Source organism: Tautonia sociabilis, assembly GCF_003977685.1.
Classification (GTDB): Bacteria; Planctomycetota; Planctomycetia; order Isosphaerales; family Isosphaeraceae; genus Tautonia; species Tautonia sociabilis.
On sequence record NZ_RYZH01000005.1, the window covers coordinates 1 to 55774 of the forward strand.

Sequence of the window (55774 nt, forward strand, 5' to 3'; positions counted from 1 at the left end):
AAGCTGCGTCGGGCGACGACCTTGAGCTGATCGTCGAGGACGCACAGGACGATGGTCTTCTTGTGGAGGTCGATGCCGACGTGGTGCACGGGAGTCCTCCGGTTCGGTGGGGCAGGAGTTCGGTTCTACACCTCCAGTCTTCCACCGGCTCGGGGCCCCGGGCCCCGTCGGCTCGACCTCCCCTCTCATAGTTTCAACGCAATCGACGCAAGACCGCTTCGGCCAAGGGAAATCCCCCGATGCGGCCTCGCGCACCGGAGCGTACCGGCTCGTGCTCGAGCCCGTCGCGGACCGACCGGGTCAGCGTCGGGATCGGCCGCCGGAGCGTCTGGTGCGGCGGGCGAGGTAGTCGAGCAGGATCCGATCAGGGGGCTCGGCGGTCGAGGCAAGCTGGTAGTCGGCATCCATGCCGAGCAGCCGCTCCCGGAGCAGGCGGCGATGGGCGTCGAACCGCTGCCGGTAGACCGCCCGGACGGCGTTCGGGTCGACCCGGAGCCGATGGCCGTCGGCCTCCAGGTCGAGGAATCGGGTCGGCCCAGGGAAGTCGAACGCCTCCTCCTCGGGGGCCAGGATGTGGAAGAAGAGCACCTCGTGGTGCCGGTGTCTGAGGTGCCGCAGCGACTGGGAGAGGGCGTCCAGGTCATCGAAGCCGTCGGAGAGGATGACGATCAGGCCTCGGCGTCGGATCCGATCGGCCAGGGCGTGCAGGACGCGGTGCAGCGGCGCCTTGCCGCCGGCCCGGGCCCGCTCCATCGCCGAGCAGAGCACGGCGAAGTGCCCCGGGGCCGAGCGTGCCGGCAGCATCGAGCGGAGTTCCCCGTCGAACGTCACCAGGCCGACGGCGTCCCGCTGGCGGATCATCAGGTAGGCCAGCGCCGCCGCCAGCCGCCGGGCGAGCTCCAGCTTCGAGACGGTCCGGCCGGCGAAGCCCATGCTGCCGGAGGTGTCGAGCACCAGGTACGCCTGGAGGTTCGTCTCCTCCTCGAACTCCCGGACGAAGTAGCGGTCGGTCTTGCCGAAGGCCCGCCAGTCGATGTGGCGGATCTCGTCCCCCGGGCCGTAGGGCCGGTGCTCGGCGAACTCGACCGAGAACCCCTTGAACGGGCTGCGGTGCAGGCCGCTCATCACCCCCTCGACCACCAGCCTCGAGAGCAGCTCGAGCCGGCCGAAGCGGGTCAGCGCCGTCGGGTCCAGTGCGGCGATCGGCGGGTGCGGGGGTGTCGAGGGCATGTCCGGTCCGGGAATTCCAGTCATCGGGAGACGATCGGGCCCGATGATCTTAGGGAGGCGAGCCTCCTCGCCTTCCCGCAATCGATCGAGATCGATGATCGCCGGGAGGGGCCGCCGGGGGGTCAGGCCGGGCCGGCGAGGCGGGAGGCGGCGCGGTCGAGCGGCTCGGGGACGTCTTTGAGAAGCTGGTCGATCACGCCGTCGGCGTCGATTCCCTCGGCCTCGGCGTGGAAGGTGGTCACGATCCGGTGGCGGAGGACCGGGCGGGCGACGGCCCTCACGTCGTCGGGGCCGGCGGCGATTCGTCCCGAGAGCACGGCCCGGGCCTTGGCGCCGAGGATCAGCGCCTGCCCCGCCCTCGGCCCGGCCCCCCAGGAGACGCTCTTGCGGACGAACGCGGTCGCCTCGGGCTGATCGGGGCGGGTGGCCCGGACCAGATCCCGGGCGTACCGGAAGACGTGGTCCGGCACCGGCACCCGGCGGACGAGCCGCTGGAGCGCCAGGAGCTGCTCGGCCTCGAGGAACGCTTCCGGCTCGGGGGACGGCTCTCCGGTCGTGCGCCGGAGGATCTCCAATTCGTCCTCCGGGGTCGGGTAGGGCACGCGGACGTCGAGCAGGAAGCGGTCGAGCTGGGCCTCGGGGAGCGGGTAGGTCCCCTCCTGCTCGATCGGGTTCTGCGTCGCGAGGACGAAGAACGGGTCGGGCAGGCCGAAGGTCTGGCCGCCGGCCGAGACGTGCCGCTCCTGCATCGCCTCCAGCAAGGCGGCCTGGGTCTTCGGCGGGGTCCGGTTCACCTCGTCGGCCAGCACCACGTTGGCGAACAGCGGCCCCTTGATGAACACGAACCTCCGGCGGCCGGATTCGGGGTCGTCCTGGAGGATGTCCGTGCCGGTGATATCCGAGGGCATCAGGTCCGGGGTGAACTGGATCCGGCGGAAGCTCAGGTGCAGGATCTTCGCCACCGTGCCGACCAGCAGGGTCTTGGCCAGCCCCGGCACCCCGACCAGCAGGACGTGGCCCCGGGCGAAGAGGCCGACGAGCAACTGCTCGACCACCTCCTGCTGGCCGATGATCACCCGGGCGATCTCCCCCCGCATCCTCCTCGATGCGTCGGCCAGCTCGGCCAGGGCGTCCAGGTCGTTCGACGGCGACTGCGACTGCGACAGCGGATGCGGGGCGGGGCCGTCTCCGGCGCTCATGCGGACGCTCCCAGACCGATGCGGGCCGATGCGGACCTCGGCCGGCCCCCGGCGCCGGGGCCGCCGGCCGATCGGAATCGGACCAGCCTGCCACGCCCCGGGACCCAGCGTCAAGCGGCCCTCGTCCGACCGCCAGGCCGGCCGCTGGACGGGGCGAGGGAGCGGCGGGGGAGGCTCCCGGGAGCCCGGGACCGGAGATCGGCGGGATCGGAGTCCTCCGACTCGGGCGGCCGGCGGCCGTTGCCGATTCGCGCCCTAGAGTTCCCGAGGCAGGGACACCACAGAGCCGCCGTTCGCCCCATCTCAGCCATGCGGACTCCGATCTTGCACATCCCCTTGACCTGGGTCGTGACGGCCTGGGGCCTCACGGTCGCCTCGGGACTTCTGCTGCTGAGCGTTTATGGCGCTCAGCCCGGTGAGTTGGGCTCCCCCCCGGAACGATGGCCGGAGGAGAGCCGAATCCCCCGGGTTCCCGGCCGGGTCAATCTGATCCTGTTCCTGCACCCCCGATGCCCTTGCTCCCGGTCGTCCATCGCGGAGCTGGGAACGCTGCTTGAACAGTTCCAAGACCCGGTCGCGGTCCACGCCGTCTTGCTCCAGTACGAGTCCCTTCCCGGCGAGGAGGAGGACTACCGCCGGCTGATCGCCTCCCGGCTGGGGGTCGAAGCCCAGGACGACCGCGAAGGAGCGGAGGCCGACCGGTTCGGGGTGTCCACCTCCGGACACCTGCTGGTTTTCGAGGAATCCGGACGGCTGAGTTTCAGTGGAGGCATCACTCCGAGCCGAGCACACCGCGGGCCCAACGATGGGAGCCGTTGGCTCCGGTTCCGGTTCGGAGGAGGGCCGCCGGCAAGCCAAGACACACACGCCGTCTTCGGCTGCGCGCTAGGATCGCCCCGCTTCGCCTGGAAGCCCGCAGGGGAGCCGCTGCCGTGAACCCAGGGAATCCGTCCGCCGAAGTCATCGACCGCCGCGCCGACGTTCTGTTCTGCCAGCACCTGGAGGCCGGTTATCGCCGGATCGACCGCCTCTTCTCCGTGCTGATGCTCCTGGAGTGGCTCGGGCTGATCGCCATCGCCCTCTGGGTTTCCCCCTACACCTGGTCGGGCACGCGGGGAGCGCTTCACATCCACGTCTGGGCCGCGTTCTTCCTCGGCGGGGCGATCGTGCTTGTGCCCTCGGCGTTGGGGATGGCCCGGCCGGGCCAAGCGTCGACCCGACACGTCATCGCGATCGGTCAAATGCTGGTCGGGGCCCTGCTGATCCACCTCAGCGGCGGCCGGATCGAAGCCCACTTCCACGTTTTCGGCTCGCTGGCCTTCCTGGCGCTGTACCGGGACTGGCGGGTACTGGCCTCGGCCTCGGCGGTCGTGGCCCTGGACCACTACCTCCGGGGCGAGTTCTGGCCCCGATCGATCTACGGCACGGAAACGGTGTCGAGCTGGCGCTGGCTGGAGCACGTCGCCTGGGTGCTCTTCGAGGACGTCGTGCTGGTGGTCGGCTGCCTCCAGTCAAGACGGGAGTTGGCTGAGGTTTCCTTCCGCCAGGCCGAGGATGAGCTGGATCTCGATCGGGTCGAGCGGCTGGTCGCCCAGCGAACAGCCGAACTGGATCAGGCTCGTCGAGAACTGGAGCACCGGGTCCTGGAGCGAACCGCCGCGTTGGAGCGAGCCAACGCCGCCCTTCAGGACGAAGTCGCCGAGCGGCAGCGCGCCGAGCGCGAGGTCCGCGAGCGCGAGCGGCGCTTCCAGTCCCTGGCCGACTCCATGCCCCAAATCGTCTGGACGAGCCTGCCGGACGGCCAGGTCGATTACGTCAACGAGCGCTGGCTTGACTATACCGGCCGTCGGCTCCGCGACGGCAGCTGGACGACCGCCCTGCACCCCGAGGACCATGACGTCGTCCAGCAACGGTGGGACCAGGCCGTCGCGGAGGGGAGGTCGTTCGAGGTCGAGTGCCGGCTCGCCGACCGAGCCGGCTCCTTCCGTTGGCATCTGGTGCGGGCGTTGCCGGTCACCGATCGAACCGGGGCCGTGGACCGGTGGTTCGGCACCTGCACCGATATCGACGATCGCAAGCACGCCGAAGTCGCCCTCCGAGCGGCCCGAGACGAGCTCGACGCCGAGGTCCGCCGCCGCACCGCCGAGCTTCGCCTGGCCAACGAACAGCTCCGCACCGAGGTCGCCGAGCGCCGTCGCGCCGAGGCCGAGGCCCTGGAGCGCCGACACTTCGCCGAAGGGATCACCGAGGCCTTGCCGTCGATCCTCTACCTCTACGACGTCGAGACCGGCGACACCCCTTGGGTCAGCGGCCGGGTGTCGACGCTGCTCGGCTATTCGCCGGAGGAGCTCCAACAATTGGGTCCGGGCGCCCTCCATCGGCTCGTCCATCCCGAAGACGCCGCGGCGATCGGGCTGAATTCCGACCATCGGTGGTCCACCGACCTGGCCGATGGCGCGATCCGGGAAACCGAGTTCCGGGCCCTCCACGCCGACCACTCGTGGCGCTGGCTCCGCAGCTACGAACTGGTTTTCCATCGGGACGAGCGGGGAAACCCGCGTCAGATCCTGGGAGCGGCCATCGACATCACCGACCGCAAGCAGGCCGAAGACACCTTCCGCGTCCTGTTCGAGAAGTCGTCCGATGCCCACCTGCTGGTGGACGAGACCAGGGGAATCGTCGACTGTAACGAGGCCGCGATCCGGATGCTCCGCTGCCGGGACAAGGCCGACCTGCTTGGCCGACACCCGGCCGTCCTGTCTCCCGAGTACCAACCCGATGGCCAACGGTCGCAAGCGAAGGTCGGCCAGATCGAAGCCATCGTCCAGGCACAGGGCTTCCACCGCTTCGACTGGTGGCACCGCCGGTTCGACGGCGAGATCTTTCCCTGCGAGGTCACGCTCACTCGGGTCGAGATCGCCGGCCGCTCCCGACTGCTGATCGCCTGGCACGAGCTGACCGAGCGGATCCAGGCCGAGGAAGCGCTCCGACAGAGCGAAGAGCGGTTCCGCAATGCCTTCGACCACGCCGCCATCGGCATGGCGTTGGTCGCTCCCGACGGCCGCTTCCTCCAGGTCAACCCGATGCTCTGCGACGCCCTTGGCTATCCCGAGCCCGAACTGCTGGAAACCGACTTCCCGTCCATCACCCACCCCGACGACCTCGACACCGATCGCGAGCCAATCCGTCGCCTGCTGGCGAATGAGATTCCCTGCTACCGGATCGAAAAGCGATTCCTGCACCGAACGGGGAAGGCCGTCTGGGGGCTGCTCAGCGTCTCGCTGGTCCGAGACGCGAGCGGCCAGCCGCTGCACTTCGTCGCGATGGTCGAGGACATCACCCCGCGCAAGCGGGCCGAGCAGGCTCTCCGAGAGAGCGAACAGCGCTTCCGCGACCTGGCCGACGGCGTCCCCGTGCTCATCCTGATTTGTGAACCGGAGCTGGGTTGCACCTTCGTCAATCAGACAGGGCTTGACTTCCTGGGGGCCGAGCTGCACCAGGTGCTGGGCACCGGCATGAGCGAGTACTTCCACCCGGACGACCGCGGCCGATGCCTCGCCGACCACCGCTCGGCCATGGAGGCCCGCCAGCCGCTGGCCGCCGAGTACCGGCTGCGCCGAGCCGACGGCGAGTACCGCTGGATGGAGTTCCGGGGCATCCCCCGAACATTGGCCGACGGGACTCTGCTCTGCTACCTGACCTCCTGCCTCGACGTCACTGAGCGCAAGCAGGTCGAGGAGTCGCTCCGACGCGCCAAGGAAGCGGCCGAGGCGGCCACCCGGGCCAAAAGCGAGTTCCTGGCGAACATGAGCCATGAGATCCGGACGCCGATGAACGGCATTCTCGGCATGACGGAATTGGCCCTGGACACGGAGCTGACCCCCCGCCAGCGCGAGTACCTCGGGCTGGCGAAGTCGTCGGCCGAGTCGCTGCTGAGAGTGATCGATGACATCCTGGACTTCTCCAAGATCGAGGCGGGCAAGCTGACCCTGGTGCCGGCCCCCTTCTCGCTTCGGGAGGAGGTCGAGGAGACGCTCGGCGTGCTCGCCTTGCGAGCGCACGATAAGGGGCTGGAGCTGGCCGGCCGGATCGCCCCCGAGGTGCCTGACGCCTTGATCGGCGACGCCGACCGGCTGCGGCAAGTGCTCGTCAACCTCGTCGGCAACGCGATCAAGTTCACCGAGAGCGGCGAGGTGGTTGTCGAAGCCGAGTTGGACCGGCTCGATGACGATGCGGTCGTCTTGCGCTTCCGCGTCTCGGACACCGGCATCGGCATTTCTCCGGAGAAACAGACGTCGATCTTTCAACCGTTCGAGCAGGCCGACGGCTCAACGACGCGCCGCTTTGGCGGTACGGGGCTGGGCCTGTCCATCTCAGCCAAGCTGGTGGCGATGATGGGAGGGGAGATCACGCTGGAAAGCACTCCGAACGTCGGCAGCACGTTCCTCTTCACCGCCCGGTTCGGCCGAGCCGCCGAGCCCCCGGCCTCCCGGAGCGCCCCTCAGGTTGCTCCCCTCGACGGCCGCAGGATTCTCGTGGTGGACGACAACGCCACCAATCGGCGGATCCTCGTGGAGCTACTCTCCGGCTGGGGAATGATCCCGGTCAGCGTCGAGGGAGGTACCGCGGCCCTGGAGACGCTTCGGCGGGCAGTGGCGGACGGGCAGCCGTTCGACGCCGCCCTCATCGACGGCCTGATGCCCGGCATGGACGGTCTGGAGCTGGCCGCCCAGATCCGGTCGGAGCCGGAAGCGATCGCCGCGACCCCGCTGCTGCTGCTGAGCTCCGCGGGAAGGCCGGACGATGGCCCGGCGTTGCAACGGCTGGGCCTGGCCGCCTGCCTGGTCAAGCCGGTGCGGCGGTCGGAACTGCTCGACTCGCTGATGGGGGTGGTCGCCTCCGGGGAATTCGCCTCCGTCTCCGCCCCGAACGGGGGAGAGACCGCCCCCCTCGAGCCGGCCCGCGGCGGAGCCCCCCTCCGGATCCTGCTGGCCGAGGACCACGTCGTCAACCAGAAGGTCGCCGCCCGGATGATCGAGGGCCTGGGGCACTCGGTCGAGGTCGTCGGCGACGGCCGACAGGCGCTGGAGGCCCTGACCCTCGGGCGGTTCGACGTGGTGCTGATGGACGTCCAGATGCCGGTGATGGATGGCTTCGAGGCGATCGAAGCCATCCGGGCTCGGGAACGTCTCAAGGGAGGCCGACAGTTGGTCATCGCCCTGACGGCACACGCGATGAAAGGAGACCGCGAACGCTGCCTGAAGGCCGGCTTCGACGGCTACCTGGCCAAGCCGCTCCGCCAGGCCGAGCTGCGCGCGGTGCTGGCCGAGATCGCCCGACCCGATCGCTCCCAAGACCAAGCTCCAGAGGAGGATCGACCGGCGACCGACAATTTTATGAAGCTTTGCAATGGCGATGAATGTTTTGCCCGAGAGCTGGCGGTCTCGGTCCTCCAAACCGCCCCGGCGGCCCTCGCCCGCCTGGAAGAGACGCTGCGGCAAGGCGACCTCGGGGCGGCCGCCGAGACGGCGCACGGCCTGACGGGGATCTTCGCCACGGTCGGGGCCGACGACCTGGCCGAAGCCTGCCGGGCGGTCGAACAGGCCGCCCGGAGCGGGTCGCCGGCCGAAGCGGCGGACGCCTGGTCAGCGACATGGTCGGCCTGGGAACGAACGCGATCATCCCTGCTGGCCTGGTACGAGGTCCTTGCATGAAAATCCTGATCGCCGAGGACCAACCACCGACAGCCCTCTTCCTCAGACGGACGATCGCGCGCCTCGGACACGAAGCGGCCATCGCCACCGACGGAGAGGACGCCTGGACCAAGTTCATCAACGACAATCCAGACGTGATCATTTCTGATTGGATGATGCCTCGACTCAATGGCCCCGGCCTCTGCCGCCGGGTCCGCTCCCAGCCCAGCGACCGCTACACCTACTTCATCCTGCTCACCGCCCGGAACGAACGCGCCGACCGCCTCCAGGGCCTGAACGCCGGGGCTGACGACTTCCTGACCAAGCCCCCGGATCCCGACGAGCTGGAGCTTCGCCTGCAGATCGCCGACCGCATCCTGGCCGTCCATCAGGAGTTGGCCCGGCGCAATGATCAGCTCGCCGAGTTGGCCACGACCGACGCCCTGACCGGCGTGAAGAACCGCCGACGCTTCCAGGAGGACCTGAACCTGCTGCTCGCCCAGGCCCGGCGGCTGGGGCAGCCCCTCTCCCTGGTCATGCTTGATATCGACAACTTCAAACAGTACAATGATGACTTTGGCCACCCAGCTGGCGACGAGGTCCTCCGGCGGGTTGGCCGGACCCTGATGAGGGCCGTGCGCGACCTCGACGTGGTCGCCCGCTACGGCGGCGAGGAGTTCGCCGTGCTGCTACCGGCCACCGAGCCGGCCGCCGCGATCCGGGTAGCCGAGCGTATGCGATCGGCGATCAAATCCGGGCCCTGGCCCCACCGGACCGTGACCGCCAGCCTCGGCGTGGCCACCGCCCAGCCGACCGACGATGACGACTCCTCCACGTTGATCCGCCGCGCCGATGAGGCCCTTTACCGTTCCAAGCGAGACGGCCGAGACCGCTGCTCCCTCGCTCCCACCGACTCCCCCGTACCGACCCTCACCGAACCTGATCGGAATCCATGATGCATTCATATATGTTTTACCAATCGGACGATTGGCCGATCGCTCGGAGCCCGAATCCGAAGAAGGGGCGACCAGGCAGACCGTTCGGATCGGCGATCGTCCGAGCGCCGCTCCGGGCCCGGGTCCCGGGGCCGAGGCTTCCTCCCCGCTGCCGGGAGATCGATGAGCCGGGCGGGGGAACCGAGGATGATCCCTCGGCGACTCGACCCCGAGGGGAGGCCCCGGCCCGTCGGAAGGAATCGGGAGGAGGGAACCGCGGTCGGCGGCCTGCTCGATGGGCAGGCTGATCGGAGGAAGGCTCCCTCGCCCCCCCCGATCGGCCGAGCGGCGCCGACCGCCTCGCCCCCATCGGCGACTCGGCCAATCCGAGGAGGGGCGACGCACCGGCTCCGTCCCCCGCATCCGCGTCGTTCTTCCCGATCCGGGAGAAATCGCTTGCCGACACGACCAGACCACGGCAGAATTCGATCCGGCAACACTGAACGAATCTTGCGGTGCGATGATCGCACGCGGAGACTTCCTGTCCGTTCGGGACAGGCGAGAGATTGGCCTCGGCCCGGAATCGACCCGGCCGAGCCGCGTTCTCACGTCGAAGTTCCAATTCCGAACGGATGTTCAGAACATCCCCTTTGTCGGGACTCAGGGCGACGCCGCCTAAACGGCCGGTCCAGTGACCGGGATCGAGGATGATGATGCGTGTCACTCACCCGAGTTCTCAAGCCACGGCATGGTCGAAGCTGAGGGTCCTCATCGCGGACGATGACCCGATCCTCAGGATGGCGCTTTCCGGTCTGGTCAAGCGGCTGGGCCATGAGGTCGCCGTCGCTCGAGACGGCCGAGAGGCGGTCGAGGCGGCTGTCGAACAGGACTTCGACCTTCTGTTGCTCGACCTGCGGATGCCGGGGATGGATGGCCTGGAGGTGGCGACCCGACTTCGCCGGGGGAACGGGGGACGGAAGAGTCCGTGGATCGTCGGCCTGTCCGCCGAACCGTCGGGCGAGGCCTTCGGCATGGACGCGTTCCTCCTGAAGCCTGTCCACCTGGGCGATCTGTCCCGGGTGCTGGAACGGTTCGGTCGCGGGCGGGAGCCGTTCTGACCCGGGGGCCACCCGTCAACCGATCCCTTCGGATCGAGGAGCAGCCTGCGATGCAGCCCGGTGTCGACTTCATCGGCAATCTGATCCGCACCGGCGGAATCGTGACGGGGCGGGTCCGCGCCCCCCAGGCGCAATGGCTGGTCGGGGCGCACGTCCTCGGGGATGTTCTGACCGCGCTGGTCTGCATGGCTCTGGTGGTCCTGCTCTGGTCCTTCGGCCGGGAACTGGAGAAGAGAAGCTGGTCCCGGGGGGTGATCGTGGCCTTCGCCCTGTTCGTCGGGCTGGTCGGCCTGCGGCACGTTCTCGATCTGGTGACCAGCGTCCACCCGGGGGACCGGCTCTCGGGGCTGGTTCTGGTTCTGACGACGCTCGTCTTGTGGTGGACGGCCTGGTCGCCGCCGCGGACCTGGCCGGCACTTCTGGCGATGAGGAGTCCCGAGCGACTCAAGCGGACCCATGTCGAGCGGATCGGGCAGGTGTCTCAATCACAGGAGGAGCGTCTCGAACACACGGCCCGCCTCCACCTGCTTATGGACGCGATGCCGCAGATCGTCTGGACGGCCCGGCCGGACGGATTCATCGATTATTATAACGAGCGCTGGTACGAGTATACGGGAATCGCTCGCGATGGCGGAGGGGATTCGAGTTGGGAGTCGATCCTCCACCCTGACGACGTTCCGCACTGCCGGGAAGCGTGGTCGCGATCGGTCAAGACCGGAGTGCCTTATCAGATTGAGTATCGCCTCCAGGATCGGATGTCCGGAGGGTACCGCTGGTTCTTGGCCCGGGCGCTGCCGGTTCGGGACGACTCGGGCCAGATCGTCCAATGGTTTGGAACATGTACTGATATTGATGAAAAACATCGGGCAATGGAGGCGATCGAGGCGCGGGAGGAGCGGACGCGATCGATCGTAACGCATGTCGCCGACGGCATCATCACGACCGACGAGGCAGGGATCATCCAAACGGTGAACAGCGCTGTGGAGCGGATCTTCGGCTTCGAGGCGAGTGAGCTGATCGGCTGCGACGTCTCGATGCTGATCCCTGATTTCGTCGGAACCCGGAACAACGCGCTTCTCGCGTGCCGGCTTCAAGGGGGGGAGGCTCGGCTCGGCGGTTCGAGCCGGGAGGTGGAGGGAAGGCATCGGGTGGGATCGACCATTCCCCTGGAGCTGACCATCGGCGAATTCAAGGTTGGCGATGAACGATTCTTCACAGGAGTGGTCCGGGATATCACGGAGAAGAAGAACGCCGAGGCCGAGATCCGGTTGCTCACTGAGGACCTCGAGCGTCGGGTTCGGGAACGGACGCTGGCGCTGACCGCGGCGAATGAGGCCCTGCGCGAGGGGGAGGAACGCTTTCGGGGGGCGTTCGAGGCCGCGGCGATCGGCATGGCTCTGGTGGCCCCCGATGGTCGGTTTTTGCGGGTCAATCGCTCGCTGTGCCAGATTGTCGGCTACTGCGAGTCGGAGCTGCTCACAAAGAAATTTCAGGATATCACTCACCCCGACGACCTCGATGACGATCTCTCTCTGGTAGGTCGTCTGCTGGCCGGGGCGATTTCGTCGTACCAGATGGAAAAGCGCTACATCCGATCGGATGGGCGGATCGTCTGGATTCGGCTGAGCGTCTCGCTGGTGAGGAACTCGGTGGGGGATCCGGTGCACTTTGTCTCCCAGATCGAGGACATCACACCGAGAAAGCAGGCCGAGAGCGAACGGGAGCGGTTCTTCCAACTTTCGCGCGACCTGCTTTGCGTGGCGGGGACCGACGGCTATTTCAAGCTGTTGAACCCGGCCTGGGAGTTGACCCTCGGGTTCTCGAACGAGCAGCTGCTGTCCGTGCCCTTCTACGACTTCGTCCACCCCGATGACCTTGACCGGACTCGGGCGGAAGCCGCGAAACTGACCGAAGGCAAGCAGAGCATCAACTTCGGCAATCGCTACCGGTGCCGGGATGGCTCGTACCGGGATCTCCTCTGGAATGCGGTGATCGACCCCGAGCAGGGGTTGATCTACGCCGTGGCACACGACATCACCGAGGTGAAGCAGGCCGAGCTGGAGCGGGAGGCAACGATCGCCGAACTGGCCCGGGCCCGCGACGAGGCCTTGGCGGCCACCCGCGCCAAGGACGACTTCTTGGCCAATATGAGCCACGAGATCCGCACGCCCATGAGTGGGGTACTCGGCATGGCGGAGCTCCTGCTCGACACCCCGCTCGACGGCGTGCAGCGCGGCTATGCCAGTGCGATCCGCTCCAGTGGAGAGGCCCTGCTGACGGTGATCAACGATATTCTCGATCTCTCGAAGATCGAGGCAGGGAAGTTGACGCTGGAGGCGACCCCCTTCGCGTTCCGAGCGCTCATGGAGGAAGTCTCGGTACTGTTGGCCCCGAAGGCCAGCCAGAAGGGGATTCGGCTGTCCTCCCACGTTGGCCCCGGGGTGCCACCGTGGCTGGTTGGGGATCCCGTCCGAATCCGCCAGGTGCTGACCAACCTGGTCGGGAACGCCGTGAAGTTCACCGATCGCGGCTCGGTGATGCTGGAGGCCCGCCTGGCGGGGAGGAGCCCAGGGCGGGCCCGAGTGCGTGTCTCAGTGACCGATACCGGCATCGGCATCCCTGTCGCGGACCAGAAGCGGATCTTCGAGAGCTTCACCCAGGTCCACAGCGGGAGGGATCGGACCCACGGGGGCACAGGGCTTGGATTAAGCATATGCCAACGATTAATCTCGCTGATGGGATGCGTGATCAGCGTGGAGAGCGAGCCGAGCGCGGGCAGCCGCTTCTGGTTCGAACTGGAGCTCGACGTGGCCGAGGAGCCTCCCTCGAGCGCCGTCTTGGCGGCGGAGCAGGCGGAGGTTCCGCCGTCGCTGGCGGTGCTGCTGGCTGACGACAACCCGATTAATCGTCGGGTCGCGCTGGGCTTGCTCGAGCGCTTCGGGTGTCGGGCTGAGGCCGTCGTCGATGGCCGGGAGGCCGTGGCGGCCTATGCCCGAGGCCGATTTGACCTGGTGCTCATGGATGTGCAGATGCCCGGCATGGATGGCTATGCGGCCACCAAGGCGATCCGTCGGCTCGAGGAAGACCTGGGGAGGCATACGCCGATCATCGCCCTGACCGCTCATGCGATGCAAGGAGATCGCCAACGCTGCCTGGATGCCGGGATGGACGATTACCTCGCCAAGCCGCTCCGGCCGGGGCCGCTCCGTGAGATCCTGCTGCGCTGGGCGGGCCGGAGGGAACCGAGAGAGTGGGAGTCCGAGAGCGGCCACCCGCCCGAGACGGCCGTTTTCCGCCCTCGACTGCTCGACGAGTCGAGCGGCGGGGATTCCGCGTTCGCCCGAGAACTCCTCGGAATGGCGATCGAGGGGATCCCGGAGCGGCTGGAGAAGATCCGGGAAGCCGTCGAGTCGGCCGACAGCGATCGGGTCGCTCAAGAGGCCCACAACCTCAAGGGGGTTTGCCTGACCCTCGGCGCCGAGCGGATGGCGGCCGCCTGCCAGGACCTGGTCGATGCGGGGCGGCTCGGCGTTCAGAACCGGATTGGTTCCGGGGCCCGGATCGTGGACGCGAGCTGGGACCTCTTGCGTCAGGAGGTCCACCGTCATCTGGAGACGCTTCAGGAAGATGCCAAGGAGTCGGTTGAGTCATCTCGGGTTGGAGCCGCCGAGAGCCAGGAACGCGACGAGCGGCCGGTGTGAGTCGTCATCCCCCCTTTGTGCGGGGGCCGGGCGTTGATTCTCCCCTGGGAGCGACCGGGAGGCGTCAGCCTCGCCAGGCCAGGGCGGGCTACTCATGCCGGAGGGCGTCGATCGGGTTGAGCAGGGCCGCCTTCAGGGCCGGCAGGATGCCGAAGGCGACCCCCGTACCGGCCGAGATGCCGAAGCCAAGCAGGACGGCCCAGGCGGGCACGGCGACGTCGACCATCTGCGGGTGCAGGCTGACGATCGCCGTGATCCCGTAGCCGAGCCCCACGCCCAGGCCGCCGCCAAGCAGGCTCAGGCAGACGGCCTCGGTGAGGAACTGGAGCATGATGTCCCGGCGCCGGGCGCCGACGGCCTTGCGCAGGCCGATCTCCCGGGTGCGCTCGGTCACGCTCACCAGCATGACGTTCATGATCCCGATGCCGCCGACCAGCAGCGAGATGCCGACGATGCCGGCCAGGACGGCCGTGGCGACGATGCTGATGGAGTTGAACGCGGTGAGGATCTCGTCCTGGGTGCGGATCTGGAAGTCGTTGGGCTGGTAGGCGTCCAGCCGGTGCCGGCGACGGAGGATGCTGACGACCTGGGCCTTGGCCTCGGGCACCTGGGCCTCGTCCAGCGCCTGGGCGGCCAGGGCGATGGTCGTGCGGGTGCTGGGATACATGGTCAGGGCCATCGTGTAGGGGATGAGCACCAGGTCGTCCTGGCTGTTGCCCAGGACGCTCCCCTTCTCGGCGAGGATGCCGACGACTCGGAAGCGTCGGCCGTCAACCAGCAGGGTGCGGCCGACAATGTCGTCCCCGCGTTCTAGCTTGCGGAGCACCTCTCGGCCGAGGACGCAGACCGGGTGCCGGCGCTCGATGTCGAGGAAGGTGAACGGGCGGCCGACCTCGACCGGCAGGTTGCGGATGGTGTGGTACTCGGCCGAGACCCCCTCGAGCTGGGTCGTCACCTCGGTCCGCCCCATCGAAACGGTGGCCGACGGCCTGGGAATCAGCGGAGAGAGGGAACGAAGGGTGGAGCACTCGGCCTGAAGCGCCTGGACGTCCTTCAGGTCGAGCGTCACCCGGCCGAGCCGCTTGCCGGCCTCGCCGCCGGGGCGCTCGGGCCAGATCCACATGGCGTTGGTGCCAAGCCCCTGGAGGAAGTCGGAGACATACCCGGTGAACCCCTGGACGACGCTGACCACCGTGATCGTCGAGGTCACGGCAATCACGATGCCGAGGACCGTGAGCACCGACCGCAGGCGATTCGCCCAGACCTGCTCCAGGGCGCCCCGAACGTTCGCGAGGATCAACATGAGATCGTCTCCCGATCCTCTGAGAGCCCTCCCGGGCCGTCCGACTCGACCCGGCCGTCCCGGAGGCGGACGACTCGGCGGCACCGGGCGGCGATGTCGGGCTCGTGAGTGACCAGGACGATCGTCTGCCCCCGGTCGTGGAGGTCGTCGAAGAGGTCGAGGATCTCCTCGCTGGTGCGGGTGTCGAGGTTGCCGGTCGGCTCGTCGGCCAGGATCAGGGCCGGCTCCTGGACCAGCGCCCGGGCGATGGCGACGCGCTGGCGCTGGCCGCCGGACATCTGGTTCGGCCGGTGGGTCATGCGGTCGGCCAGGCCGACCTGGCGGAGGGCCTCGGCGGCCCGGGCGCGGCGGTCGCGGACGCCGGAGTAGATCAGCGGCAGCTCGACGTTCTGCAAGGCCGTCTGCCTCGGCAGCAGCTCGAACGTTTGGAAGACGAAGCCGATCCGGCGGCCTCGCTCGCGCGCCTGCTCCGATTGCGACAGCCGGGCCACGTCCCGGCCGGCGAGCCAGTACCGGCCGCCGGTGGGCACGTCGAGCAGGCCGAGGATGTTCATCAGCGTGGACTTGCCCGAGCCGGACGGGCCCATGATGGCGACGAACTCGTTCGGGTCGATGCGCAGGTCGACGCCGTCGAGCGCGCGGACCTCCTCCAGGCCCATGCGGTAGACCTTGGTCACGCCCCGAAGCAGGATGACCGGCGGGGGGCCGTCGGCGGCGGCGGCCGGCTCGGGGAGGGGGAGCGGGTCGGCGGTCACGGCGGCGTCCCCGTCTCGGACGCGGTTTCGGGATCGGCCTCGGTGATCGGGTCGCCATCCTTCAGCTCCTCGAGGGTGCGGAAGGGGCCGACGATCACGCGGTCGTCGGGGCCGAGGCCGGCGAGGATCTCGACGCGGCGCTCGTCGCTGAGGCCGACGTCGACCGGCCGGGCCCGGGCCTTGCCGTCGACGGCGACGAAGGCGGTGGTGACGTAGCGGGCTCCCAGTTCGCCGATCGCCTCCCCCGGGGCGGGAGGGTGGCGATCCAGCCAGGCGAGCAGCTCGGGGGAGTCGGGCAGGTCCTTGCGGCGGCGCTGGACGACGGCCTGGATGGGGACGCTCAGGGCGTCGGGGGCGCGGCGGACCTCGATCTCGACGGTGGCGGTCATGCCGGGGCGGAGGGGGGAATCGGGGCCTCCCTGGTCTCGGATGATCGTCTCGAAGGTGACGACCTCCGCCTCCAGCCGACCGCGGGGGGCGACGCGCTCGACCTCGCCGGGGATGGCCGTCAGCAGGTCGGCCTGGAGGTAGATGCGGGCCGGCTGGCCGGGGCGGACGAGGGGCACGTCCGTCTCATCCACGTCGGCGCGAACCTGCATGCGATCGGGGTCGAGGATCGTCATCAGCTTCGCGCCGGGGAGGTTCGTGGTGCCGGCGATGGCGACCTCGCCGACCTCGACCTCGCAGTCGGCCACGACGCCGTCGATGGGGGCTCGGATCTCGGTGTAGTCAAGCTCCTGCTGGCTCATGCGGCGCATGGCCTCGCTCTCCAGCAGGTCGTTGCGGGCGACGTCGAGGGCGGCCTGCACCTTGGCCATGGTGCTTCGGGCGTCGAGCAGCTCGGTCGGGGTGGCGACATTGCGCCGGGCGAGCTGCTCGGTGCGGGAGAGGTCCCGGGCGGCCTTCTCGACATCCTCCTCCGCGTCGACGATCAGGGCTCGAAGGCGCTCGATGCGGGCCTCCACCGAGTCGAGGCTGGCTCGGGCGGCGGTGGGGTCGAGCTGGACGAGGAGGTCCCCCTTGGCCACGCGGTCCCCGTCCTCGACGAACACCTCGACCACCCGGCCGACGACCTGAGGGGCGATCTCGGCCTCCTCGACCGGCTCGACGGTGCCGGCGGCGGAGATCGTCTCGATGATCTCGGCGCGGGCCGGGGAGGCAAGCTCGACTTCCCTCGGCGGGGTCTGGAGCAGGTCCCAGTCGAGCCGGTACCCGCCCCCTTCCCGCCCAAGGTTGGCGGCCGTCAGGACCGCGACCAGCACGGCCAGGCCGATCCCCGAGAGCACGAGTCGTCGCATCGCTATCGAACCCCCTCCCGTTCGACTCGTCCGGTCGTCCGAGTGATCGATCCCGGCGGGCCGCCGGGAGGCTCGGTCATCCCGGCACGAGCGACGCCCGCATGGCGGCGCCGCAGAGCAATTCGGCGCCGATCCGAAGCGACGCCTCGGCGGCCCAGAGCAGCAGGCAAATCCCCGAAGCCGAGATCGGGCCGACCAGGCCGAGCCGCCAGCCGGAGCGGCCGACCGCCATCCATCCGAGGATCGCGAACGGGTCGACCTGCCGCAAGGCGACCCAGGAGGCCGCCGGGTAGGAGCCCGGGGGCATCAGCAGCGCGGCCGAGGTGTCGATGTCCGATCTCCCGGTCGCCGAGGCCAGCCCCACCCGGGTCGCCATGCCGATCACCCAGAGCCACTGGGCCGAGGCCGCCCCGGCCAGCAGCTCGTTGAAGCGGATCGGCCGGCCGCGCAGGGCGGCGATCGCGGCGAAGCCGGAGGCGGCCAGCACCACCCGGGCGACGGGGGCGACCGGCTCGACGGCGAAGTCGCCAACCGCGGCCAGGGCCGCCCAGAAGAGGAGGCTGTCCCGGTGGGCTGCGATCGCCTCGCGGACGTCCGACTCGGACACCTCCCCGACGGCCCGACGCTCGACCCGGGCGGCTCCCGACTCGATGGCCCGGGCCAGGGCCCCCCCGCGCAGGCCCGAGGCCCAGCCGATCGCCTGGATCAGGACGATCGCCGCCATGATCCCGACAAGCCTCGGCCCGATGGGGGCGGGAGTGCGGTCGAACTCGGAAGCGGACATGGGGAGGCTCGGGTTCCGTCTCGTCGCGGGGAGATCGGGCCAGGGGACCGCTGTCGGGAGTGGGGAAGTCGGGCATCTCCCCCGGGGCGAGGCGAGCCCGGGCCGGGGACGGGTCTTCCAGCGCCTCGTCCTCCCCGGCTCCCCGGCCTCGACTCGGGGTGGATCGCCGGGATGAGCCGGGACGGCTGAGAGGGGGATCCTCCCGACCTCCCCGGGGAAGGCCTCCGATCGTCCGGGGGACGGGTCCGTCGGGGAGCGATCGGGAGGGTTGGCCAGGGCTATTGTAGGGATACTCCGGGAACTCCCTCGAGGTTTCGACCGGATCGGATCGCGCCGGGGGAGCCGGGTGGCAGCTCGATCGGGACCTCGATCCGGCGCCGGGGTCGCTTCGCGATCGCCTCTCTGGACTGCAACTGGCAGCAGAGGCAAGACTTCTGGTGCTCCGGATCGTCGAGGATCGCGGCCCGGCCGCCCTCGACCGATGCCGGTGCGGCGAGTTCTCCGAGTTTCAGCGCCCCCGCGCCGATCGCCACCGAGAGGCCGAGCAGCGGCACGCCGAAAAAGCGGCTCGCGAGCAGCGAGAGCGTGGATCGCATCGCGATCTTCCTCCAATCAGGGCAAGCGGTTCCTGTCTCGGAGTTCGGGAGAGGACGTCGGACCTTGGGCGAAATCGTTTGGAATCGAGATCGGGAAGACGGTGAGGCGGCGAGCGATTCGGCGCGCTCGGCGACTTCGGAGGCCGCGACAGGGGAGCGACAGGGGGTTGTCGCGCTCGACTTCTCGCACACCCACTGCGCTCGCCAGCCGGCCGATCGAGCCGGTGTTCCAGGAGGAGGCCGGAATCGCCGAGAACGGCCGAATCGACGCCGATCACCGAGCGGTGCGCGGTCGTCGGCGGCCGTCCGGCGGGGCCCCCGGAATGGTCGGGGTCGTTCCGGCTCGTGGACCTGGAAGACCCCTCCCCGTATATTCTCGCCCTGGAAGACCGCGACACGATCGGGCCGAGGGGCCTCGACGCGGGAGCCCTCCGGCTCTTGCTCGCAGGAGTGCTCGAGCCGATGTCCCGCCGCCGCCTCCTCGTCCGGCGTGGTGATGACGACGCTTGACGGACCGACCCCCGCGAGGACTCCCATGCGACGCCCCCACCTCTCCCCCCCCCTCGTGATGCTCGCCACGATCGCGACCGCGACGGCAACCGCGACCGCAGCCGCGTCGGCCCTCGCCTCGATCCCCGAGTTCGAGATGCAGGAGATCGACCCCCACGCCGGCAACGTGGTGTACGCGGTGACGGTGGCCGACGTGAACGGCGACGGCTCCCCGGACGTGTGCGCCCTGACCGAGGACGCGATCGTCTGGTACGAGAACCCGTCCTGGACCCGGCACGAGATCCTCAAGGGGGCGACACAGGAGGCCGCCGGCACGGAGCGGGACAACGTGTGCTTCGCCCCGCTGGATATCGACGGCGACGGCGACCTCGACTTCGCCCTCGGCGCCGACTGGCGGCCGGGCGATACCCAGGAGGGCGGCACCCTCTTCTGGGCCCGCCAGGACGGACCGGACGACTGGACGTTGATCTCCCTGGGCCGCGAGCCGACCGTCCACCGGATGCGATGGGCGAACGTCAAGGGGGACGAACGGCCCGAGCTTGTCGTCGTCCCGCTGCAAGGCCGGGGGACCTCCGGCCCGGACTGGGGCCGGGGGAACGGCGTCCGCATCCTCGTCTTCTCGATCCCGGAGGATCCGAGCACGGACGAGTGGCCGGTCGAGGTGGCCGACGACTCCCTGCACACGACCCACAACGTCCACCCGATCGACCTGGACGGCGACGGGTTCGACGAGCTGGTCGTCGCGTCCTGGGAGGGGGTCTTCCTGTACGAGCGAAGCGAAGACTCCTGGAGCCGGTCGAAGATCGGCGCCGGCAACCAGGATGCCGAGCCGTTCAAGGGGGCGAGCGAGGTGAAGGTCGGCCGGCTGGGGGACGGAAGGCGCTATGTGGCGACGATCGAGCCCTGGCACGGGTTCCAGGTCGTCGTCTACGCGAGGCCGGCGGGAGAGGACGGGCTGCTGTCCCGCCAGGTGATCGACGAGCCGCTGCGCTGGGGGCATGCCGTCTGGACCGCGGACCTGGATGATGATTCCGATCAGGAGCTGATCATTGGTCAGCGCGACCCGAACCCGGACGGCTCCGGGAACCACAAGGGCCCCGGCCTGTTCATCTACGACCCGGTCCCCGGGTCTCAGCCGCTCGCCTTCGAGAAGCGGGTCATTGAGGACGGCGGCGTGGCGGTGGAGGACGCGACGGCCGCCGACCTCGACGGCGACGGCCGGCCCGAGCTGATCGCCGGAGGCCGGGCGACGCACAATGTCCGCATCTACTGGAACCGCCCCGGCCCGGCGTCCGGCGGCGATCGGTGACCAGGCCGGTTCGGCCGTCCCCGCCCTCCCGGGGCGGCGGGCGGCCTCGATCCGGCTCGGGTGAGAGGACCTTCAATGGCGACGGCGCAGGTACAAATCGGCCCCAGGCCGGCCTCGGGGCGGATCGCCTCGCTCGACCAGTTCCGCGGCTACACCGTGGCCGGCATGCTCGTGGTGAACTTCCTGGGGGGGTACGCCTGGATCGCCCGCGATCTCCCCGTGCTGAAGCACCACAACACCTATTGCAGCTATGCCGACACAATCATGCCTCAATTCTTCTTCGCCGTGGGGTACGCCTACCGGCTGACCCTGCTGAAGCGGCTGGCCCGGGAGGGGGGGCGAAGGGCCTACGGGCATGTGGTGGCCCGCTGCCTGGGGCTGATGCTCCTGGCGTTCGTCGTCTACAACCTCGACGGCGAGGCGAAGACCTGGGCCGAGTTGCGGGAGCTGGGCCTCTCCGGCTTCCTGGCGACGGCCTTTCAGCGCGACTGGTTCCAGACGCTGACGCACATCGCCCTGACCTCGCTTTGGATCATGCCCGTGATCGCCTCGGGCACGGCTGCCCGGCTGGCGTTCGCGGCCGGGTCGGCGGCGCTGCACCTGTGGCTTTCCGACCGGTTCTTCTTCGACTGGGCCATGTCCCGGCCGGTGATCGACGGCGGCCAGCTCGGCTTTTTGAGCTGGACGGCACCGATGATCGCCGGCTCGATCGCGTATGATCTCATGGCGTCCCGAGGCCCTCGAGGCGCGTTGCGTCCGCTGTTGCTCGGGGCGGCCGTGCTGATGGCGGTCGGCTATGGGCTCTCTTGCCTGGGAGGGGCCGAGGGAACCGACGGCGCTCCTCGCCTGGCCTGGGCGGCGCCGCCGTTCTTCCCGCCGGAGATCGAGCCGAACCTGTGGACGATGAGCCAGCGCTCCGGGAGCGTCAGCTACCTGACGTTCGCCGCCGGCTTCTCCGCCCTGGTGTTCGCTCTCTTCGTGGTGCTCTGTGATCTGGGCTCCCTGCGGGTGGGGATGTTCCGCACGTTCGGGCGCAATGCGCTGGCGGCGTATGTCATCCATCCGCTCGTCTTCGGGGCGGTCAAGCCGTACGTTCCGAGGGACGCCCCCGGCTGGTACGCGGCGGCGGGGTTCGGCCTCGCGTTCGCGATCACCTACGCGCTGGTCCGCCATCTGGAGAAGAACGAGATCTACTTGAAGCTCTGATGTGAGGCACGATTCCATGCGAGCCGTCGTCATCGCCCGGATCGGGGGACCGGAGGCGCTGGAGGTTCGGGACGTCCCCCGTCCCGAGGCGAGGGGGGACCGGATCCTGGTCCGAGTCCGGGCCGCCGGCCTGAACCGGGCCGACACGCTCCAGTCTCGAGGGATGTACCCGGCCCCGCCGGGGGATCCGGCCGACATCCCGGGCCTGGAGTTCGCCGGCGAGGTGGAGGAGAAGGGGCCCGACGCGATCGGGCCGCTCCGGCCGGGGGACCGCGTCTTCGGCATCGTCGGCGGCGGGGGGCTGGCGGAATACGTCGCCCTGCCGGAGCGCATGGCGGTGCCGATCCCCGAGAACCTCGACTGGGCCGCCGCCTCGGCCGTGCCGGAGGCGTTCCTGACTGCCTTCGACGCGATCGACCACCAGGCCGAGCTCCGATCGGGGGAGGCGGTCCTGATCCACGCCGTCGGCGGCGGGGTCGGCTCGGCGGCAGTCCAGATCGCGAAGGCGATGGGCTGCCCAACCTTCGGCACGGCCCGGACGGCGGAGAAGCTCGAACGCTTGAAGGAGTACGGCCTCGACGTGGGGATCGACACCTCGGCGGAGGACTTCGTCGCGGTGGTCCGGGAGCGGACCGACGGCCTCGGTGTGCCGGCGATCATCGACCACGTGGGAGGGCCCTACCTGGCGAACGACCTCGCGGCGTTGGCGACCCGAGGCCGGATCGTCGTGGTCGGGCTGCTCGGAGGGCGGAAGGCCGAACTGGACCTGGCCGCCCTGCTGGCGAAACGGGCGAGGATCGTGGGCACGACGCTCCGAGCCCGGCCGATCGAACAGAAGATCGCCGTGACCCGTCGCTTCGCCGACCGGGTCGTCCCCTGGCTGGCCCGGGGGCTCGTCCGGCCGATCGTCGACCGGGCCTTCCCGATCGATCAGGTCGTCGAGGCCGCCCGGCACGTGGAGTCGAACCAGGGGTTCGGCAAGGTCGTGCTGACGATGGACCCCTGAGCTCCCCGGCGGCTCAAGGGCCGGCGACCCCCGGCGAGGGACAGTAGGTCAGCCCTCCGCTCGGGAAGACCCGGACGATCGGAGCCGACACCCCCTGGGCATCGAGCAGGAGGGAGGCGACCCGCCAGAGGTCCTCCTCGTCCGAGAACAGGCGAATGGGGCCGAGGCGAGGGCCGATCCGATCGCGCAGGGGAGGGGCGAAGACGAGCACGTCGCGGTCGACGACCAGTTCCCGAGCCCAGCGGACCATGAACGAGGCGGCGCTGCCCGAGGCCCGAGCCATCCGGTCGGCCGCCGCCAGCCCTCTCCTCATGATCGCTCCGCCGACCGCTCCGCCAGCGGCGATCGCCCGCAGGGCGGGCAAGGGGAAGGAGCGGTCGATCTCTCCCGGATCGGTCCAGAAGAGGCCGACGAGGATCCCGCCCGGCCGGCAGCCGGCGCGGTGGTTGAGCAGGACCTTGAAGCTCTGCATCGGGTCCCCCGGCCAGGGGGCATTGCCGGCGACGACGACATCGGCCGGGGCCGAGACCGGGGCTCGGTAACGACGGGCGACCTCGGCGGAGAGCACGTCCTGGACCGCGTCGGGGTGGCCGGTCGCGACCCGGAAGACCAACCCGGGGGGACCGAGAACGTGGCTGATCGAGGCGCAGGGACCGAGTTTCGCCGCCGCCTCCCGGATGGCTCGGCGCATCGGGTTGGCGTCGGCCGTCGAGCCAAGCAAGCCTCCCGTGTCGCCGCCGAGGCCGACGCGATGAATCGCCCCGAGCGTCGATCGGTGGCTTGTGCCGGGGAAAATCAACTTGTACCCGCCGCCGAATCCGGCCTGGAGATGCGGCAACACGGAGCCGATCAAGATACGCAGGTCCGCCTGCGCGACCGGCCGAAAGACGAGCACCGGGATGCCGTCGGCCGTCTCGCCAAGGTCCTCGTACTGCGACCGGTCGTCCACCGGCGGACTGAAGCAGCGGAAGGACGAGGCGATGGCGTCCCCCACTCGGCGGCGCATCGCCTCGTCGTCGACCGCATGGTGCCGGCCGACCCCAACGCTTATGCTGATCCGATCCTCTGAAACGCCCGCCGAGCGCAGGCGGTCGAGCACAATCGGCAGGGCCTCGCGCACGGGAGTCCAGCGCGAGGGGTCGTCCACGACGATCGCCACCGACGTCCCGGGACCGACCAGGGTTTCGAGCCTCCCGAGCGGCCCCTCGGGGGCGTCCAGTGCGGCTCGGAGGGCCGAGGGATAGTCGGCGATCGGCCCGGAGAGGTCGGGGAGGATCACCTCGGGCTCGGGCCACCTGGAAGGAGGCGACAGGGCCATCGGCGGGCCGTCTCCCCAGGGGATGGGGATGGGAATGGCGGCTCGGGGGTCGGTCGGGGCGGCGTGCATGGGGAAGCCTCCGTGCGGTCGATCGGGCGGACAGCCTACGAGATCGGCCGCCCGGCCGCCAGGCCCGCTTCGGTCGGGGAGGGGGCGGCATCGATGTGGTGGCGGAACCAGAGCTCCAGCATGAGCAGGGCCCAGAGCCGGTAGGCGTGGTCCCGGCGGCCCTCCCCATGCTCGGCGATCATCTCCTCGACCGCCTCGGGGCGGAACAGGCCGCGGCCGAGGCAGGAGGGGTCGAGCAGCACGTCGCGCAGCTCGTCCTTGAGCTCTCCCCGGAACCAGCGGTCGATGGGCACGCCGAAGCCCATCTTCGGGCGGGTCCGGATGGCGGGCGGCAGCAGCTCGGCGAAGGCCCGCTTGAGGATCACCTTCGACCGCCCCCGGCGGAGCCGGAGCTTGCGGCCGACGGGCATCGCCAGCGCCAGCTCGACGACCCGGTGGTCGAGGAACGGCCCGCGGCACTCCAGGCCGTGGGCCATGCTGGCGATGTCGACCTTGACGAGCAGGTCGCCGGGCAAATAGGTGATCAGATCGGCGATCATCGCCTGAGTGACCGGATCGCGTCCGGGAGCGACGCCGAGGGCTCGGCGGAGCACATCCGCCGGGTCGGCGTCGTCGGGGTCGGCCTCGGCGGCTCGGGAGAGGGTGTCGAGGAAGTCGTCGGCATAGAGGCCGGCGCGGGTGGCCTCGTCGAAGCTGGTCATCCAGCGGAGGTAGCGGTCGGCCGGCGGCAGGCCGAGGGCCTCGAGCCAGCGTTTCGCCGATCGGAGGCGGGTTTTGGCCCGGCTCGACGCGGGCACGGCCCTCGCGACCGGGCCGCCGAGCCAGCGGCCGACCCCGCCGGGGAGCTTCGCCACGAATTCGGCCAAGGCGACGGCTCGGTAGCGGTCGTAGCCGCCGAACAGCTCATCGCCGGCGTCGCCGGTCAGGGCGACGGTGACGTGTTCGCGAGTCAGCCGGGAGACGTGCCAGGTGGGCAGCGCGGAGCTGTCAGCGAAGGGTTCGTCGAAGTGCCGGGCGAGGCCGGGGAGCGTCTCCCAGGCCTCGGGGCGGACGACGAAGGCGTGGTGCTCGGTCCCCAGGTGCTCGGCGGCCATGCGGGCGTAGCCGCTCTCGTCGAAGGCGGGGTCGTCAAAGCCGATCGAGAACGTCTTCACGCGATGGCCCGCGTGTTTCTGCATCAATCCGACGATGATCGTCGAGTCGATCCCGCCGGAGAGGAAGGCGCCGAGGGGAACGTCGGCGGCCATCTGCTCTCGGACGGCGGCCTCGAGCGTGGCGCGGAGGCGATCCTCGTCCTCGAGGGCGGGGCGGCGTTCCTCGAGCTCCCAGTCGGGCTCCCAGTAGCGGTGCAGCTCCAGTCGGCCGTCGTGCCAGACGGCGTAATGGGCCGGCGGCAGCTTGTACACCCCCCGGAGGATGGTTCGGGGATGGGGGACGTAACCGAAGGTGAGGTAGCGGTCGAGCGCCAGCGGGTCGAGCTCTCGGGGCAGCTCGGATCCGGGCAGGGCGAGCAGCGCTTTCAGCTCGCTGGCGAAGAGGAGTCGGTCGGCCTCGAGGCGGTAGACCAGCGGCTTCTGGCCGAGGCGGTCTCGGGCCAGGACGAGCCGGCGGCGCGGGGCGTCCCAGACGGCGATGGCGAACATCCCGCGCAGGAGGCGGGCGAAGCCGGGGCCCTCGTCCTCGTAGAGATGGCTGATGACCTCGGTGTCGCCGGCCGATCGGAGTGAGTGCCCCCGGGCCTCCAGGCGGTTGCGGAGCGAGGGGAAGTTGTAGATCTCCCCGTTGAAGGCGACCCAGACGGAGCCGTCCTCGTTGCTCATCGGCTGGTGGCCGCCGGGGAGGTCGAGGATCGAGAGGCGCCGGAAGCCGAGGGAGGCGTGGGCGTCTCGGTACGAGCCGAGGTCGTCGGGCCCCCGGTGCTCCAGCCGGGCGATCATCGCGTCAAGCTGCCCGTCCGTCAGGCCCGCTCCGGCGTCGGTCCAGGCCGCCCCGCAGATGCCGCACATGGCGTTACCGATCCCGAGGAGAATGGTAGGGTCGAGGTCCCCGATCGATCGTCGCCGATTGCCCGAGAGGAGGCCACGCCATGCCCGGCCGGTTCCCGGGGATGGACCCGGATCTGGAGGATGCCGACCTCTGGCCGGGACTCCACCAGGGGTTCATGACCTTCTTGTGGTCGACGCTCAACGAACAACTTCCCGACCGCTACGTTGCCAACCTGAACGAACGGCTCGACATCGACGACCCGAACCGGTCGATCATCCCCGACGCCTCCGTCTTCGAACGATCATCCCTGGGAGGGCCTCCCCGGGGCAACCCCGCCTCGGCGGCGGTGGCCGTGCTTGACCCGCCCTGGCTGGTGGACTGGCCGGCCGAGGAGATCCGTGAGGGGTTCGTCGAGATCCTTCCCGTGCGAGAGCCGGAACGGGTGGTTGCGGTGATTGAGCTGCTCAGCCCCTCGAACAAGGTCAGCGGCTCGACGGGCCATCTCTCCTACCACAACACGCAGCGAGAAGTCCTCGGAAGTCCCGCCCACCTGATCGAGATCGACCTGCTCCGGGGAGGGGAGCATACGGTCGCCGTTTCGCGATACCAGTTGACCCGGCGGGGATCCTACGACGATCTCGTCTGCCTGAACCGAGGAGGAGGCCCCCGCTGGCGGTCGGAGGTCTGGGCCCGGACGATCCGGGACCGGCTGCCTCGGATCGCGGTACCGCTGCTGGACGATGATCCGGATCTCGTGCTCGACGTGCAGCCGTTGCTCGATCGCTGCGACGACGCCGGTGCCTATGCCCGACGGATTGACTCCTCCCGCGAGCCGGTGCCTCCGCTGACGCGGGCCGACGCGGAGTGGGTCGACGACCTGCTGCGATCGGCCGGGCTGCGCGGTGGCGGGGCCGGCTGAGGCCGGTCAGAACGAGGCGAACGCCTCGTGGTAGCGGATCGACCCGGAGCGGCCCGAGAGGGAGCCGGGACGCAGTTCCAGGGCGAGGAAGACGTCGTCGGGCACGTCGTACTCGCTTCGCAGGCCGAACGAGGAAGCGGGGCGAAAGCCGAAGCGGGGGTAATACTCCGGGTGCCCGAGGACGACGACCGCGACAGCGCCGAGCGCCCGGCAGGTGTCGAAGCCGAGACGAACGAGGGCGGAGCCGACCCCTCGGCGCTGGTGATCGGGGAGAACGGCCATCGGGGCCAGACCCAGGAGCCGAGGCGATCCCTCGGCCGGTTGGCCGGCGATCGTGACCGGGCTGAAGACGAGATGGCCGACGATCACCCCCCCCTGCTCCGCCACGATCGAAACGAACGGCCGGGCCTCGGAGCGGAGGGCGTCGACGAGGTTGGCCTCGTCGGGGCGGTCGAACGCCCGCTCGTTGACGAGGCGGATGGCGTCGCGATCGTCGGGGCGTTCCTCTCGGAGGATCAGGTCCATTGGCGGTTCGACCTCAGCGCACGGCGTTCGGGTCGAAGTGGGGGTTCTCGATGATCCCGAAGACGTTCCCGAACGGGTCGAGCACCGAGGCAACCTTGATGCCGCCGCCGACGTCGGTCACGGCCTCTCGGGCGGTCGCGCCTAGCTCCAGGAGCCGGGCGAGGGCCAAGGCGGCGTCGGGCACGCCCCAGTAGGCCACGGCGCCCGAGGCCCCGGGGGAGCCGTCGGGCACGAGGCCCAGCTCGAAGCCGCCGACGTTGAAGCCGACGTAGAAGGGTTCATCGAAGTATGGGTCGATGTCGAGCACCCGGCAATACCAGTCCTTCCCCGCCCCCAGGTCGGGCGCCGGGTAGATGACGGTCCGCAGGCCCTGGATCATCGGCATCCCCCCTGCCGGTCTGGGTCCATCAGCCTCGCAGCGACCAGGCGGCGAGTTGGACGGTCCCCTTGAATGTCTTCATCGCCTCGGTGACGGCGCTGTGCTCGAAGCCGGAGTGCATCTTGCAGTTCTGGCAGCGGCGGTCCTGGCGGCTCTCCCAGTAGGCCCAGTCGGTCGTCTCCCAGAACTCCCGCCAGTCGTCGATGTAGCCCTCGCCCTCGATGAGGTAGCAGGGGGCCTTCCAGCCCTTGGGGGTGTAGTTCACGGTCGACCAGGGGGCGCAGGGCAGTTCCTTCAGGCCGGCGGCGAACTCGAGGAAGGTGGGGGTGGCGCAGATCTTGTACTTGCGGGAGAAGTCCCGGATGGCGCGGAACTTCTCGTGGATCTGCTCCTTGGTCAGGAAGACGTCGGCCTCCACGCTCTCGTATTCGTAGCCGGGGGAGATGAGGATCCCCTTGGCCTTCAGCTCGTCGACGAGCTGGCAAAGCTGCTCGACCTCGGCCACGTCCGTTTGCTTGTAGACCGTGGTGTTCAGGTAGATGGTGTAGCCAAGATCGTGGCCCTGGCGGATGGCATCGATGGCGGCGTCGAAGACCCCGGCGCGCCGGGTGATCGCGTCGTGCGTCTCGCGCATGCCGTCGAGGTGGACCATCAGGAAGAGGTGGTCGCTGGGGGGGATGACGCCGTAGAACTTGTCGTGCAGACGGAGGGCGTTGGTGCAGATGATGATATATTTGTTTCGAGCGATGAGGGCGTCGATCAGCTCCTTCAGCTCGGGGTAGAGCGTCGGCTCGCCGCCGCAGATGTTGACGATCGGAGCGCCGCAGTCGTCGACGGCCTTCAGGCAGCGCTCGACGCTCATGCGGTCCTTCAGCTTGCCGGTGTAGCGCTCGGTCGAGCAGCCGATGCAGGCGAGGTTGCAGGTATAGAGCGGCTCGAGCATCAAGACCGTCGGGTAGCGACGGAGGCCGGCCCGTTCCATGCGGTTGCGGTGCTTGGCCTGGGCCAGGGTGAATCCAAAGGGATAGCGCATCGGCCGCTCGCCTCCTTGCCGAGAGGGATCCCCGGCGGCTCCCGATCGGGACGCCGGCTTCCTGATTCCCGGCATCATTCCCCAATCGGCTCGGCTCGACAAGCCCAGCCCGTCCAGGACGATCGTGGGCCGAGGGCGATTGGGTCGCCTCAGCGAATCAGCGACCGGTTCCCACGACGATCAGGTAGGCCGCCATCGCCACGCCGAGCAGCGCGAGGACCAGGGCGACGGCCGTCCCCATCCCGGCGCCGGGCAGAGCCCGATCCCCCCGGGAGAGCGAGCCGAGATAGCACCGGTATCGGATCGTCGAGCCGACGAGCACCCAGACTCCCATCCCGACCAGCCCCGTGCCGATCCAGAGCGAGGCCCCCGAGCCGGGCTCGGGAGGGTGGTTCCCGACGGCCGCCATCTCGCGGAGGAACCAGCCGAACCGGGCGACGACGAAGCCGAAGCCCATCAGGGCCATCCCGGTGCGCATCCAGGCCAGCAGGGTCCGCTCGGCCGCCAGGATGACGCGGGGATCGATCTCGGGGCCGACAGGCCCGGGCTCGGACTGGCTCATGCGTGATGATCCTCGTGCCGGCCGCCGGGGGTCGAGCCGCTCGCCTGACTCCCTTCCTCCCCGATCGGCCCGGATTATCGAGAGCGGCCGGGGAAGAGGTCAAGCCAGGCCGCCGCTCCGATCGTCGGGCCGTCGAGGGGAGAGGGGAGGTGGCGCCGGCAGGGCGGGAGCGGATCGGGGGGAGGCCGGGGATCAAGCGGATCGGGGGGAGGCCGGGGATCAATTGACGGGCCGGCCCGGGTTGCCCTACGATCTCGACCCTCGGGAGGGAGCCTGCGAGGGTCGGGGGGTGGCGATGGCGGTCGATGCGGCGATGGCGATGGCCTGGGTCTTCGACCTGAACAACTGCCGGGGGGCCACCGGCGTCACTCGGCACGCCCTGGCGCAGCTCGATCGGCTGATCGCCCGACCGGAGGTCCGGCTCACCGTCGTCTCCGGGAGGATCGCCGAGCCCGACGGCCTCGCGTTCTGGGAGACGCTGGAGGACCGGCCCTCCCCTCCTCGTCGCCGGGAACTGCCCATCTCGACGAAGAACGCCCTCCGATTCTGGCGGGTGGTCGGCTGGCCCCCCCTGGAGCTCTGGACCGGCCGGCTCGACTGGATCTACAGCCCGGCCGAATACTACGTCCCCTCCCTGCGCGCCCGTCGCGCCGTGACCAGCCACGACATCCTGCAGGATCTCCGCTACGGCTCGAACAGCCGCCGGGAGCTGCTGGGCCACGCCTTCGGCACGGCCGACCGGATCCTCTCGGTCTCCCGATTCAACACGGAACAATTGCTCGAACGCTTCCCCGAGTGCAAGGGGAAGGTCGCCACCGTGCCCAACGGCGCCGACGACCTCTTCTTCGAACCGGCCTCCCAGGACGAGCGTGCGGCCGTCCGAGCCGACATCGGGATCCGACCCGGGCAGCCGTACCTGCTCTCGGTGGCCAACTTCCAGCCGAGGAAGAACCTCCCCCGGCTTGTCCGGGCCGCCGGCACGCTCCCGGAAGTGGCCGGGGGAGAACTCGCCGTGGTGTTGATCGGCGAGGGCTCCGAGTCGCTCGCCGAGCCGATCCGGAGGGAGATCGCCGCGCTTGGCCCGAAGGCGAGCGTGGTCATGCCCGGCTACCGCCAGGGGGCCAGGCTGCGGGCCCTCTTCGCCGAGGCCTCGGCGCTGGTCTTCCCCTCGACCTGCGAGAGCTTCGGCATCCCCGCCGTCGAGGCGATGGCCCAGGGATGCCCGGTCGCCCTGGCCGACTCCACCGCCTTGCCCGAGGTCGCCGGCGAGGCCGGCTGGTACTTCGACCCCGAGTCGGACGAGGCGATCGCCGCGACCCTGCGAGAACTGCTCGACCGGCCTGAGGAGCGCGCCCGCCGGGTCGCCCTCGGCCGGGAGATCGCCGCCGGGTTCCGCTGGGACCGCTCGAACGACCTGCTCATGGCCGCCCTCCGGGACGAGGGCTGACAACCAACCGCCCCGGGCCGGCCTCGGATCGAGGTCCGGTCGCGGCCGAAAGGAATCCCCCGGACGTCCTCGACCCGGGCGGGGCCTCGGTGCGGACCGATCCCGTCGTGGCGTCTCGGGATCGATCCGCACAACGAACCCTCCAGCGGAGGGTCCGCGGCGCGATTGGGCTTCAGTCCTTCTTAACCTTCACGTGGAAGCCGGCCTCGTTGAGGGCCGAGACGGCGGCCTTCGCGTCGAAGTCGCCGGTGAGGGTGACCGTCTCGGTGCGGGCCTCGGCGGTGATCGACTCGATGCCGTCAACCTCGTCGAGGGCGCCGGTGATGGCCCGGGAGCAGCCGGGGCAGCAGTTGTGGGCGCCGGTGAGGGTGAGGGACGTGACCTTGCCCTCGGGAGCCCCGGAGTCGTCCTTGGGCTTCACGTCGTCGCAGTCGGAGGTGCCGTGGTAGCCGGCGTCGGTGAGGGCGTCGAGGGCGGCCTGCGCGGCCTTCACCTCCGGGGCGACGATGACGATAACGCCGGCGTCGCGGTCGGCGGTGACCGTGGCGGCCTCGACCTTCGCGGCGGCCTCGTCGACACCCCGGACACAGGCGCCGCAGCAGAGGTGGACCCCCTCGACCGTGACCTTGGCCTCGTCAGCCGAGGCGGAAACGGCGAGGGCGACGGCCGGCGCCAGCAGGACGGCCAGGCCGAGGAGAGCGAGCGATCGGATCGGCGTCATGGTCCCAGTGGTCTCCCGTACCCGACGACTCCGCCGGGGCATCGACGGCGGCGACGCGGCGGCCGGTCCCCCCGGCCCCGCCGCCCCCGTCCCGAGCCCGACCGGATCGGCCAGGGCCCGGGCCAACCATTGTTCAACATCGCGATCCGTCGGGCAAGCCCGAGCGGCGGTCGCTCTCGTCCCGGGAACGCCCGAGCGCCCAGGGCTCCCGCGAAGATCGATCGTTGTGCGATCGGGTCGTTTCTCGGCTTCGGTTCGAGTTCGAGGTGGCCTCCGGAATCGGAGGTTGGCCTCGGTGATGTCAGGTCCGACTGCCCGGACAGTCGGGGAGCGGCCGGGCATCGAGCCCGACGACGTCCCGGAGAGGACCAACCGAGCACCAGGGTTCCCCCCCCGAGCAACCCCCTCGCCTCGACCGAGCAATCGACCGGGTCGCTCGACGAGAGGCGAACAACGCATCTCGACCCGCCGGCATCGCGAGATGGGCCAACCCGATGCCGGGTCGGCCCGTCGTGCGATTGCTCCTCCGAGCCCACGTTGAGGAGGAGCACCGAATCGGGCCACCCCCCTCGCCATCCCCGGAGCTGGCGAGAACCAAGTCAGTTCACAAGCATATCATGACCGCGAGCGGGCCCTGTTGGGAACCTGGTCAGATCGATGTCGAAGAACGGGTCGACTTTCATGCCGTCCGGGCCAATGTGCACCAGCCGGACGCAGAAGTTCTCCGAGCGGTCGAGCGTCGAGAGCAGCGAGTTTGTCACATACATGCGCTTGCCGTCGAAGGTGACGTGCATCATGTTCGGCTGGACGCATGGGACGACCGTGCTGGTGAGCACCGGCTTCTCCGGGTCGGAGACGTCCCACTGCTGGATCTCGTCCCCACCGAAGCAGGAAACGTAGAGGAAGCGATCATCGGGGCTCTGCCTCAAATCGGCTGGCAGCGCCGCCGTGTCCGCCACCTTCTTCGCCTCGTAGGTGCCGTCGCCCCGGCCCTGGAAGAGGTAGAGGGAATTGTCGAGGGCACAGTTGGTGAACCCATAATTCTTTCCGGGAATGAGCGACCAGCGGACCTCCAGCGGGGCGAGGCCCGCCTCCATGACCTGGATCGGCCTCCGATCCTTCAGATCCCAGACGATCAGCTCGTTGCCGAAGTCCTCGAGGTCCATCTCGGCGAACGGGCGACCGTAGTTGCGCAGGGGAGTGAACGAACTGGACACCATGCGGTTGAGCTCGGGTTTGACGGCGACGTCGTAGCCGTAGGGGGCGTCCTCGGGCTGATCGATGCGGCGGATGAAGCGGCCGTCGTTGGTGAACTCGGCCAGGCCGGCGGGGAGGCCGCCGTCGGCGTCGCCGAGGAAGGTCAGGAGCATCCGCCCCGGCAGCGCGTAGTAGGTGTGCGGCCCGGAGAGGCCCGTCTGCTCAGGCACGTCGTCGAGCACCTTCTCGATCCTCGGGGCGGCCGGGTCGGTCGCCACGTCGATGATCCAGATCCGGCTGGAGAACAAGCCGCCGGCCCAGATGCGCGTGCGGTCGTCGGTGAACCCCCAGTGGTGGGTTTCGTTCCCCTTCGAGCCGAGGTCGAGCGTGTGAATGATCGTCCCGAAGGTCGGGCTGGCACGGTCGACGTCAATGGTGATGACAAAATCATTGTCCTGCGCGTCGGCGTCAACACAGAACACATACAGGTATTTCTCCATCCGATCGAGCCGCCGGACATAGGGCGAGAGGCACGTCTCGGCCCCGGCCACCGACGGGATGAGCAGGGCCGCCGCGGCGAGGCCGAGGAGCCATCGCAGCCGGGGGCGTCGCGTGATCATGCGGGATGCTCCTTGCTTCAGAGGGAGGGAGGAGGGTCGGCCGTTGGTCAAGAGGCGGGGCCGGCCGCCTGATCGGGTTCGATGGCAATGGAATCGAGCCAGCGGCGGAACGTCTCGGCGTCTCCGCCACGAAGGGTGGTGGCCTTCGCGGTGTTGAAGAAGATCTCCACGTCGACCCCCGTGTCCCGGATCTCCGTGACCATCGCCATATTCAGATACATACCCCCGATCTTCACCAGCATCATCGTGGGCCTCCGAGTGAAATCCCCCGGCCGACTCGTCCTGGAGGGCGATCCCGGCCGGCGCCGAGGGGGACATCGGTCATCACTTTACCATATCCCGGGCCCGCTCACACCGAGCCGTCCGGCCCTCGTTCTTCTCTTCGCCCTGCTGATCGCTCTTACGCTCTCAGGCTTCAACTCCCATCTCGGCCGCAGGAACGAACGGTCGACGAGGCGCCCGGGGCCTCAGCCCCCCGGATGCAAGAGGCCCCGTCGGCCGCCCGGCAGACGTAGGCCCGGGCCTCGGCGCCGGTCCTTCGGGAGTAGTCTCGGACCACGGCGGCGGCGAACTCCTCGGCGCGGTCGGCCCGCACGAGGTTGACCGTGCACCCGGCCCAGCCCGCCCCGCTCAGCTTGCCGCCGAGGAAGCCGGGGGCCGCCTCGGCCGATTCGATCAGGACATCCAGCGCCTTCGAGCTATTCTCGAAGTCGTCCCGACTCGAGGCATGAGAGGCCGACATGAGCCGGCCCAGCTCGACCACGTCCCCCCTGCGCAGCGCCTCGACCCCCTGTCGGACGCGGTCGTTCTCCGTCAGCACGTGCCGGGCTCTCCGGAAGCCGACGGGGTCGAGCCGCTCCCGGTATGCGTTCAGATCCTCGAGGGTCACGTCCCGCAGCGACTCCACCGGAGGAGGAGGCCGATACGGGTCGGAGCGGGACGACGCCGGCGGATGCTCCCGAAAGTAGGAGACGATCCGGTCACACTCCTCCCGGCGGCGGTTGTACATCCCGTCGGCCAGCTTCCTGGAGGTCCTCGAGTCGCAGACGACGATCGCCGGCGCCGGCTCCCCCAGCGGCAGTCGCTCGAAGGTGAAGCTGGCGCAATCAAGCATGAGCGCGTGATCGGTCTTGCCGAACAGGGCGCAGAACTGGTCGAGCAGGCCGGAGGCGACGCCGACGTACTGGTTTTCCGCCTTCCGGAGCGTGTGCGCCAGCGCCATCCGGTCGTCGACCTCGACCGCCGCCTCCTCCTGTTCCTGGCCCAGCAGGCCGGCCCCCAGCAGGAAGAGGGCCACGGCGGCCTCCAGGCTCGCCGAGCTGGAGAGCCCCGCCTCCAGGGGCACGTCCCCCGCGACCGCCGCTTCGAAGCCGGACCGGATCGGCCCGAGGCGATCGGCCATGGCCAGGCAGACCCCCCGGACGTATCGTCCCCAGGAGCCGGTCGGCTCGGGGCCTGGGGCGTCGATCGGGAAGCCGTACAGGTCGTCGAACGGCTCGGAGTAGAGCCAGGCCTCCCGCCCCCCCGCCGGTCTCCCGGCGACGGCGGTCAGGCGGTCGATCGCCGCCGCCAGCACGAGGCCGTTGTTGTAATCCGTGTGGTTGCCCAGCAGCTCCACGCGGCCGGGGGCGATCCCCACGCAGGTCGCCTCGGCGCCGAAGCGGGAGAGGAAGGCGGCCCGTGCTCGATCGGCGGGGTGTCCCAACATGGCTCAGGCCCTCCCTCGGCGTCGCTCCGGTTCGTTCCCTCGTCCTCGGTCGGCCGGGAACATCCCGGCCTCCGCCGCCGAGGAGCCCGACCTCGGGCCGCCGCTGGCGATTGCCTCCCGCTCGCGGCCGTCTCCGGCGAGGGCCGGAGGCGGTCGAGGATGGCGAGCACGTCGCCGGGCCGCGGGACGACTCGGCGATCGGCGATGGCGATGGCGATGGCGATGGCGATGCTCGAGGCGGTCCAGGCCGCCGGCGCGATTCCCCCGGGGCGAGGGTACGGAGAACCTGTCCCGATTGTATGCCCGGCCCTCCCCTGGCGTCAGCCGGCTCTCCCCTCGGATCGCTTCGACGCCCTCGGATGCCGTGACCCGCTCCTCGACGCGGCTGGTCGAGATCGAGTATAACCACGCTCGGACGAGAGGATTCGGTTGCGGAGCGACACCGGGAGCGGGCCATCATGGAGTCGACGACGTTCCCCATCCGTCGGATCGGGATCTCGACCGGGGGAGGAGACGCCCCCGGCCTCAACGCGGTGATCCGGGCGGCGGTGGTCTCGGCCGTGAACCGGGGCTGGGAGGTCGTCGGCATCCGGGACGGCTTCGACGGCGTTTTGACCCCCGAGCGCTTCCCCGACGGCGGCCTGATGCCGCTGGACGCCGATCGGGTCCGGGGCATTACCCACCTGGGCGGGACGATCCTCGGCACGACCAACAAGAACAACCCGCTGCGCTACCCTGTCCGCCGCCCCGACGGGACCATGGCGACGATCGACCGCACCCCGGAGCTGGCCGATCGGCTCAAGGAGAACGTCGACGCGGTGATCTCCGTCGGCGGCGACGGCTCGATGGAGATCGCCCACGCGCTGAGCCGCCTCGGCGTCCGCATCGTTGGCGTGCCCAAGACGATCGACAACGACCTCGACGGCACGGTCCTCACCTTCGGGTTCCTGACCGCGGTGGACTTCGCCACGCAGTGCATCGACCGCCTGCACTCGACCGCCGAGGCACACGAGCGGGTCATCGTGATCGAGGTCATGGGCCGCTACGCCGGCTGGATCGCGCTGCACTGCGGCATCGCCGCGACGGCCGACGTGATCCTCCTGCCCGAGATCCCCTTCGACCTGGAGCCGGTCGCCCGGAAGATCGCGGAGCGAGATCGCATCGGCCGCCATTTCTCCCTGGTCGTCGTGGCCGAGGGGGCCCGCCCCCGGGGGGGAGAGGTTTCGCTCGTCCCCGGCGAGCCGGGGCGCGTCGAGCGCCTGGGCGGCATGGGAGAGAAGGTCGCCGAGGGGATCCGGGCGACGACCGGCAAGGACGTCCGCGTCGTCGTCCTCGGCCACCTGCTCCGAGGGGGCTCCCCCTCCCCCTCCGACCGCCTGCTTGCCCTCCGCTTCGGCGCCGCCGCCGTCCGCACCCTCGCCGAGGGCCGCGACGGCGTGATGGTCGCCCTCGACCCCCCCGACGTGAAGTACGTCCCCCTCGATCTTGCCACCCACCGCATGAAGTCCGTTCCCCTGGACGGCGACACCATCCGCACCGGCCGGGAGCTGGGCATCTGCTTCGGAGACTGACCCCGCCGCCGATCGCCGGAGGGATCGCCAGGAGGCTTCCCTCGGGCGCAAGGGGCCGGGGCGCTCGGGGCCGATCGCCGAGCCCCATCGGACCCCGGCATGCTCCCGGTCCGTCCCGCTTTGAGAGCCTCCCGGCGACGGCCCCTCTCCCCTACGCTCCCATCACGGTCACGACGACCTCCCTCCTCCTCGGCTTGACGTCGCATTCCAGCAGGAAGACCTGCTGCCAGGTGCCGAGCACCGGGGCCCCATCGGCGACCGGCACGCACAGGGACGGCCCCAGCAGGGTGGCCTGGAGGTGGGAATGGCCGTTGCCGTCGTGCCAGGCGCGCTCGTGGCCGTACTCGGGGCTCGGGGGGATGAGGCGATCGAGCAGCTCGGGGAGGTCGTCGCGGAGCCCGGGCTCGAACTCGATCGTGCCCAGCGCCGCCGTGCTGCCGACGACGCACAGATGGGCCACTCCGGTCCGGATCCCGGAGCGATCGATCAGCGAGGAGAGCTCCTCGGTGAGGTCGATGAGGTCCCGATGGCCTCGGGTCGGGCGTCGGATTCGATCCTGGTAGGTCATCGTCGGGCTCCCGGTCGTCGGGCCTCGGCCGACGACAGGCCATCTCCGGCCGAGGGGACGCATCCGGGCCGCTTGCTCCCGGCCCCCCGGGCCAATCACAATAGGGCCCGTCCCGGGCCCGCCGCAAGAAGGCCGGCCCGCACCCGATCGCGGAGCCCTCCGATGCCCCCGAGCCCGATCAGCTGCCTGTCCCCGGCGCTCCTCGCCGCCTGCCTGATCGCCCCCATGCCGGCCGACGACGACCCGGCGGCCGTCTCCCCCCGCGCCGCGGAGGTCCACGCCGCCGCTCTGCTCATCGACGGTCACAACGACCTGCCCTGGCGGCTCCGCCTCGACGGCGACGTCGCCTTCGACTCGATCGACATCGCCGATCGGCTCGACTCCGGCCACACCGACATCCCCCGGCTGTTCGAGGGAGGGGTCGACGCCCAGTTCTGGTCCGTCTACATCCCCAGCGAGCAGCCCGACCCGGCCCGGACGGTCCTCCAGCAAATCGACCTGGTCTACCGCATGGCCGAACGCTACCCCGAGGCATTCGAGATCGCCCGGACGGCCGACGACGTCGAGCGGATCGTCGCTTCCGGCCGCATCGCCTCGCTCATCGGCATCGAGGGGGGCGTGGCCATCGAGGGGGACCTGGCGATGCTCCGCCAGTTCTCCCGCCTGGGGGTCCGCTACATGACCCTGACGCACAACAAGAGCCTGCCCTGGGCCGACGCCGCCACCGACGAGCCGATCAGCGACGGCCTCTCCCCCTTCGGCGAGCGCGTCGTCCGGGAGATGAACCGCCTGGGCATCCTCGTGGACATCTCCCATGTCTCCGAGGCGACCATGGACGACTGCCTCCGCGTCTCCGAGGCCCCGATCATCGCCAGCCATTCCAGCGCCTTCGCCCTCGCCCCCCACCCGCGCAACGTCCCCGATGCGATCCTCCGCCGCCTGCCGGAGAACGGCGGCGTGATCATGGTCAACTTCTACCCCGGGTTCATCGTGGCCGGATCCTCGCGCAAGCTCGCCGAGGCCCGCGCCCGCCTCCGAGCCGAACACCCCGACGACGCCTCTTTCGAGCGCGCCCTCGGCTCCTGGATCGACGAGCACGCCGAGGAGCTGCTCGGCAACGTCTCCGTTGTCGTTGACCACATCGATCACATCGTGCAGGTCGCCGGCATCGACCATGTCGGCCTCGGCGGCGACTACGACGGCATCGACCGCGTGCCGGTCGGCCTGGAGGACGTCTCCACCTACCCCCGGATCACCGACGAGCTGCTCCGCCGAGGCTACTCGGACGAGGACGTCCGCAAGATTCTCGGCGGCAATGCCCTCCGAGCGCTCCGAGAGGCCGAGCGCGTCGCCGATCGGCTCCGAGCCTCGACCCCCCCGGACGTCCAGCAGCCGGAGCGACCGGCGGAGGACTGACCCGGGGGCCTCTCCTCTCCTCATCCCGGGCCTGCTCGGAGTCCGACCGTCGGTCGGAGTTGGCTCGGGGCTGGGTCGACCCCGGCCACCCCGGGGATGAAGATGATCGGAAATCGGGACACCTGGGATCACCGGCCGGCGTCCTTCCACCCTCGATCCGATTCCGCCGGGACGCCTCCGGTCCCGGCGAGACGGCCCCGACTCCGAGCCCCTCCGCGAGACGCCTCGCGGGGGGGGAAGGACGGCCGAGCGATCAGAGGGTCTTCAGGTACTCGATCACCGTGCGCCGATCGTCGTCCGAGAGGAGGTCGCCGAAGGTGTGCCCCTGGTTGCCAAGCCCGAATCGGCTGGCGTCGAAGATCGACCGATCCGAGTCCCGGGCGGCCTGCTCCGGGGAGACGGGATCGAGCACCTCCACGCGCCAGCCGACCGCCTCGGTGTCGTAGTGCTCGAAGCCGGTCGAGGGAGGGCGCCGGAAGCGGCCGGGGCGGGTCGACGAGTCGAGCAGCTGCGCCAGGGTCGGGACCGAGCCGTTGTGCAGGTAGGGCGCGGTCGCCCAGATGCCGTCGAGCGGAGGGGCCTGGTATCCGGTCAGGACCTCGTCGACGGGGTACGTCTCGCCGAACCAGCTTGCGTTGAAGTGGGAGACCAGCGCCTCCGTCCCGGCCAGGGCCCGGGCGGGGTCGGTCCCGATCACGTCCAGCTCGATGATCCGATTCGGATAGGACCGATCCTCGCCGTAGGAGCCGTGGCAGCGAGCGCAATGCTCCTCGAAGACCTCGCGCCCCCGGGCGGCCAGCCCGTCGTCGATCGGAAAGGGATAGGAGGGGGCCTCGATGCGGTTCAGGTAGGCCAGGATGTCGGCGAAGGTCGGCTCCAGCTCCTCGAACTGCTCCCGGGTCTTCTCTCCCAGGAGGAACTGCATGATCGATCGCACGGAGCGGGCGTCGGTACGGCCGTCGTAGTACATCGTGCGCTTGTGCTTGAGCAACCACCAGGCCGGCACGTCGGTCTCGGGAAACTTGGCCCCATGGGGGAGCGGGAAGAGACGCCGCGAGAGGTCCGGGTTGCGCAGGCTGATCAGGATGGCGGCCATCTGGCCGGCGTTGACCGAACCGCGGACGGTGTTCACGGTAAAGCCGGTGAAGAAGAGCGGTCGGCCGTCGGCCCGGTAGAAGTCCCGATACAGGCCGATCAGGTCCAGCTGCGTATTGCCGAGCCCGACGTAGCTTCGGCCTCCGATCGAGCCCCCGTGGCAGGCCAGACAATCGATTTGGAACCCGACGCGGCCGGTCTTGAGATTCTCGGATCGCCGCAACCCCATGGGGAGTCCGCCGTTCGGATAAGGAGCCGGATGCAGGCCGTACCGGGAGGCGAACGCTTCGGCGTAGGCCTCCGGGTCGGCGTCGGGGTCGGGAGCCTTCCCGTCCCAGAGCTCGGCGACCTTCCGGTAGACCTCCTCTCCCCATTCGGGCGAGAGGTAGCCGCGGAAAAGCAACGCCTCCCTGCCCCGCTCGGCGGCGGGATCGGAAGCGGTCTGGGATGAGGGCGGAGGCGGCTCCTCCGCCTCCGCTCGGCTCCCGGCCGCGGAAGCGACCGCCAGGAGCCCATAACCGACGACCCGCCAACTGGTTCGACAATTCGCCAACATAGTGCCGTTTCTTCCTGGCCGAGCGATCCCTGAGACTCTATAACCCTTATAGGCGGGACACCGGCCCTCGGGAACGGCCGGCAGGGAACCGGGGACATGCAAGTTGCCCCCGTTGATCGATTGTTGTACAATCCGCACGGTCCGGCCCAGGCCCGCCGCAAACGGTCGAGAGCCTGGGGCCCGAGTGGTCGACACAAAGAAAACGTCGATGACCTGACCCGGATCGGCTCACCGAAGAGCGGTACGATCCGGCCCGCCTGGCTGTTTCCTCCTTCGGGTCGACACCCAGGAGCGAGCGACGACCCGGGGCCCGTCGGCCCCGCGACATCCCCCCCCCACCCGCGCCGGCCCCGTCCTCCTGGGGCCGACCACCCGCCATCCCTCCCTCCGCCCGACGAGGATCGGTCCCATGAAGACCAGGACGACCAAGCGACGAATCCCCTGGCTCGCCGGCCTGCTCATGACCGCCGGCGCGGCCGGCGCCGCGGCCTTCCTGCTGCCTTCGGCGTCGTGGTCGAGCGATGCCAAGGCGCTGCTCGAGGGGGTCGCCCGCGTCCCCGTGGTCCGCACGGATCTGGCCGTCACGGTGACCGCCACCGGCGAGGTCAACAGTGCCTCCAACACGCTCATCGAGTGCGAATTGCAGCAGTTGCAAGAGCGCAGCGCCGGCGGCCAGCGCATCGGCACCAGCGGCCGATCGATGATCATCGAGATCATCCCCGAAGGCTCGGTCGTCAAGAAGGGGGACGTTCTCTGCCGGATCGACGGCTCCGAGTACGAGGAGATGATCCGCCAGAAGATCATCGAGAACGAGCAGGAAGGCTCGGAGCTGAAGCAGGCCGAGCTTGAGCTGGAGAACGCCCGCATCTCGCTCACCGAGTTCCTCGAAGGGACCCGGATCCAGCAGATCCAGCAGTACGAGGGTCAGATCAAGCTGGCCGAGGCCCAACTCCAGCGTCAGAAGGACCGCGTGGCCTGGGCCGAGCGCATGCTCCCCCTGGGCTACATCTCCCAGGCCCGCTATGAGCAGGAGAAGCAACTCCTGCTGAGCGATCAGATCGCCCTGGACCGGGTCCAGGAGGCCCTCGCCAACTACGAGCGCTACACCGTCCCCAAGACGGTTCAGACGCTGGAGAGCCAGATCGCCCGCCGGCTTTCCACCGTCACGTACATGAGGCGCCGGGCCGAGCGGAATGAGGAACGCCTCCGCGAGTACCAAGAGCAGTTGACGAACTGCACCATCCGCGCCCCTCATGACGGCTACGTGATCTACGCCCAGGACGACGACGACCCGCCGCTGGCCGTCGGGGTGGCCGTCCATCAACACATGGACCTCTTCCATCTTCCCGACCTGGGAAACATGCAGGTTGAGGTCGGCCTGAACGAGACGATTGTCGAGCGCGTCGCCGCGGGGCAGCCCGCCACGGTTCGGGTCGTGGCCTTTCCTGGCGTCGAGTTGAAGGGGCGTGTGCTCAAGGTCGAGCAGCTTCCGAGGACGACCCGCTACAGCTGGATCAAGGACGATGTCAAGGAGTATCGGGCGGTCATCGCCATGGAGTCGTACCCCGGCCTGATGCCCAAGATGGAGGCCGAGGTCGAGATCCTCACCGACGAGCGCCCCGGGGCCCTGGTGGTCCCCGCCCGGGCCATCGCCTATGAGGGGGGCGATCCCTACTGCCTGGTCGCCCGGGGGGAAGGGGGCATCGAGCGTCGGGTCGTCGACGTCCGGCCCGGGACGATTGACCTGCTCCACGTCCTCGGAGGGCTCGACGAGGGGGAGCAGGTCGTGCTCGACCCGACCCGGCCCGAGTTGGAGGAGCTGGTCGTCGAACACCGCCTGCCGCTGATCACTCACGATTCGAGCGATGCCGGCTCGGCCCAGGCCTCCGCGGGATCGGCCTTGCTGCAATGATCGTCGGGACCGGATGGGGACCCGGGCCGGCTGGCTGAAGCCGGGGGGGCCGGGCGGCCGAATCCTGGATCGTCGGGCGACGCGCGCCGGGTCCGGCCGGCTCCGGAGCCGTCTCCCTGGCCGATTCAGCGCCGCCCTCCCGAATCGACGCCGGCCGCCTCGCACCCGGGCCCGAACCATGCCGACGCCGACCAAGCGCGCCCCCTCGCGGGGCCAGGCCCCGAACTCGTCCGCGTCCTCCTCCCCCGCCCTCAACGCCGCCCTGGTCCTGGCCGCCGTCGGCTACGGCACCATGCTGCTGGTCGACCGCCGGGAGCTGTCCTGGCCTCCCCGGGAGCTCTTGTCCAGCCTCGCCACCCTCGCCGGCTGCCTGGCGATGGTCGGGCCGCTGCTGCTCTGGAGGAAGGGGGCCGGCGAGGGAACCGTCGGCGAGCTGACCTGGATGGTCGGCGGCCTGATCCTCTGGGCCTTCGACCTCTCGGCCCTGGCCGTCGGCCGAACTCGGGGGATGGACTGGGCCGCCCCGGTCGCCCCCGAGCTGCTCGGCCCGGTCATCCTGGCCGTCATGGTCGGCGGCTGGAGAACCGGGCGCACCGCCTGGAGCTGGACCTGGACCAGCGTCACCGGCTGGCTGCTCGGCCTGATCTGGGTCGGCATGGGGGCGTTGGCGATGCTTCCCCAGCGTCCCTCGCTGGCCGCCCTCTCCTGATCCGATCGGCGCCGAGAGGTCCCCCCCCCGCTCCGGTCAGATCCCCCCCCACCTCCGGGTGGGCGGGGGCTCGCCATCTCGCCGCGATGCTTGACGACCCAAAGCGGCTCGGATTAGCCTGGATGGTGCGTCGTCGCGGCGGTCCCACGTCCTCGTCCGTGTCGTCCATCCCGATCACCGCCGCGCCGTCTCCCCTTGCCGGCTGGCCCGCCGCCATCCCCGGCCGAAGTCCAGTTCCAGGAGGAGCCCCTCGCCGTGGCCACCGACCCCCAGACCGCCCCCGACACGGCCCCGACGTGGTCCGCCTCGCCCATCGAGAACGAGTTGCCGACGTATCGGGCGATCAGCACCTGGGCGATTGGCGCCCTGACGCTGGGCGTCATCTCCGCGGCCACCTTCGCGAGCCTGAATTTCCTGATCGCCTCGATCGGCGCCATCGCCTGTGGGGCGATCGCCTTGCGGATGATCCGACGCTATCCCGACCTGCTCACCGGGGCGGGCCTTGCCAACGTCGGCATCGCCCTCGGGCTGATTACCGGGCTGGCCGCGCCGACGATCTCCTTCGTCCAGCACTCGATCCTCGCCCGGCAGGCCCGAGCCTACGGCGACCTGTTCTCCCAGACCCTCCAGGAAAAGGGCCTGGCCGATGCGTTCTGGATCGCGCAGCCTCCCTCCCGCCGCGAGCAGACAACCCCGCAGAAGCTCCTCGCCGAGGTGGAAGCCAACTCTCAGCAGCAGATGATGGAGGGGGGCGACCCGAGGCTCATTGGCCTCCGAAGCATGGCCGAACGCCTCGCCTCCTCGAGCGAGCAGCACATCTACGTCGACGGCATCGAGGCCAAGGGCTTCGAGGGGATCACCCCCTTCGCCTACATCCGCCTCGGCCTCGACGGGCCGGAGAGCGAGAAATACCCCGCCCTCCAGTACGCCCTGATCAAGGTCGAGGCGACGAAGCATGACGGCCGTCGCGAGTGGTTCGTCCAGGATCTGACCTTCCCCTACACCTCCGGTTCCCGGGCCAACGTCGTCGAGTCGGCCCACGGCCACGACCACTGAGTCCAACGCTCGTCGGTGCTCGCCTCCCTCGCCTGGGGCCGCCGATCGGATCGATCCCCCTGAAGCGTTCCGGGGGGATCGGCCCGCTCAGCGGCCCGTTGTTACCTCAGTCGCCGAAAATGGCGTGGCACTTCGGCGTCTCCCAGAGCGTCACCCGCACCACCGGCAGGCCCGCGTCCCGGGCCTGGCGGTAGATCAGGGCCGCGATGTTCTCGGCCGTCGGGTTGGCGTCCATCACGAACACCCGCTCGCCTAGGTCCTGAAGCACCGGGAGGATCGGATCGTCCCGGCAAAGCAGCATGTTGTGGTCCAGGTTCTCGTCGATCCAGCGCTGGACGTGCTGCTTGATGTCGCCGAAGTCGACGAGCATCCCGCGACGGTCCAGCGCCTCCCCTTCCAGGAGGATGACCGCCTTGCCGTTGTGCCCGTGCAGGTGCCGGCACTTGCCGTCGTAGTTGATGAGCCGATGGCCGTAGCAGAATTCGATTTCTCGGGCGACGCGGTACATAGGGCCTCCTCGCGCGGTACCGTCCCGGTTGTATCCCCGCCCTCCGCTCCCGGCAAGGCGGCCGGTCAGTCGACGACCCGCTCTCCCTCCGTCGCCGTCAGCTCCCGGAAGAGCCCGGAGAGCCGCCTCGTCATCGCCCCGATCCGCCCATCGCCGACCCGACGGCCGTCGATCTCCAGCACCGGGGCGAGTTCCCCCATCGTGCCGGTGCAGAACACCTCGTCGGCGCGGTAGACGTCGGTCAGCGAGAGGTCCTCGATCGCATGGGGGATGCCGTGCACTCGGCAGATCTCCAGTACCACCGACCGGGTGATCCCCTCGGGGCAGGCGTCGGTACGGCCGGTTCGGACGACGCCCCCGGCGACCAGGAAGACGTGGGTGGCGTTGGTCTCGGCCACGAAGCCGCGCCCGTCGAGCATGAGGGCGTCGTCGGCTCCGGCGGCGTTGGCCTGGATCTTGGCGAGGATGGAGTTGATCAGGTTGCAGTGATGGATCTTCGGGTCGAGCACATCGGGCCCGGGCCGTCGGATGGTGCTGGTAACCAGCCGGATCCCTCCCTTGTCGTAGACCGGGGGCTTGTGCTCGGCAAGGACGATCAGGGTCGGCCCCTTCGTGTTCAGGCGGGGATCCATCCCGGAGGTGTACTTCACTCCTCGGGTCAGGGTCAGCCGGATATGGACGCCGTCCCTCATGTGGTTGGCCTGGAGGGTCCGGCGGATCTCCTCGGTGATCGCCTCGTGGGTGGGGATCTCCGCGAAGGCCAGCGCCAGGGCCGAGCTGCGGAGGCGGTCGAGGTGCTCGGTCAGCCTGAAGATTCGGCCGTCGTAAACGCGCAAGCCCTCCCAGACGGCATCCCCCCCCTGCACCGCCGAGTCGAACGGGCTGATCCCGGCCTCGTCCCGGTGTGAGAGGCGGCCGTTGATGTTGACGATCAGGTTTCGGTTGCGGTCGTCGAAGGTCTGGAGCATCGTCGGGGAGATCCCGGGGAGCGTTGGGAAGCGAGGGGGCGGGTCGGGTCAGGGGAGGAGCCGGTGCTCAAAGAGGGTCGCGTAGCAGTCCTCCGCCCGCTCGAGCACGCCGAGCAGGCGGTCGGGGACCGCATCGGGTTTGGGCGTGTAGGGCTGGAAGCCGGTCGAGCGCTCGACGCTATCGTACCAGTACTTCGCCCAGATGCCGTCCGTCTCCCTCGGCCCGGGGGGCCAGGAGAGCATCCGATCGTCGAACGGTACGCCGAGGGACCGGCAGAGGGCCGCGAGCATCCCCCTCGGGTCGTCGAGGACGTCCTTCGCGTCGACCACCGGCGGGACGGCCCCGGTCCGCTCCCGGACCCGGTTGAAGATCTCCACCTGCTGGGGGAGCCCGGTGTCCTCCAGCCTCGGCTCGGGCAGCACCTTCAGCAGCGAGGTGAGCATCTCCCGGGGCTCCCGGATCAGAAAGGCGTTGGTCACGCGGTCGAGCCACGATCGGTCGATCGATGGCAGCAGGTGGTGGGCCATCTGCTTCTGGTAGAAGATCGCCCGCCCCCCCGGCACCGGGCCGACCAACTGTTCGACGACCTTCCGCCAGTCGGCCTCGTGATGGGCGATCACTTCGGCGGCGCCGGGATGATCGAGCCCGGTTTCCTTCAAGTAGAAGGCATACAAGGGCTCGTCGCAAACCGCCGTGTCCGGCCGGTTTCCCCACGACCGCATCATCGCGGTCGAGATGTTTCGGGGCCCGGACCACATGGCGATGCGGGTGGGATGCTCGGCCGTTGGCGCCGTCATGATCGGCCTCTCCCGGGATCGGTCCCCAGACTGATCAACCTCGATGGCTTCCGGCGATCGCCCGGTTGAGCGTCGCCCTCGCATTTTCAGAGGCCAGCCGGGCCGAGGTCTCCTCGTCGAATCGCCCGGCGAGCCAGGACAGCACGGCGGGGGCAGTCCCGAGGCCCTCGGCCGCCTCCTCGACCCCGAGGAACCCCGTGCCGATCGCCAGTCCGTCGACGCCCCCGGTCCGGGAGGCGAAGGCGTCGATCTCCCGGGCCAGCGCGTCGGCCCCGGCGACGAACGGGCGCCCCATCCCCAGGCCGACGACCCCCCCGAGCGACCGGAGCCGCTCGAAGTCCTCGGCCGACAGCCCGCCGGCCTTCCCGTCCTGGAGCGTCCCGAGACTGACGATCGGCACGAGTTCCCCTCCCGACTCGCCGCAGGAGGCGATGGCCTCCCCCGCCGCCCGGGGCCCGAGGCCGGCCAGGTCGACCAGGATCCGAGGGCCGCCGAGCCCGGCGAGGGCAGCGAACAGCTCCCGATCCGATTCCCCCAGCCCGAGATCGTCCGTCGAGCCGGCGGGCCGGTCGACCAGGCCGACCAGCCGGACGGCCCGCACCCCTCGCCCGATCAGGGCCTCGAGCCGATCCGTGCCGCCTTCCGATCGGCAGATCGCCGCGGCCCCCCGGAGGCCGGCGACGGCCCAGGTCAGGGCCTCGGCCGGCTCGCGATCCAGGCGGCCCAGGTCGTCCGGGCCCGAGAGGAGCCGGCCGGAGAACTCCGCCTCGACCCGGGACATCAGCCCGGAGACCTCTGCCCAGGGGTCCTCCCCTCCCTCCGGGGAAGGCCCGAACCAGACCAGGGCGATCGCCGTCGCCGAGAGATACCCCTCGACCTGGGCGAGCCTCCCCCGGACGCCGGGATAGGACGCCTCGTCGATCCCGACCGATTCGCCGGCGTACTGCAAGGGCCACTCGACGGCCAGGTCGACCAGCCGAGTCCCGCCGAGCTGGGTCATGGTCGGCTCCCCTCGGGAATCGGCGACGAGCCGGACGGGCTGGGAGCGGCCGGCACCCGGTCGAGGAAGCGACGGATCGGCTCCCGGAGCCCGTCGCATCGGACGACGTCTCTCGGGCCGTCCTCGCTCTCCCAACCCAACCAGACGATCGGGGGCCCGGCCTCCAACGCCGCCTGGAGCGGCCCACCCTGCTCCGCCTCGATCGGCAGCCTCGACGGCCAGGCCGCGGCGACCCGAGCCGGGGGGGCCCCTCCCCAGCCGAGTCTCAGGAGCGGACCGGCGGATCGATCCCGGTCGTCGAGGCTGGCGAGCCCCTCGTCCAGCACGCCGTCTCCCCACCCGATGAAGACCGAACTCCCTCGGCGGGCCAGGTCCACCGGCTGGCCGGCGATCCGGCCGAGCCGACGGCCGGGGTCGATCCCCGCCTCCTCCCCCCGGAGGACGATCGGGGACACGATGCGGTCGGCGATCCGGCCGGCCGATCCCTCGTCCCGGGCGTGCAGCGCGAGGAAGACGCCATCGGCGTCGCCCCCACCGCCGAAGGACGCCCAGCACGTCACCCCCTCGAGCGCCGGCCAGAGCTCCGTCTCGATGCGGGCCCCGTGTGCGATCGCCAGCAGGGCGAGGCGAGTCCGCAACGGAGCGACCCCGACTCGGGCCGGATCGGCTCGTTCGATCTCGTCGACCGCCGCCAGCAACGCCCCCCAGCCCTCCCCTCCGGGGCGGACGGCGAGGCAAGCCATCACCGACGCCCGATCGGTCGGGACCGAGTCCAGCCAGTCCGGGTCGATCTCCCCCCAGGGGTCCTTCCGATCGCCGGAAAACGGCTTCCCCTCGGCGGCCACGCGCAGCGACTCTCCGTCGAGCGACGCCCTCGCGAGGAAGGTCCCGTAGCCGAGGCCCTCCAGCGCCCGGCCGAGCTGCCGGGCCCGGAGGTTGGCCGAGCGAGCCAGCGCCTCCGGATCGACCCGGACGATCCAGCCCGAGTCGGAGTCGGAGTCGGATCGAGCCGAGTCCGGCCCCTCCCCCGCCCCCGCGATCGCGGATCGCAGGGCATCGCGGTCGGAGGCGACGACGGCCGGCGTCCCCGGCCCCGCCGTCGCGGACAGCGGGGCCCCCGGGGGACCAAGCCGGTCGATCTGGAGCGGGCCCTCCGCGTCCTGCGGCATGCCGTCGGTCAGCGTCATCGCGGTCGCCAGCGCCGCGATCGTGCCGTCGTCCTGAGGAACCAGCAGGGCCCACCGGACGGAGCCCCCCGCCGGAGCCGGATCGATCCGCAACCGGGCTCCGTGGAGCGTGGCCAGTTCTCGGGCCGTCAGCGGGTTGATCGCGGCGATCAGGGCCTCCAGCGGCTTACCCAACGACCGTTCCTCTCCCGGCGGGGCCGATCGTTTCCAGTCGGCCAGCGCGGCGGCCGGATGTGGCCAGCGGGCCCCCTCGAACAGGGAGAGAACGCGCCGGCACTGCTCGTCGGGACGGATGGCCACGACTTCCACGGCCGGAACAATCGGAGCATCCCCCGCCCCGGCCAGGCAGGAGGGGGGGATCGCCGTCCCGATCGCCACGACTGTCAGGAGCCGGCGGAGCGACCGGCCCGGGGCGGCTTGCCCGGGCTCGGCCCGTCTCGGTAGGCTGAGAACCGATCGGGGCCGACCGTCCGGAGCCCCGGGTCGATCATCGCAGGAGCATCGCATGCCGACCATCACCGTCGAGGGCGTCGGAGCGTTCGACGTCGAACCGGGCAAGAAGCTGGTACTGGCCATCGAAGACTCCGGCGTCGACATCCTCCACCGCTGCGGAGGCCAGGCCAAGTGTACGACCTGCCGGGTGGAAGTGCTGGAGGGAGACGCCCCGCCGATGGAGGCGGCCGAGCGCGACCGCCTGGCCACCGAGCCGAACCTGCCCCCCAACACCAGGCTCTCCTGCCAGATCCGGGTCACGGGAGACCTCTCCGTCCGGGTCCTCAACCGCTCCTCGACCACCGGCAAGGAGCCGGGCCCCCGGCCCGCCGACTGACATTGCGGCCCGAGCCCCGGCTCCGGTACAATGTTCCCTTTGCCGATTCACCGATCGCATCGTCCCGATCGATTGCCTGAGGAGAGGACCGTCCGGCGCGGCCGGCGGGAGAAGGACCCATGGCGAAGAAAGCGGCCGGTCGCGAGTACGTCTGGCTCCAGTGCTCCGAGACCGGCGACCTCAACTACCGGATCTCCGTGAACACCCGGGGCGGCATTCCCGAAGGGCTCCAGGGCGGCCTGAAGAAGTACTGCCCCCGCGTCCGGCGCCACACCCTGCACAAGATCAAGCGGAAGTGACCCGAGCCGGCCCCGCCCCGGGGCCGGGCCGCTCAGGCCACGTTCCGCCGGAATTCCATCGAGGCGAGGCGTCCCTCCGACCGGTCGGAGAGGCGCCTCGCCTCGATCCCATTCCTGGAGAAAAGGCCCGATCACGCGTTGCTCTGGTTGCACTTCTTGCAGCGGCCGATCTTGCGGCGCACCTGGCCGCCGCATCGCTTGCAGCGGATGTACTTGTTCCGGTGCGTTGACTTCTTCCGGGGTCGCAGAGGCATCGCTTACTCCGGGGATCGAGAAATGAAGGTCTGCGATCGCTGATCGCGAGACCTCCGATCGTACCCGACCGGCCCCCCGCCACGGAAGCCGTCTTGTCCGCTTGACCGCTGGCCTCGGCCCCTGCCCCGGATCACGACATCGCCTTCCAGAGCCGCTCGAATTCCCTCACGAAGGCGGCCACGAGGCCCGGCTCCCCCGAGGTGATGAAGTTCTCGAAGTTGTGCTCGGCGGCCCCCCGGGTCCAGTTGTAGCTGCCGGTCAGCACGGTCGATCGGTCGAAGACCGCGAACTTGTGGTGCATGTGGTTCGGGTCGCGGTCGGTGCGGGTCGGCACTCCGGCCCGTCGGAGTCGGTCGATGTCCGACCCCGTGTCGTGGGCCTTCTCGTCGTCGGTGATCAGGCGGAGGGAGACTCCTCGGCGGTGCGCGCCGAGGATGGCGGCGGTGATCCGGTCGTCGGTGATCGTGAAGACGCAGATCTCGGCCGTCGATCGGCAGCGATCGAAGAGCCAGGCGATCGCCCTCGGGCCGGAGTCGCCCGGAGTGAAGTAGGCGGCCGATTCGGGAGCCGCCGCCCGGGACTCGGCGCCGCGATGCGCCAGCAGCTTCTCCACCTCCTCCAGCCAGTCGATCACCTCAACCCCGGCCCCTTCGGCCATCGCCTGCCGGGCAAGGGCGAAGGCGCGGTTGCGCCAGAGGGCCAGCTCCCCCGGGTCGGCTCCCTGGGCGTCGAGGACCTTGTCGATCAGCGTGCGTTCCCCTCGGGAGAAGCGGAAATCGCTGAGGGTCTGGGAAAGCAGGTCGTCGATGCGAGCGGCGTCGGCCATCGGGTCAGGTTCCTTCGGCTTGCGAATCGTCGGTTCGGACTGCTATGATGTCTCGTTCCAGCCGGGAACGGTTCAGACACGTTACAGGATCGATCGTCGAGCCCCACCGGAGGTCGGCGGGGGCGGGAGTTGTTCCGATGTCGATGGACAAGAGCTTGAAGAAGGCCAGCGGCCTCGCCCGCCAGCGCAACGTCCAGACGCGCGCCGAGCGGCTGCTGATCCTCCAGGACGAGGGCCGCTGGACCCCCGATCAGCCGGTCTACGGCATCCCCAAGACCCGTTACCGCGACCTGGCCGCCGGCCAGTCCGGCCCCCGGCGCCCGGACTCGTCCCAGGACTGAGCCTCCCCCCCGATCCGATCCAGGCGGGGCGGGACGGGATGGAGAGGACACGGGAGAGCCGTCCTCAGCGATCGTCGGGCAGGCCGTTCAACTCGGCGGCCAGCTCGAAATCCCGATCGGTCAGTCCCCCGGCGGATCGGCTATTGAGCTCGATCCGGACGGTTCGGAATCCCAGGACGATCTCGGGATAGTGCCCGAGCCGATCGGCGACCGCCCAGGCCTGGTTGACGAATTCCAGGCCTCGTCGGGCGGAGGCGAATTGCCAGGTCCGCACGAGCATGTCGCCCAGGTGCTCCCAGCCGCGGATCGTCGCCAGTCGGGCCTGGATCTCGTCGTCTCTGAGCTTGCCCATGGCGCCCTCCTCGCGGGTCGGGTCGAGTCGCAGGGCCTCAGGCACCGGGCCGGCGGGCAGGCCGACCGAGCCCGATTGATCCATGATTATCCCCCGGGCCGACCGGGCGGGCAAGGGGCACGCCGACCGCCCTCCGGTGGCCGACCCCGCTTCGACCCCTCCGCCCGGAATCAGACCGATTCCCCGCAAGGCCGCTCCCCGCATGATCCCCCCCCTGGCCCTCTGCTGCCTGGCCATCGTCGCCGTCAGCCTGCTGGGCGGCCTCCTGCCGCTGCTCTCCCGGCTGACCCACACCCGGCTGCAGCTCTACCTCAGCTTCGCCGCCGGCACGATGCTGGGCGCCGCCTTCTTCCACATGATGCCGGAGGCTGTCGCCGCCGGCTCGGTTGGCACGCTGCGCTGGGCCGTTGCCGGGCTGACCGTCCTCTTCCTGCTCGAACGCTTCTTCGCCTTCCACCACCACGAGGCCCCCTCCCCTGGCGACCGAGACGCCCCCCTCCTCGACCACCCTCACACCCACGACCACGGCGACCACGGCGACCACGGCGACCACCACCACCCGGCCGACTCCCGGGTCCAGGCCCCGACCCTGAACTGGACCGCCGCGGCCATCGGCCTGGCCGTGCACAGCCTGATCGGGGGGGTCGCCCTGGCCAGCGCGGTCGTGGCGGATTTCGATACCCGGGGCGGGTTCGGGGCCGCCGCGGCCGGGGTGCTGCTCGCAACGATCGTCCACAAGCCGGCCGACTCCCTCACGGTCGTCAGCCTGATGCTCCGCGCCAGGGCTCCCCAGGTGCTGGCCCACCTGGTGAACTTCGGCTTCGCGCTGATGATCCCGATCGGCGTGGCGCTGTTCCTCGTGGGCATCCACCTGCTCGACGCCCCGACGTCCGGCTCCCTCACCGCCTCGGCCCTCGCCTTCTCGTCCGGCACCTTTCTCTGCATCGCCCTGAGCGACCTGCTCCCGGAGTTGCACTTCCACTCTCACGACCGGACGAAGCTTTCGATCGCCTTCCTCCTCGGCCTCGGGCTGATGTTCCTCTCCTCCTTCGGCGAGGCGGAGCATTCCCACGACCTCGGGCCGGCACTCGACCACGGCGCCCATGCCGAGGCTCCCTGATCCTCCAGGGGGACGATGACCGTCGTGTCGGCGGGCTTCAGCGCGATTTCTTGATGCCTGCCCGGGGGAGGCCTGCTACGATCGACTCGGGAAGCCGGGACGATCGGAGAACCTCGGCCGTTGGTCCTCCGGCCCTGGCTCCCGAGTCTCGAAGGGCCCAAGACGAGGATGCTTGCCGGATGATCGCCCCGTTCACCCTCGCCTCCCTGCTCGTCGCGCCGCTGCCGATCACTCCGGACGATCCCCCCGGCCCGGATCGCCTCCCGCCGATCGAACTGACCGGTGTGGATGGCGAGCCGATCGTCCTGAAGGCTCCCGAAGGCGGTGTGCTGGCTGTCGTCTTCCTCTGGACCCCCTGCCCGATCTCGAACCAGTACAGCCCGACGCTGAATGCCATCGCCGGCCAGGCCGACGCGACCCGGGTCCGGTTCGTCGGCCTCTACGTGGACGCCGACCTGACGGATGAGGAGGTCGCCGACCACGCCCGGGAGTACGCCCTGGAGTTCCCGATCGGCCGCCGGGGAGCGGTCGGCCTGGCCCGATCGCTCGGCCTGGAAACCGTCCCCTCGGCCATTGTCGTCGACGACCGGGGCCGGATCCGATACCGGGGCCGGATCGACGACCAGTTCTTCGACCTCGGCCGCCGCCGCCAGATCGTCCGCTCCCATGATCTGAAGGATGCCATCGCCGCCGTGCTCGCCGGCGAGGCGATCGCCGAGCCTCGCACCGAGGCCATCGGCTGCTCGCTGCCCGATTTCGGCCCGGATGTCGAGAATCGGGTCGAGAATCCGAAGGATCCGGCGAACCTCCCCTGATCCCGTCCCGGAAGGCTTGCCCGCCTCCCGACCTCGCCGGGATTCGATCGGCCTCCCCCGCCGATCCCCGGCGTCTCCCCGAAAGGAGTTTGGCCCTGATGCGACGGTTCGGTCTGCCCCGATCCTCGATCATCGGCACCGTCTTCGGTGCCTCGGCCGTCGTCGGCCTCTCGGCCGTCTACGCCTTCGTCGACCCGGACGGCCTCGACCGCCTCCTCGGCCAGGCTCCCTCCGCCTCCTCGAGCGACGGATCGGGAGCCTCCTGCTGCTCGGCCCTGGGGGCCTCCCCCGTCCCCATGCCCGAGGCCTGCGCGCTGAGTGCGATCGAGGCCTCCGACGCCTCCTTCCACGGAGAGCCGGCCGAGGCCGGAGTCCCCTCCTGCTGCGCAACCGGAGTGAGCCGGGCCGCCCTGATCGCCTCGGCGTCCTCTCCCGAGGCCGCGGAGGGCGCCTCGGGAGCCATCACCGCGGCGATCAGCCCCGAGGGGGCCGAAATCGCCGCCGTCGCCGAAGCGGGAGGCGATCGCGTCCCGACCTTCTCGGCCGACATCGCCCCGATGTTACGGAAACACTGCCAGGAGTGCCACCGCCCCGGCCAGATCGCGCCGTTCCCGCTGCTCTCCTATGAAGACGCCCGCAAGCACGGCCCGGACCTGGCGACCGTGACGCTGGATCGCCGCATGCCCCCCTGGCTGGCCGCTCCCGACTTCGGGGCCGTGGGCTTCCGCCACGACCGCTCGCTCACCGAGGCCGAGATCGACACCTTCCAGGCCTGGGTCGACGCCGGGATGCCCGAGGGAGACCCCGCGGACCTCCCCCCCTCCCCCGAGTTCTCCGAGGGCTGGACGCTCGGCGAGCCGGACGTGATCATCGAGATGCCGGAGCCGTTCGAGGTCCCCGCCGGCGGGCTGGACATCCACCGTTGCTTCGTCATCCCCAACCCGCTTCCCGAGGACGCCGAGATCATCGGTATCGAGTACAGGCCGGGCAACCCTCGGGTCGTCCACCATATCCTCGGCTACATCGACATCTCGGGAGCGGCCCGCAAGCGGGACGCCCAGGACGAGCTGGCCGGCTATGAGTGCCAGGGCGGCCCGATGATCGACATTCGGGGAGACCTCGGCGGCTGGGCTCCGGGCGCCAACGCCGACTTCCTGCCCGAAGGGATCGGCCGCATCCTGCCCAAGGGCTCCGACATCGTCGTGCAGGTTCACTACCACCCCAGCGGCAAGCCCGAGACGGACCTCACCCGGATCGGCCTGCACCTGGCCCCCAAGAGCTCGCCCATCAAGCAGGCCCTCCATTGGTGGGCGGCGGGGAACATGGAGTTCACGATCCCCAAGGGCCAGAAGGGGGTCGAGGTCGTCGGCGATACGCTCCCGCTCCCCTGCGACGTGGAGCTCCATGCCGTCTCGCCGCACATGCACCTGCTCGGCACCGACATGACCATGTTCGCCGAAACCCCCTCGGGCGATCGGATCGATTTGATCCGGATCGACCGCTGGGACTTCAACTGGCAGCTCCAGTACATGCTGGAGCGGCCCGTCTTCCTGCCGGCCGGGTCGGTGGTGAAGGCGGTGGCCCACTACGACAACACCGCCGAGAACCCGAACCAGCCCGTCTCGCCCCCCGTCGACGTCCACTTCGGCGACTGGACCACCGATGAGATGTGCTTCGGGTTCTTCGCCGCCACCAAGGCCGGCCAGGATCTCACCCGGGGCGATCCCGACGACCTGCACCTGCTGTTCCGTAATCAGCTCCGGGACGCCAGCGAACGGCTCGAACAGGAGCGGCGTTCCCGAGGCACGATCGCCGAGGACGCCGGAGAGGCCGGGCGGGAATAAGCAACCCAGGCCCAGGGCTGGATCGCACCGAAACCGCCCCCGGAGATTCCCTCTCGGAGTCCCGGGGGCGGTTTCGGTTCGGTTCGGTTCGGTTCGGTTCGGTTCGATTCGATCGCCCGGCTCGGCGGGCCCGGCGCTCAGTTCATCTCGGGCTCGAGCGGACCGGCCAGCTCCTTCAGGAAGAACAGCCGGCCGGGGAGCGTGGGCATGAACGAGCTGGGGACCCACGGGTCCGGCCCGTATCGCAGGGTCATCCACAGGCTGGTCCCCTGCCACTGCATGCCGCGCCCGAGGACGCCGTCAGCGCCGCCGATGATCCGGTCGGCCTGGAGGAACAGGCCGGGACCGATCGTGTTGGCGAAGGCGGGGACGAGCGTCGTCCGGCTCTTGAAGCTGGTGATCGCGTTCTGCTCGATCGTCAGCGGGTGGAGCCGGGCGCCGATGCGGTGAGTCTGGGCCTTCCAGGAGTCGACGCCGTCGAACTCGGCGGCGAAGTGGGGCTCCCAGAAGGCGATGTGGCAGACCCGGCCGATGCCGAAGATGACGACCAGTTCCGCTCCCCCCTTCTTCAGTTCGGCGATGCGATCGCCGTACTCGGGCAGACGATCCGACGTGGCGAACC

50 protein-coding genes (1 of these 50 cut by a window edge) are annotated in these 55774 nt (G+C 69.9%); 22 read left to right on the forward strand and 28 right to left on the reverse strand.

Annotation, left to right across the window (positions count from 1 at the left end; genetic code table 11):
• Positions 1 to 300: 300 nt before the first annotated feature.
• A complete protein-coding gene (locus TsocGM_RS03680) occupies positions 301 to 1230 on the reverse strand; it encodes a DUF58 domain-containing protein (RefSeq protein WP_126723969.1) in 930 nt (309 codons plus the stop codon).
• A gap of 122 nt (positions 1231 to 1352) precedes the next feature.
• Positions 1353 to 2429: an AAA family ATPase gene (locus TsocGM_RS03685; RefSeq protein ID WP_126723970.1), complete on the reverse strand. Its 1077-nt coding sequence runs from the start codon at positions 2427 to 2429 to the stop codon at positions 1353 to 1355.
• A 324-nt stretch (positions 2430 to 2753) separates the two neighbouring features.
• On the opposite strand from TsocGM_RS03685, the gene TsocGM_RS03690 reads away from it, so the two are divergent.
• The 5 genes from TsocGM_RS03690 to TsocGM_RS03710 all read left to right on the forward strand — a co-directional run bounded on the left by TsocGM_RS03690 (position 2754) and on the right by TsocGM_RS03710 (position 13876).
• Entirely contained in the window at positions 2754 to 3365 is a 612-nt protein-coding gene (locus TsocGM_RS03690; RefSeq protein ID WP_126723971.1) for a hypothetical protein, read from the forward strand.
• Positions 3362 to 8143 carry a PAS domain S-box protein gene (locus TsocGM_RS03695; RefSeq protein ID WP_126723972.1) on the forward strand — a complete coding sequence of 1594 codons (4782 nt, stop codon included), beginning with the start codon at positions 3362 to 3364 and terminating at the stop codon, positions 8141 to 8143. Before TsocGM_RS03690 ends, TsocGM_RS03695 begins: the two co-directional genes overlap by 4 nt.
• Positions 8140 to 9078 carry a GGDEF domain-containing response regulator gene (locus TsocGM_RS03700; protein WP_158633363.1) on the forward strand — a complete coding sequence of 313 codons (939 nt, stop codon included), beginning with the start codon at positions 8140 to 8142 and terminating at the stop codon, positions 9076 to 9078. The genes TsocGM_RS03695 and TsocGM_RS03700 overlap by 4 nt, the downstream gene beginning before the upstream one ends.
• A gap of 692 nt (positions 9079 to 9770) precedes the next feature.
• Positions 9771 to 10175 carry a response regulator gene (locus TsocGM_RS03705; RefSeq protein ID WP_261341617.1) on the forward strand — a complete coding sequence of 135 codons (405 nt, stop codon included), beginning with the start codon at positions 9771 to 9773 and terminating at the stop codon, positions 10173 to 10175.
• Between the two features lie 50 nt (positions 10176 to 10225).
• Positions 10226 to 13876 (forward strand): PAS domain S-box protein, encoded by a 3651-nt coding sequence (locus TsocGM_RS03710; protein WP_126723975.1) that lies wholly within the window; start codon positions 10226 to 10228, stop codon positions 13874 to 13876.
• A gap of 88 nt (positions 13877 to 13964) precedes the next feature.
• Here TsocGM_RS03710 and TsocGM_RS03715 read toward each other — a convergent pair whose 3' ends face one another.
• The 5 genes from TsocGM_RS03715 to TsocGM_RS03735 form a co-directional block, all read right to left on the reverse strand.
• Entirely contained in the window at positions 13965 to 15179 is a 1215-nt protein-coding gene (locus TsocGM_RS03715) for an ABC transporter permease (protein ID WP_233578252.1), read from the reverse strand.
• Complete coding sequence (locus TsocGM_RS03720; RefSeq protein WP_315850364.1) at positions 15173 to 15934, reverse strand: ABC transporter ATP-binding protein; 762 nt, start codon at positions 15932 to 15934, stop codon at positions 15173 to 15175. Before TsocGM_RS03720 ends, TsocGM_RS03715 begins: the two co-directional genes overlap by 7 nt.
• On the reverse strand, positions 15931 to 17232 hold the full coding sequence (locus tag TsocGM_RS03725) for an efflux RND transporter periplasmic adaptor subunit (protein WP_126723976.1): 1302 nt from the start codon (positions 17230 to 17232) through the stop codon (positions 15931 to 15933). The genes TsocGM_RS03720 and TsocGM_RS03725 overlap by 4 nt, the downstream gene beginning before the upstream one ends.
• 76 nt (positions 17233 to 17308) lie before the next feature.
• On the reverse strand, positions 17309 to 18016 hold the full coding sequence (locus tag TsocGM_RS03730) for a hypothetical protein (RefSeq protein ID WP_126723977.1): 708 nt from the start codon (positions 18014 to 18016) through the stop codon (positions 17309 to 17311).
• Between the two features lie 278 nt (positions 18017 to 18294).
• A complete protein-coding gene (locus TsocGM_RS03735; RefSeq protein WP_126723978.1) occupies positions 18295 to 18612 on the reverse strand; it encodes a hypothetical protein in 318 nt (105 codons plus the stop codon).
• Between the two features lie 345 nt (positions 18613 to 18957).
• On the opposite strand from TsocGM_RS03735, the gene TsocGM_RS25755 reads away from it, so the two are divergent.
• The 4 genes from TsocGM_RS25755 (at position 18958) to TsocGM_RS03750 (ending at position 22643) form a co-directional block, all read left to right on the forward strand.
• Positions 18958 to 19122 (forward strand): hypothetical protein, encoded by a 165-nt coding sequence (locus tag TsocGM_RS25755; protein ID WP_158633365.1) that lies wholly within the window; start codon positions 18958 to 18960, stop codon positions 19120 to 19122.
• A gap of 25 nt (positions 19123 to 19147) precedes the next feature.
• Positions 19148 to 20431, forward strand: coding sequence for an FG-GAP-like repeat-containing protein (locus TsocGM_RS03740; protein ID WP_233578254.1), 1284 nt, complete (start codon positions 19148 to 19150; stop codon positions 20429 to 20431).
• A gap of 75 nt (positions 20432 to 20506) precedes the next feature.
• Positions 20507 to 21637 carry a hypothetical protein gene (locus TsocGM_RS03745; protein WP_126723979.1) on the forward strand — a complete coding sequence of 377 codons (1131 nt, stop codon included), beginning with the start codon at positions 20507 to 20509 and terminating at the stop codon, positions 21635 to 21637.
• 16 nt (positions 21638 to 21653) lie between these two features.
• Positions 21654 to 22643, forward strand: coding sequence for an NAD(P)H-quinone oxidoreductase (locus TsocGM_RS03750; protein ID WP_126723980.1), 990 nt, complete (start codon positions 21654 to 21656; stop codon positions 22641 to 22643).
• Between the two features lie 13 nt (positions 22644 to 22656).
• Here TsocGM_RS03750 and TsocGM_RS03755 read toward each other — a convergent pair whose 3' ends face one another.
• Both TsocGM_RS03755 and asnB read right to left on the reverse strand, forming a co-directional pair.
• Positions 22657 to 24030, reverse strand: coding sequence for a lactate racemase domain-containing protein (locus tag TsocGM_RS03755; protein WP_126723981.1), 1374 nt, complete (start codon positions 24028 to 24030; stop codon positions 22657 to 22659).
• Positions 24031 to 24065: 35 nt separating this feature from the next.
• A complete protein-coding gene (asnB, locus tag TsocGM_RS03760; RefSeq protein WP_126723982.1) occupies positions 24066 to 26036 on the reverse strand; it encodes an asparagine synthase (glutamine-hydrolyzing) in 1971 nt (656 codons plus the stop codon).
• A gap of 80 nt (positions 26037 to 26116) precedes the next feature.
• Between asnB and TsocGM_RS03765 the strand changes: the two genes are divergently transcribed.
• Positions 26117 to 26935, forward strand: a complete 819-nt coding sequence (locus tag TsocGM_RS03765) for a DUF4058 family protein (protein WP_126723983.1) — start codon at positions 26117 to 26119, stop codon at positions 26933 to 26935.
• A gap of 6 nt (positions 26936 to 26941) precedes the next feature.
• Here the strand turns inward: TsocGM_RS03765 and TsocGM_RS03770 are convergent, their stop codons facing one another.
• The 4 genes from TsocGM_RS03770 to TsocGM_RS03785 form a co-directional block, all read right to left on the reverse strand.
• Positions 26942 to 27460 carry a GNAT family N-acetyltransferase gene (locus TsocGM_RS03770; RefSeq protein WP_126723984.1) on the reverse strand — a complete coding sequence of 173 codons (519 nt, stop codon included), beginning with the start codon at positions 27458 to 27460 and terminating at the stop codon, positions 26942 to 26944.
• Between the two features lie 13 nt (positions 27461 to 27473).
• A complete protein-coding gene (locus TsocGM_RS03775) occupies positions 27474 to 27839 on the reverse strand; it encodes a VOC family protein (RefSeq protein ID WP_126723985.1) in 366 nt (121 codons plus the stop codon).
• A 28-nt stretch (positions 27840 to 27867) separates the two neighbouring features.
• Complete coding sequence (hpnH, locus tag TsocGM_RS03780) at positions 27868 to 28872, reverse strand: adenosyl-hopene transferase HpnH (RefSeq protein ID WP_126723986.1); 1005 nt, start codon at positions 28870 to 28872, stop codon at positions 27868 to 27870.
• A 157-nt stretch (positions 28873 to 29029) separates the two neighbouring features.
• Positions 29030 to 29434 (reverse strand): YidH family protein, encoded by a 405-nt coding sequence (locus TsocGM_RS03785; RefSeq protein ID WP_126723987.1) that lies wholly within the window; start codon positions 29432 to 29434, stop codon positions 29030 to 29032.
• A 295-nt stretch (positions 29435 to 29729) separates the two neighbouring features.
• Between TsocGM_RS03785 and TsocGM_RS03790 the strand changes: the two genes are divergently transcribed.
• Positions 29730 to 30881, forward strand: a complete 1152-nt coding sequence (locus TsocGM_RS03790; protein WP_126724086.1) for a glycosyltransferase family 4 protein — start codon at positions 29730 to 29732, stop codon at positions 30879 to 30881.
• A 172-nt stretch (positions 30882 to 31053) separates the two neighbouring features.
• Here the strand turns inward: TsocGM_RS03790 and TsocGM_RS25760 are convergent, their stop codons facing one another.
• The 4 genes from TsocGM_RS25760 to galK all read right to left on the reverse strand — a co-directional run bounded on the left by TsocGM_RS25760 (position 31054) and on the right by galK (position 35127).
• Positions 31054 to 31602 carry a heavy-metal-associated domain-containing protein gene (locus tag TsocGM_RS25760; RefSeq protein ID WP_158633366.1) on the reverse strand — a complete coding sequence of 183 codons (549 nt, stop codon included), beginning with the start codon at positions 31600 to 31602 and terminating at the stop codon, positions 31054 to 31056.
• Between the two features lie 599 nt (positions 31603 to 32201).
• Positions 32202 to 33419, reverse strand: coding sequence for a selenium-binding protein SBP56-related protein (locus tag TsocGM_RS03800; protein ID WP_126723989.1), 1218 nt, complete (start codon positions 33417 to 33419; stop codon positions 32202 to 32204).
• Between the two features lie 47 nt (positions 33420 to 33466).
• The gene (locus TsocGM_RS03805) at positions 33467 to 33664 is read right to left on the reverse strand and encodes a hypothetical protein (protein ID WP_126723990.1); all 198 of its coding nucleotides are present in this window, start codon (positions 33662 to 33664) and stop codon (positions 33467 to 33469) included.
• 170 nt (positions 33665 to 33834) lie between these two features.
• A complete protein-coding gene (gene galK, locus TsocGM_RS03810) occupies positions 33835 to 35127 on the reverse strand; it encodes a galactokinase (RefSeq protein ID WP_126723991.1) in 1293 nt (430 codons plus the stop codon).
• A gap of 458 nt (positions 35128 to 35585) precedes the next feature.
• Between galK and TsocGM_RS03815 the strand changes: the two genes are divergently transcribed.
• Positions 35586 to 36698, forward strand: a complete 1113-nt coding sequence (locus TsocGM_RS03815; protein WP_126723992.1) for a 6-phosphofructokinase — start codon at positions 35586 to 35588, stop codon at positions 36696 to 36698.
• Between the two features lie 151 nt (positions 36699 to 36849).
• Here TsocGM_RS03815 and TsocGM_RS03820 read toward each other — a convergent pair whose 3' ends face one another.
• Positions 36850 to 37266, reverse strand: a complete 417-nt coding sequence (locus TsocGM_RS03820; RefSeq protein WP_126723993.1) for a secondary thiamine-phosphate synthase enzyme YjbQ — start codon at positions 37264 to 37266, stop codon at positions 36850 to 36852.
• A gap of 162 nt (positions 37267 to 37428) precedes the next feature.
• On the opposite strand from TsocGM_RS03820, the gene TsocGM_RS03825 reads away from it, so the two are divergent.
• Positions 37429 to 38682, forward strand: coding sequence for a dipeptidase (locus TsocGM_RS03825; RefSeq protein WP_126723994.1), 1254 nt, complete (start codon positions 37429 to 37431; stop codon positions 38680 to 38682).
• Positions 38683 to 38935: 253 nt separating this feature from the next.
• On the opposite strand, the gene TsocGM_RS27790 is transcribed toward TsocGM_RS03825, so the two are convergent.
• Positions 38936 to 40180 carry a c-type cytochrome gene (locus TsocGM_RS27790; RefSeq protein WP_315850365.1) on the reverse strand — a complete coding sequence of 415 codons (1245 nt, stop codon included), beginning with the start codon at positions 40178 to 40180 and terminating at the stop codon, positions 38936 to 38938.
• 562 nt (positions 40181 to 40742) lie between these two features.
• On the opposite strand from TsocGM_RS27790, the gene TsocGM_RS03835 reads away from it, so the two are divergent.
• The 3 genes from TsocGM_RS03835 (at position 40743) to TsocGM_RS03845 (ending at position 44010) form a co-directional block, all read left to right on the forward strand.
• Positions 40743 to 42245, forward strand: coding sequence for an efflux RND transporter periplasmic adaptor subunit (locus tag TsocGM_RS03835; protein WP_126723996.1), 1503 nt, complete (start codon positions 40743 to 40745; stop codon positions 42243 to 42245).
• Between the two features lie 178 nt (positions 42246 to 42423).
• Positions 42424 to 42954: a hypothetical protein gene (locus tag TsocGM_RS03840; RefSeq protein ID WP_126723997.1), complete on the forward strand. Its 531-nt coding sequence runs from the start codon at positions 42424 to 42426 to the stop codon at positions 42952 to 42954.
• Positions 42955 to 43209: 255 nt separating this feature from the next.
• Entirely contained in the window at positions 43210 to 44010 is an 801-nt protein-coding gene (locus TsocGM_RS03845) for a DUF4190 domain-containing protein (RefSeq protein ID WP_126723998.1), read from the forward strand.
• Between the two features lie 106 nt (positions 44011 to 44116).
• On the opposite strand, the gene TsocGM_RS03850 is transcribed toward TsocGM_RS03845, so the two are convergent.
• The 5 genes from TsocGM_RS03850 to TsocGM_RS03870 form a co-directional block, all read right to left on the reverse strand.
• On the reverse strand, positions 44117 to 44518 hold the full coding sequence (locus tag TsocGM_RS03850; protein WP_126723999.1) for a 6-pyruvoyl trahydropterin synthase family protein: 402 nt from the start codon (positions 44516 to 44518) through the stop codon (positions 44117 to 44119).
• Positions 44519 to 44583: 65 nt separating this feature from the next.
• The gene (locus TsocGM_RS03855; protein WP_126724000.1) at positions 44584 to 45486 is read right to left on the reverse strand and encodes an aminotransferase class IV; all 903 of its coding nucleotides are present in this window, start codon (positions 45484 to 45486) and stop codon (positions 44584 to 44586) included.
• 48 nt (positions 45487 to 45534) lie between these two features.
• Positions 45535 to 46284: a sulfotransferase-like domain-containing protein gene (locus TsocGM_RS03860; RefSeq protein ID WP_199756695.1), complete on the reverse strand. Its 750-nt coding sequence runs from the start codon at positions 46282 to 46284 to the stop codon at positions 45535 to 45537.
• A 34-nt stretch (positions 46285 to 46318) separates the two neighbouring features.
• A complete protein-coding gene (locus TsocGM_RS03865; RefSeq protein WP_126724001.1) occupies positions 46319 to 47284 on the reverse strand; it encodes a Zn-dependent dipeptidase, microsomal dipeptidase in 966 nt (321 codons plus the stop codon).
• Positions 47281 to 48780, reverse strand: a complete 1500-nt coding sequence (locus TsocGM_RS03870; RefSeq protein WP_126724002.1) for a hypothetical protein — start codon at positions 48778 to 48780, stop codon at positions 47281 to 47283. Before TsocGM_RS03870 ends, TsocGM_RS03865 begins: the two co-directional genes overlap by 4 nt.
• A gap of 196 nt (positions 48781 to 48976) precedes the next feature.
• On the opposite strand from TsocGM_RS03870, the gene TsocGM_RS03875 reads away from it, so the two are divergent.
• Positions 48977 to 49300: a 2Fe-2S iron-sulfur cluster-binding protein gene (locus TsocGM_RS03875; RefSeq protein WP_126724003.1), complete on the forward strand. Its 324-nt coding sequence runs from the start codon at positions 48977 to 48979 to the stop codon at positions 49298 to 49300.
• Positions 49301 to 49419: 119 nt separating this feature from the next.
• Positions 49420 to 49599 (forward strand): 50S ribosomal protein L33, encoded by a 180-nt coding sequence (gene rpmG, locus TsocGM_RS03880; RefSeq protein ID WP_126724004.1) that lies wholly within the window; start codon positions 49420 to 49422, stop codon positions 49597 to 49599.
• Between the two features lie 131 nt (positions 49600 to 49730).
• Here the strand turns inward: rpmG and TsocGM_RS27515 are convergent, their stop codons facing one another.
• Together TsocGM_RS27515 and TsocGM_RS03885 are read right to left on the reverse strand one after the other, a co-directional pair.
• Complete coding sequence (locus TsocGM_RS27515; protein ID WP_261341618.1) at positions 49731 to 49853, reverse strand: hypothetical protein; 123 nt, start codon at positions 49851 to 49853, stop codon at positions 49731 to 49733.
• A gap of 131 nt (positions 49854 to 49984) precedes the next feature.
• Positions 49985 to 50680 carry a phospholipase D-like domain-containing protein gene (locus TsocGM_RS03885; RefSeq protein ID WP_126724005.1) on the reverse strand — a complete coding sequence of 232 codons (696 nt, stop codon included), beginning with the start codon at positions 50678 to 50680 and terminating at the stop codon, positions 49985 to 49987.
• Between the two features lie 137 nt (positions 50681 to 50817).
• On the opposite strand from TsocGM_RS03885, the gene TsocGM_RS03890 reads away from it, so the two are divergent.
• On the forward strand, positions 50818 to 51021 hold the full coding sequence (locus tag TsocGM_RS03890) for a small basic protein (protein ID WP_126724006.1): 204 nt from the start codon (positions 50818 to 50820) through the stop codon (positions 51019 to 51021).
• Between the two features lie 64 nt (positions 51022 to 51085).
• Here TsocGM_RS03890 and TsocGM_RS03895 read toward each other — a convergent pair whose 3' ends face one another.
• On the reverse strand, positions 51086 to 51373 hold the full coding sequence (locus TsocGM_RS03895) for a 4a-hydroxytetrahydrobiopterin dehydratase (protein WP_126724007.1): 288 nt from the start codon (positions 51371 to 51373) through the stop codon (positions 51086 to 51088).
• Positions 51374 to 51455: 82 nt separating this feature from the next.
• Between TsocGM_RS03895 and TsocGM_RS03900 the strand changes: the two genes are divergently transcribed.
• The 3 genes from TsocGM_RS03900 (at position 51456) to TsocGM_RS25765 (ending at position 55152) form a co-directional block, all read left to right on the forward strand.
• Positions 51456 to 52493: a ZIP family metal transporter gene (locus TsocGM_RS03900; RefSeq protein WP_233578257.1), complete on the forward strand. Its 1038-nt coding sequence runs from the start codon at positions 51456 to 51458 to the stop codon at positions 52491 to 52493.
• A 179-nt stretch (positions 52494 to 52672) separates the two neighbouring features.
• Positions 52673 to 53308 carry a redoxin domain-containing protein gene (locus TsocGM_RS03905; protein ID WP_158633367.1) on the forward strand — a complete coding sequence of 212 codons (636 nt, stop codon included), beginning with the start codon at positions 52673 to 52675 and terminating at the stop codon, positions 53306 to 53308.
• Between the two features lie 98 nt (positions 53309 to 53406).
• Positions 53407 to 55152, forward strand: a complete 1746-nt coding sequence (locus tag TsocGM_RS25765) for a peroxiredoxin (RefSeq protein WP_158633368.1) — start codon at positions 53407 to 53409, stop codon at positions 55150 to 55152.
• 137 nt (positions 55153 to 55289) lie between these two features.
• On the opposite strand, the gene TsocGM_RS03915 is transcribed toward TsocGM_RS25765, so the two are convergent.
• Positions 55290 to 55774, reverse strand: partial view of a sugar phosphate isomerase family gene (locus tag TsocGM_RS03915; RefSeq protein ID WP_126724010.1) — the 3' portion only. Its footprint extends 466 nt past the window's final position; only the last 485 of its 951 coding nucleotides appear in the window; the start codon falls outside the window, past its right edge — the gene reads right to left on this strand; the stop codon is at positions 55290 to 55292.

What these genes read in the sequence shown, in the direction of transcription:
- galK (WP_126723991.1), bottom strand. Translation starts at nt 35,127, where the DNA reads ATGTTGGGACACCCCGCCGATCGAGCACGGGCCGCCTTCCTCTCCCGC.
- rpmG (WP_126724004.1), top strand. Translation starts at nt 49,420, where the DNA reads ATGGCGAAGAAAGCGGCCGGTCGCGAGTACGTCTGGCTCCAGTGCTCC.
- TsocGM_RS03790 (WP_126724086.1), top strand. Translation starts at nt 29,730, where the DNA reads ATGGCGGTCGATGCGGCGATGGCGATGGCCTGGGTCTTCGACCTGAAC.
- TsocGM_RS03705 (WP_261341617.1), top strand. Translation starts at nt 9,771, where the DNA reads ATGCGTGTCACTCACCCGAGTTCTCAAGCCACGGCATGGTCGAAGCTG.
- TsocGM_RS03850 (WP_126723999.1), bottom strand. Translation starts at nt 44,518, where the DNA reads ATGTACCGCGTCGCCCGAGAAATCGAATTCTGCTACGGCCATCGGCTC.
- TsocGM_RS03905 (WP_158633367.1), top strand. Translation starts at nt 52,673, where the DNA reads ATGATCGCCCCGTTCACCCTCGCCTCCCTGCTCGTCGCGCCGCTGCCG.
- TsocGM_RS03745 (WP_126723979.1), top strand. Translation starts at nt 20,507, where the DNA reads ATGGCGACGGCGCAGGTACAAATCGGCCCCAGGCCGGCCTCGGGGCGG.
- TsocGM_RS03680 (WP_126723969.1), bottom strand. Translation starts at nt 1,230, where the DNA reads ATGCCCTCGACACCCCCGCACCCGCCGATCGCCGCACTGGACCCGACG.
- TsocGM_RS03785 (WP_126723987.1), bottom strand. Translation starts at nt 29,434, where the DNA reads ATGAGCCAGTCCGAGCCCGGGCCTGTCGGCCCCGAGATCGATCCCCGC.
- TsocGM_RS03700 (WP_158633363.1), top strand. Translation starts at nt 8,140, where the DNA reads ATGAAAATCCTGATCGCCGAGGACCAACCACCGACAGCCCTCTTCCTC.
- TsocGM_RS03900 (WP_233578257.1), top strand. Translation starts at nt 51,456, where the DNA reads ATGATTATCCCCCGGGCCGACCGGGCGGGCAAGGGGCACGCCGACCGC.
- TsocGM_RS03715 (WP_233578252.1), bottom strand. Translation starts at nt 15,179, where the DNA reads ATGTTGATCCTCGCGAACGTTCGGGGCGCCCTGGAGCAGGTCTGGGCG.
- TsocGM_RS03775 (WP_126723985.1), bottom strand. Translation starts at nt 27,839, where the DNA reads ATGATCCAGGGCCTGCGGACCGTCATCTACCCGGCGCCCGACCTGGGG.
- TsocGM_RS03820 (WP_126723993.1), bottom strand. Translation starts at nt 37,266, where the DNA reads ATGACCTACCAGGATCGAATCCGACGCCCGACCCGAGGCCATCGGGAC.
- TsocGM_RS27515 (WP_261341618.1), bottom strand. Translation starts at nt 49,853, where the DNA reads ATGCCTCTGCGACCCCGGAAGAAGTCAACGCACCGGAACAAGTACATC.
- asnB (WP_126723982.1), bottom strand. Translation starts at nt 26,036, where the DNA reads ATGTGCGGCATCTGCGGGGCGGCCTGGACCGACGCCGGAGCGGGCCTG.
- TsocGM_RS25760 (WP_158633366.1), bottom strand. Translation starts at nt 31,602, where the DNA reads ATGACGCCGATCCGATCGCTCGCTCTCCTCGGCCTGGCCGTCCTGCTG.
- TsocGM_RS03825 (WP_126723994.1), top strand. Translation starts at nt 37,429, where the DNA reads ATGCCCCCGAGCCCGATCAGCTGCCTGTCCCCGGCGCTCCTCGCCGCC.
- TsocGM_RS03855 (WP_126724000.1), bottom strand. Translation starts at nt 45,486, where the DNA reads ATGCTCCAGACCTTCGACGACCGCAACCGAAACCTGATCGTCAACATC.
- TsocGM_RS03685 (WP_126723970.1), bottom strand. Translation starts at nt 2,429, where the DNA reads ATGAGCGCCGGAGACGGCCCCGCCCCGCATCCGCTGTCGCAGTCGCAG.
- TsocGM_RS03755 (WP_126723981.1), bottom strand. Translation starts at nt 24,030, where the DNA reads ATGCACGCCGCCCCGACCGACCCCCGAGCCGCCATTCCCATCCCCATC.
- TsocGM_RS03840 (WP_126723997.1), top strand. Translation starts at nt 42,424, where the DNA reads ATGCCGACGCCGACCAAGCGCGCCCCCTCGCGGGGCCAGGCCCCGAAC.
- TsocGM_RS03835 (WP_126723996.1), top strand. Translation starts at nt 40,743, where the DNA reads ATGAAGACCAGGACGACCAAGCGACGAATCCCCTGGCTCGCCGGCCTG.
- TsocGM_RS03895 (WP_126724007.1), bottom strand. Translation starts at nt 51,373, where the DNA reads ATGGGCAAGCTCAGAGACGACGAGATCCAGGCCCGACTGGCGACGATC.
- hpnH (WP_126723986.1), bottom strand. Translation starts at nt 28,872, where the DNA reads ATGCGCTATCCCTTTGGATTCACCCTGGCCCAGGCCAAGCACCGCAAC.
- TsocGM_RS03860 (WP_199756695.1), bottom strand. Translation starts at nt 46,284, where the DNA reads ATGACGGCGCCAACGGCCGAGCATCCCACCCGCATCGCCATGTGGTCC.
- TsocGM_RS03740 (WP_233578254.1), top strand. Translation starts at nt 19,148, where the DNA reads ATGCGACGCCCCCACCTCTCCCCCCCCCTCGTGATGCTCGCCACGATC.
- TsocGM_RS03800 (WP_126723989.1), bottom strand. Translation starts at nt 33,419, where the DNA reads ATGATCACGCGACGCCCCCGGCTGCGATGGCTCCTCGGCCTCGCCGCG.
- TsocGM_RS03890 (WP_126724006.1), top strand. Translation starts at nt 50,818, where the DNA reads ATGTCGATGGACAAGAGCTTGAAGAAGGCCAGCGGCCTCGCCCGCCAG.
- TsocGM_RS03815 (WP_126723992.1), top strand. Translation starts at nt 35,586, where the DNA reads ATGGAGTCGACGACGTTCCCCATCCGTCGGATCGGGATCTCGACCGGG.
- TsocGM_RS03865 (WP_126724001.1), bottom strand. Translation starts at nt 47,284, where the DNA reads ATGACCCAGCTCGGCGGGACTCGGCTGGTCGACCTGGCCGTCGAGTGG.
- TsocGM_RS03770 (WP_126723984.1), bottom strand. Translation starts at nt 27,460, where the DNA reads ATGGACCTGATCCTCCGAGAGGAACGCCCCGACGATCGCGACGCCATC.
- TsocGM_RS03765 (WP_126723983.1), top strand. Translation starts at nt 26,117, where the DNA reads ATGCCCGGCCGGTTCCCGGGGATGGACCCGGATCTGGAGGATGCCGAC.
- TsocGM_RS03730 (WP_126723977.1), bottom strand. Translation starts at nt 18,016, where the DNA reads ATGTCCGCTTCCGAGTTCGACCGCACTCCCGCCCCCATCGGGCCGAGG.
- TsocGM_RS03875 (WP_126724003.1), top strand. Translation starts at nt 48,977, where the DNA reads ATGCCGACCATCACCGTCGAGGGCGTCGGAGCGTTCGACGTCGAACCG.
- TsocGM_RS03710 (WP_126723975.1), top strand. Translation starts at nt 10,226, where the DNA reads ATGCAGCCCGGTGTCGACTTCATCGGCAATCTGATCCGCACCGGCGGA.
- TsocGM_RS03805 (WP_126723990.1), bottom strand. Translation starts at nt 33,664, where the DNA reads ATGATGCTGGTGAAGATCGGGGGTATGTATCTGAATATGGCGATGGTC.
- TsocGM_RS03725 (WP_126723976.1), bottom strand. Translation starts at nt 17,232, where the DNA reads ATGCGACGACTCGTGCTCTCGGGGATCGGCCTGGCCGTGCTGGTCGCG.
- TsocGM_RS03750 (WP_126723980.1), top strand. Translation starts at nt 21,654, where the DNA reads ATGCGAGCCGTCGTCATCGCCCGGATCGGGGGACCGGAGGCGCTGGAG.
- TsocGM_RS03885 (WP_126724005.1), bottom strand. Translation starts at nt 50,680, where the DNA reads ATGGCCGACGCCGCTCGCATCGACGACCTGCTTTCCCAGACCCTCAGC.
- TsocGM_RS03735 (WP_126723978.1), bottom strand. Translation starts at nt 18,612, where the DNA reads ATGCGATCCACGCTCTCGCTGCTCGCGAGCCGCTTTTTCGGCGTGCCG.
- TsocGM_RS25765 (WP_158633368.1), top strand. Translation starts at nt 53,407, where the DNA reads ATGCGACGGTTCGGTCTGCCCCGATCCTCGATCATCGGCACCGTCTTC.